Consider the following 57,671-nt stretch of genomic DNA (forward strand, 5'->3'; position numbering starts at 1 on the left):
GAGAGGGCGCATTCGACGCGCCTGCGTCAGCTCGACGCCGAACTCGTTGAGGTGCGGACATCCGCGGCGCAGCTGGCGCGGGATCTGTCGGCAGAACGGGCGCGACGAGAGACGCTGGAGGCGCAGCAGGCCGAGCTTCGGCGCAGTTTGGAGTCAGCGCTCGCACCGGCGCCGATCGCAAAACGCGCACGAGCGCGAACAAGCACGAACCCCCGCCCGGGCCGGACCGCGAAGCCTGCAGGAGCCAAAACCTCTAAGTAATACTGAGGGGCATGACGTCGACCGCCGAGCTCCAACGCCTGATTTCCCTGTCGGTAGCCGATCCGCGGCATGAGCCGGATTTCCTGCGCGCGCTGCTGACAGCTCGGCTCTACGTGCATCTGCCGCTCAAGCCCTCATCGCGTGCACTGCAGCTCGTGTGCTTCACCCGGCCGGATGGACTCACGGTGATCCCGGTGTTCACCGACGAAGGCAAGGCGGCGGTCGCGGCCCGAGGCGCGGTCCGCGTGGGCCAGGTGCGAGGCTGGGATCTTTTCATGAGCGCGCCCGGCGCGACGTTCATGCTCGACCCGAACGATGTCTCGACCACCCTCTACCCGGAGGAGATCCTGGCGCTGCTGTCGGATGGCAGCGCCGCCATGGCGCCGACGTCCGTTCCCGATGCGCCTGTCGACGTCTCGCCGGCGCTCCCCGAGGATGCCTGGATCGGGCAACTGGTCGTCGAGGCCGTCAGGCCCATCGAGGCCGCCGAGGCCGTGCACCTCGTGCACGCACACGTGGCCGGCTCCGTGGAGCCGACGGGCCTGCTGGCGGTGGTCGCCGTGCCGCACGCGTTCGCCGAGCGCGTGGCGCGGGCGGTGGCGCTGGCACTGCAAACCAATGACCGCGAGCCGCGCCTGCCGATCGACCTGAGCAGCTACGAGCCGGCCGAGCCGCCGGATTGGGTCGCAATGCCGGAATTCCCGCCGGTTTGGGTTCGCCGCCCGACGGTCTCGCATTGATATGGATGGAGCCGATGGGACCGCGAGTGAGGTTGCGCCCGGGGAAGTACTCGCCAAGGCCGTGGGCCGCGCCGCCGCCTGGCTGGGCCTGAGCGACCAGGAACTGCTCCAAGCGCTCGAGCTGCAGGCGCCGTCCGGCGAGCTCGAGGCTGGGTCGACGGCCTGGCATAGCGCGCTGAGCCTGATCCATCTCGCGTACCGGTTGGAGCATCTGGCCGGAGATCAACACGGGGCGCAGCAGTGGCTACGCGGGTCCAATGTCGGGCTCGGCCGGCCACCGATCGAGCGACTGGTGGAGCCCGGCGGCGCGTCGGCCCTTCTCGACTACACCCACACCTTCTACCGGTGAGGCCGTGCTCCTGTTCGTCGATCTCGACAGCACGGGCGAACCCGGTGAAGCAGGCCGAGAGGGGGCGTCGGCGCGTCTACGTACCCTGCTGGAGGGGCTGGGTCCGTATGCGGAGCTGGTGGAGGTGGTGGTCAGCTCGCCGTGGGCTCGCGCGCACCGGCTCGAGGATCTCTGGGCGGCGCATGGGCTCGATTTGCCGACCCAGGTCGTCGGGAACCTCTGGGACGACGTGCCGCCCCTGAGCTTGTCGCGGTACGAACACATCATCTACTGGCTCACCCGGCGGCACGTCTGGAGGCTGCCCAGCTGGCTTGCCGTCCTGCCCAGTGAAGAGGAGTGGCCCGCGGACCAGCACAGGAGACTCATTCAATGGTCGGATTCGCGGGACGCGGCCGCGACCTCCCATGCGTTGCGGGCTCAACTGGAGCGCTACTACTGGGCGGACCTCTGGTGGGGCGACGGGCCACCGCCCGACGCCGCGGCCCGCTGGCGTGCGCACGCGCTCATGGTGGCCTGGAGCCTGCCGCGGCGCCGCTGGCCGCACGTCCTTGGCCACACGACCCCGGAGTTCGAAGTGCGACTGGACCTGCTACTCAAAGTCCATGCCGGCGCCCAGCGCTACGTGCGCGCTGGGGTCTGGTATCCGCACTGGGTGCATCTGCCGAGAGCAGAGCTCGGCAGGAGGAGGCCGATCGAGCTCATCGAGGCGTCAGGGGTCCAAGGGATCGAGCAGGTGCTGGCCTACGTCTGGCAACCAGAACCGGCAACGGTGTCTTTGCCGCAAGGCGTCGCAAGCGCGGGTCTGGTCCGCCCATCGAACTACTGATCCGGCGGGGTGGCGTGGTCAGCAGCTGCCGTAACCATGCCCGACCGCAATGAGCTCAACATCCACTGAGCGATGAGTAGCGCCTGCAGGTCGCCGCGACAGGCTGCATCTACTGCCGACATAAGGGTGTTCCGGTACTCGTCCATGAGCGCGTGCTCCAGCTAGGGTGGCGCCAGATCTAATCTGGCCGGCGGCACACAGCATGAGCGGATCACAAAGCTATTGCCGTCGGATTGCGCCGCGAAACCTGTAGGAGACTTCTGAATTGCTGCGGCGCAGCGAAACCGGCCTAAGCGTTTGATACAGAACGCTAAAACCGCGTTTGTGCACTGTTTTTACACGTATCTCGGCTGACCCCCCATCGTCGCGTCTCCACAACTTCGCATAATGCCTATTATGTTAAAGAAGACGGTAATTGCGCCTGAACGAATCCGCCGACCCCGACAAGCGGCCGCCGCACCGGGTGCAACCGGTTCCGCCGATACCCTTCCGGGTTCATCGATTGCCAGCGCCACGCATCACGACACATCGCGTCCAGGTCCAGCCGGCTGCGCCAGCCCAGCAGTCGCCGTGCCATCGACGGGTCCGCATAGACCTCGGCCACATCCCCCGGGCGACGCGCGACGATCTCGAACGGAACGCTGCGACCCGACGCGTTCTCGAACGCTCGCACCAATTCCAGGACGCTGATTCCGTTCCCGGTACCCAGGTTGACGGTCAGGTTACCGTCGTGCGACGCGAGGTACTCAAGTGCGTCGGTATGGGCTTCGGCCAGGTCGGTGACGTGGAGATAGTCACGCACACCCGTTCCGTCAGGCGTCGGATAGTCACCGCCAAAGACATTGAGCTTGCGGCGTCGCCCGACTGCAACCTGGCAGATGAACGGCATCAGGTTGTTCGGGACGCCGGTCGGGTCTTCCCCGATGAGCCCGGAGGGGTGCGCCCCCACCGGGTTGAAATAGCGCAGGTTGGCCACCCGGAACGCACCGTTGGCCCGGCACAGGTCGCTGGCCAGTTGCTCGACTACCAGTTTGGTGCGGCCATAAGGATTGGTGACCTCCACCCGGGCTTCCTCGGTGATCGGCACGGCCTCCGGATTGCCGTAGACCGTTGCCGATGAGCTGAACACCAGGCGCCGCACGCCGGCGTGTTCCATGGCCTGCAGCAGGTTGATCGTGCCGCTGATGTTGTTGTGAAAGTAGTCCAGCGGCCGGGCGCAGGACTCCCCCACGGCCTTGAGCGCCGCGAAATGCACGACCGCGTCGAACCTGTAGCGTGAAAACAGGCGGGCCAGGGGTGCCTTCGTGCGGAGGTCGACCCGTTCACATGCCATCGGCACCCCGGTGATGCGTTCGAGCCTCGGCAATACCTGCGGTGAGCTGTTGGAGAAGTTGTCCGCGATGACCACACGGTGGCCCCGCTCCGCCAGCGCTACACAGGTATGGCTGCCGATATAGCCGGCCCCGCCACAAACGAGAATGCACATTGAAGATTGACCGGCCATCGACTTCCGCTATCACTTGCCAGATGCCTAGAAACTAACGCAAACGGGCGGTCCTGGCGTCCATGAGTTCGCCGGGCGTCCTTCGCCTTTGCTGCCGGGATCGCCTTTCTGGGGCTCGCCCCCCCACGGCCAACTGACTGGCCCATCGCCTGCCGGCCACATTCCATTCGCCCGCTGGTAAAGTAGTGGCGTCATGCCGCGCCTGATCGCACACCTGTTGCTGGCGATGTGCCTGATCCTTAACGGGATCGGGTCGGTTGCGCTTGCGGCTGTCGCGCCGTTGACCCATGGCAACGTTCCCATGCAGTCCGACGCCTTGATGGCGGATGGTGGCAGCTCCTGCCACGAGACGGCGGCAAACGCATCCAGCCAGGCCGCCCCGGCTCCGTCGGTGCCAGCTCCGGTCGAGACTGGCTGCTGCGAGGACCCTGCCCAATCCTGCGACATGGCGGCCTGTGCCGGCGTCTGTTCACAGTATCTGATGGCCGTGTGGCCGGTCCCGCAGGGCGTCGGCGGCGAGGACCTGGGTGCCCATTACCGGGCCGCGAATCTACCCAGTCGCGACGATCCGTCGCTTCGGCAGCCGGTCAGACCTCCCATCGCCTGAACCGGCGACACGCGCCTTTCGGGCCACCGAAGCCACGTAGCATTCAGGCTTGAATCCAGCGCCTCCATGGGCACCCGCCACGTCGGGTTTTCGCCCCGTCCGTATCCTGTGCGGAGTCAAAATGTCTTTTCGTGATTCCTCTGCTGGCGGCGCCAACCTGGCGCGTCGCCGTTTCGTCACCGGTCTTGCCGTCGGTGGCGTTGCCTCGCTGGGCGGCCTTGCACGTTGGCCGGCATTTGCCGCGCAACCGCAGGCTGCCACCGCGAGCCCCGAACTGCGGGGCACCGAGTTCGATCTATCCATCGGCCGATCGCCGGTCAATTTCACCGGGCGAGCGCGGATGGCGACCACCGTCAACGGTTCGTTGCCAGCGCCGGTCCTGCGCTGGCGCGAGGGCGATACCGTGACCCTGCGCGTGGCCAACCACCTGCGCGACGCGTATTCCTCGATCCATTGGCACGGCATCATCCTGCCGGCGAACATGGACGGCGTGCCTGGCCTGAGTTTCGACGGTATTCCACCGGGCGAAACCTACACCTACCGCTTCCAGCTCAACCAGGCCGGCACGTACTGGTACCACAGCCACTCGATGCTGCAGGAGCAGGAGGGGTTGTATGGCGCGATCATCGTGGATCCGCGTGAACCCGCGCCCTACCACTACGACCGCGAGCACGTGGTGCTGCTGTCGGACTGGACCGACATGGACCCGGGTGCCCTCTTCCGCCGCATGAAGAAGATGGCCGAGTACGACAACTACTACAAGCGCACCGTCGGCGATTTCATGCGCGACGTGCGTGACGATGGCCTGTCCGCCACGCTGCAGGACCGCGGCATGTGGGGGCGGATGCGGATGACGCCCACCGACATCTCCGACGTCAACGCGCACACCTATACCTACCTGGTGAATGGCGCTGCGCCGGCGGGTAACTGGACCGGCCTGTTCAAGCCGGGTGAGAAGGTGTTGTTGCGCTTCATCAACGGCGCGGCGATGACCTACTTCGACGTGCGCATCCCCGGGTTGAAGATGACCGTCGTGGCCGCCGATGGCCAGTACATCCACCCCGTGACCGTGGATGAGTTCCGCATCGCCGTGGCGGAAACCTTTGACGTGCTGGTGGAGCCGGCTGGGCAGGAGGCCTTCAGCATCTTCGCCCAGGACATGGGGCGCACCGGCTACGCCCGCGGCACGCTCGCGGTTCGCCATGGCCTTGAAGCGCCGTTGCCGAATCTCGATCCCCGCCCGCTGCTGACCATGGACGACATGGGGCACGGTAGCCATGGCGCGCACGGCAAGGCAGGCATGGAAGGCGGTTGCGGCGCGGCGATGGGCATGGGCGCTGCATCCACGATGAAAGGAATGGAAGGTGGTTGCGGCGCGGCAATGATGGGTAGCACGATGCAGGATGCGCACGCAGGGCATGGCGCCGGCGCCCCTTCAAACGGCATGGTGCGGCACCCTGCCAGCGAGCACGGCAACCCGCTCGTTGACATGCAGAGCATGGCGGTTGCGCCGAAACTTGATGATCCGGGCATAGGTCTGCGCAACAACGGCCGCAAGGTGCTGACCTACGCGGACATGCGCAGCCTGTTCGATGACCCTGATGGCCGTGAGCCGGGCCGCGAAATCGAACTGCACCTCACCGGCCACATGGAGAAGTTCGCGTGGTCGTTCAATGGGCAGAAGTTCATGGATGCCGAGCCATTGCGCCTCAATTACGGCGAGCGGATGCGCATCGTGCTGGTCAACGACACCATGATGACCCACCCCATCCACCTGCATGGGCTGTGGAGTGACCTGGAAAACGAACAGGGTGAATTCCACCTGCGCAAGCACACGGTGGACATTCCGCCGGGTACTCGGCGCAGTTACCGCGTGCGCGCCGACGCACTCGGCCGCTGGGCCTACCATTGCCACCTGCTGATGCACATGGAAGCCGGGATGATGCGCGAAGTGCGCGTGGAGGAACGCGCATGAGCCGCTCCCCTGCCCTCACGTTGCTGGCCCTTTCGGTTGCTACGCTGCTGCCGTCGGCGGCGCTCGCGCAGCATCATGCCGGACATCATGGACACGCGACCGCGCAATCCGCGCAGGAGGATGGCGAACAGGATCCGCACGCGATGCAAGCGCGGCCGACGCCTGTTCCAAAGGCAGAGGATCCGCATGCGGGCCATGCCCGTCATGAAGCCAGCCAGCCGGTGGAAGACGCGCATGGTTCGCACGCGCAGGACGAGCATGCAGGGCATATGGCCCATGCCGCCGCGCCTGACATGCCACGCACGCCGATCCCCCCCGTGAACGATGCCGATCGCGCCGCCGCGTTCCCCACCCTGCACCAGCACATGGAGCACGCATCGGACTTCAACTGGTACGTGAACTTCAACCGGCTGGAAGCCTGGGATGCCGATGAGGGACGCGGCGAAGCCTGGGAGGCCACCGCCTGGTTCGGCAGCGACCTCAACCGTCTATGGCTACGCAGCGAAGGCGAACGCACGGATGGCCGCACCGAAGCCGCCGACATCGAGGTGCTTTACGGCCGCAGTGTCTCGGCGTGGTGGGACGTGGTCGGCGGCGTCCGCCAGGAAACCCGGCCGGGGCCGTCACGCAGTTGGGCGGCCCTGGGCGTGCAGGGACTGGCTCCGTACAAGTTCGAGGTCCAGGCCACGGCGTACGTGGGCGATGGGGGCCGTGTCGAGGCCAACGTCGAGGCCGAGTACGAGCTGCTGCTGACCAACCGGCTGATCCTGCAGCCGCTGCTGGAACTCGACTTCGCAGCGAAGAACGATGAACCGCGCGGCGTCGGCAGCGGTCTGTCGAAGGCAGAGGCCGGCCTGCGCCTGCGCTATGAATTCACCCGTCGCTTTGCGCCGTACATCGGCGTGGTGCACGAACGCGCCTTTGGCCGCACCGCGGACCTGCGCGAGGCGGACGGCGAACATGTCAATGACACCCGGTTCGTCGCCGGTGTCCGTCTATGGTTCTGAGGAGATGAACATGCACAAGCAGAATCTGCGCCTTTCCCTGGTGGTCGCGCTGGTCGCCGGACTTGGTCTGGCCGCGTGCGGCGGCGCTTCGTCGTCCCAGGCGGCAACGGCAGGGTCCGCCGTCGTGCCGAAGGCATCCGAGGCGTCCGCGTCCGTGGCGGCACCGTCGGCACCTGCCACGTCGACCACCGGCGTTTCCGGCTCGGACGATGCGGCATCCGTTGCCGCTGGCGTAGCGGAAGCCGCGCCGTCCAGGTCCTCGGCGGCGAAGGACGCGGTGGTCGCCCCCCTGCCCCTGCTGGTGGTCACCAAATCCCCCACCTGCGGTTGCTGCCACCTGTGGGTGGAGCACATGCAGAAGGCGGGCTTCCGGGTGGAGGTCCATGACGTGGCGGACATCAACCTGGTCAAGGAGCGCGTCGCCGTGCCCTACGGCAAGGGTTCGTGCCATACGGCCGAAGTGGGCGGCTATTTCGTCGAAGGCCACGTGCCTGCGGAGGACGTGAAGCGCCTACTCGCCGAGAAGCCCGACGCCAAGGGTCTTGCCGTTCCGGGCATGCCTGCCGGCTCGCCGGGCATGGAGCTGCCGGACGGCCGCGTCCAGCCCTACGTGGTCGAGCTTGTCGCGCGCGACGGTTCAACCTCGCCGTTTGCCCAGCACGGGCAGTGACGGGTCCGCGAGGCCCGGCGCCGCGAACAGTCTGTTCCGGTGCGGAGCCTCGCATAAGACTTGACTCTGGACTATGGTCAAGGCTCGACACTTGGCCATACCCCGCCATCGGATCGCCTGCCATGCAGATCGGTCAACTCGCAAGACGGACCGGTGTCCCCATCGACACCATCCGCTACTACGAAAATCACGACATCCTTCCCGCGCCGTCGCGGCAGGCCTCGGGCTACCGCGCCTACGATGACGATGACATCGCCCGCCTGAACTTCGTCCGCCGGGCGAAGGGCCTTGGATTCACCCTTCGGGAGATCCGCGAATTGCTGGAGCTCTCCGGTCGAACGGGCGAGGACATGGCCGCAGTGCGGGCCGCGGCAACGGTCAAGCTGGCCGACGTGGACCACAAGCTCGAAGAACTCACCCGTGTCCGTGATGGCCTGCGCCAGTTGATTGCGGCCTGCCCCGGTCACGGCAACCTGAGCGCCTGCCCCATCCTGGCGGCGCTGTCCACGGAGGACGCATGAACCATCCACACGACCACAACAAGCACGATGATCACGAGCACGGCGCCAGCAAGCACGACGCCATCGAGCACGATCATCACAAGCAAGAGGCAGCCCCCGTGGACACGCATAGTTGCTGCGCCCACAAAGCCGCGCCTGCGGACGGCACCGTCATCGACCCCGTATGCGGGATGACGGTGGACCCGGCCAAGACCGAACACCACGCCGAACACGACGGCAAGGCGTACCACTTCTGCTCGGGGCGGTGCCGCGAGAAGTTCATCGCCAACCCGATGCAGTACCTGGGGCCGAAACCCGCCACGCCCGAAGTCGCCGCGCCCGCGGGCACGATGTACACCTGCCCGATGCACCCGGAAATCCGCCAGGACCATCCCGGCACCTGCCCGATCTGCGGCATGGCGCTGGAACCGGAAATGCCCAGCCTGGACGAGGAGGAAAACCCGGAGCTGGTCGATTTCAGTCGCCGCTTCTGGTGGACGCTGCCGCTGACACTGATCGTGCTGGTGCTGGCGATGTTCGGCCACCGTCTCGATGCCTGGTTGTCGGCCGAGGCGCGCACGTGGCTGGAGCTGGTGCTCACCGCACCGGTGGTGCTGTGGGCCGGTTGGCCGTTCTTCGAGCGCTGCGTGCAGTCCATCCGCAACCGCAGCCCCAACATGTGGACGCTGATCGGCATCGGCGTAGGCTCGGCTTTTGTCTACAGTGTCGTGGCTACCGTCGCGCCGGACATCTTCCCTGCGTCGTTCCATGAGCACGGCCGGGTTGGCGTGTACTTCGAGGCGGCGGCGGTGATCATCTCGCTGACCCTGCTGGGCCAGTTGCTGGAGCTTCGTGCGCGATCCAAGACCGGTGCCGCCATCCGCGCGCTGCTGGGACTTGCGCCCAAGACCGCGCGCCGCCTGCGCGACGATGGCACCGAAGAGGACATCGACCTCAGCCACGTGCACGTGGGCGATCGCCTGCGCGTGCGCCCCGGCGAAAAGGTGCCCGTGGACGGCAAGGTGCTGGAAGGCCATTCCAATGTCGATGAGTCGATGCTCACCGGCGAGCCGATCCCGGTGGAGAAGGCGGTGGGTGCCACGGTGATCGGCGCCACCCTCAATGGCACCGGCAGCCTGGTCATCCGCGCGGAGAAAGTGGGCTCGGAAACCGTGCTGGCCCAGATCGTGCAACTGGTGGCGCAGGCGCAGCGCTCGCGTGCCCCCATGCAGCGCATGGCGGACAAGGTCGCCTACTGGTTCGTGCTGGCCGTGCTGACCGTGGCCGTGGCGACGTTCTTTGTCTGGGGGCTGTTCGGGCCCGAGCCGTCGTGGACCTATGCCGTGCTCAACGCGGTGTCCGTGCTGATCATCGCCTGTCCCTGTGCGCTGGGCTTGGCCACGCCGATGTCGATCATGGTGGCTACCGGCCGCGCGGCGCAGGCCGGCGTGCTGTTCCGTGATGCCGAGGCGATCGAGAATTTCCGCAAGATCGACACCCTGATCGTCGACAAGACCGGCACTCTGACCGAAGGCAAGCCCGCGTTCCGGCAGGCGGTTGGCGTCGGCGGCTATTCGGAACGGGACGTGCTGCAACTGGCGGCCAGCCTGGACCAGGTCAGCGAGCACCCGTTGGCCGATGCCATCGTCGCCGAAGCGCGACGTCGCAACCTCGTGTTGCAGACGCCGGAACGGTTCGAGTCCTCCACCGGCATCGGCGTGCGCGGCGTGGTGGACGGGCGCAACCTCGCCATCGGCAACACTGAACTGATGCGCGAACAGGGCGTGGACACCGAACCCTTGCACGAACAGGCCGATGCGCTGCGCCGCGATGGCGCCAGCGTGATGTTCCTGGCCGTTGACGGCGCGTTGGCCGGCCTGGTGGCCGTGGCCGACCCCATCAAGGCGTCCACCCCCGAGGCGATCAAGGCGCTGCACGCCGCCGGCCTGCGCATCGTCATGGCCACCGGCGATGGCGTGGCCACGGCGAACGCCGTCGCACGCCAGCTGGGTATCGACGAAGTGCATGGCGAGGTGCGTCCGCAGGACAAGGTGGCATTGGTGCAGCGACTCAAGGCCGAGGGGCACAAGGTGGCCATGGCCGGCGACGGCATCAACGATGCGCCTGCCCTGGCCGGCGCCGACATCGGCGTGGCCATGGGCACCGGCACGGACGTGGCCATGTCCAGTGCACAGGTGACGCTGGTCAAGGGCGACCTGCGTGGCATCGTCCGCGCGCGGAAGCTGTCGGAAGCCACCGTGGCCAACATGAAGCAGAACCTGGCCTTTGCATTCCTCTACAACGCATTGGGCGTGCCGATTGCCGCCGGCGTGCTGTACCCGGTGTTTGGCGTACTGCTCAGTCCGATGATCGCCGCACTGGCGATGAGCCTGAGTTCGGTGTCGGTGGTGGGCAATGCGCTGCGGCTTGGGCGGGCCCGTATTGATTGAGAGTCCCTTCACCGGGGCGTCCGTGGCGCCCCGGTTCTCCCGTTGTGGATCACGTCGGCGCACCAGATGACAAATGGGCATGCGAGCCGGGAAGCAGAGACGCTGGATTGATCCAGATCAAGGTTGACGCCCTGTTCGGGCGTAGGATCGCGATGAGATGAAACGCTTCCGCCGTCGCCGCCCGCTGCATGTCCGCATCGCGATCTTCGCGATGTTGGCATTGTTGTGGTCGCAGGTGGTATTGGCCGGACATCCTGCCTGCTCGATGGGCTTCATGGCATTGGCGCAGATCGATGCCGTGTCGGCCCAGATGGGCGAAAGCGGCTCGCACGATTGCCATGACGAGTCCGGCCCACAGGCCGATCCGGCCTGCCCCACCCACTGTGGCCAGGCCACGCTCAGCAGCGACATCGCGCGCGTTCCGGACCTGCCGCCGCTGCCGGCGGCCATCCCGGCGGCATTGGCGACGTTTGTCATTCTGCCGGCGTCCCCGATCCGCCACCCTGCCCTCCCGCCACCAGTGTCGTGGCACCGCCCCACGGCGCACCCCGCAGCACTCCTGCTGATCTGATCCCGCCCGCATCGCGCGACGGCACTTCACGTGCCGGCGCGTGTTGTCGTTGGCGGCCGTGCCCATGGCACGGCATGTTCCCCACCGTATCAGCCGCCTGCCCTGTCAACGGGTTGTGCTGGAGAGGTCGAGACATGGTGACGCTTTCAGCTTCGGTGCGCGTTGGCCCCGAAGTATCCCGTATAACCCGATGGCCACCAGGTGGATGCCGCTGGCTTGGCCATCGGACATGGTTTGCCGCTTTCCTGCTGTCCTGGCTACTGTCCGTGCCTCCGGTACTGGCGCAGACGGCCCCCGAAGCATTGCCGGGCAGTGATGTCGCGTCCATCCGCGGATGGCTGCTGCAGCACAACCCCGAGTTGCGCGCGATGCAAGCCGAGGCCGACGCCGCCGAAACGCGGATCGTTCCGGCGGGCGCCCTCCCCGATCCCATGGTGTCGATGGAGCTGCGCGACATCGACCCCGACCATCCGGCCTTCCTGCCAGGCAACGTCGGCTCCACCACCTACCAGATCCGCCAACGCGTGCCGTTGTGGGGCAAGCGTGCCCTCGCACGTGACGTCGCCAGCGGCCAGGCACGGGCCACGGGACTGGCACGTGGCGCCGCTGCGCTGGAGCTGCTGGTCGAGGCCGAACAGGCGTACGTGCGCTATTGGCATGCCGACGAATCGACCCAGGTGATTGATCGGTTGATCGCACTGCTGGACCAGGTCGAGGAGATCGCCGGTGTCCGTTATGCGCTCGGACTGGCCCCGCAGCAGGATGCCATCCGTGCCCAGGTGGAGCGCACGACCATGCAGCGTGAACGCATCCAGCGGCAGTCCGATCGCATGGAGGCGTCCGCCATGCTGAACGTGGCCCTGGGAAGACGCGCGGACAGTGGGCTGGCCACGCCTTCGGCGATGCCCACCTTGCCGGTACACAGCGCGACGCTGACCGACGCGCTCGCGCGTCTGGACGACAACGGGCACCCCAGCCTGCAAGCCAGCCAGGCCCTGGCCGAAGCCGCGCACGATGCAGCGGTGCTGCAACGGCGTGCCCGGTGGCCTGACATCACCTTAGGGGTGGGCGCCATGCAGCGCGACGACCGTGTCGAAAGCTATGAGCTGATGCTGGAAGTCGAAATCCCGCTGCAGCGTCGCGCCCTTCACGCACGTGAACGCGAAAGCCTGCGGATGGAAGACGCCGCCCTGGCCCGAACCGAGATGGCCCGCAACGCACTTGCCGGTCGCCTTGGCGTGGCATGGACCCAATGGCGCGCGGCCCGCGAAAAGCGGCACCTGATCGAGAAAGCCCAGTTGCCGCAGTCCGACGCCAATTTCAAATCCGCCCTTGCCAGCTACCAGGTGGGCGAAGTGGACTTCAACACCCTGCTTGAAGCGTTGACCGAATGGCAAGGCGCGGACCTTGCCCGCGTTGATGCGCTCCGTGACGAACTGCTGGGCGCTGCCGAAGTGCGCGCCATCGAAGGAGATTCTCCATGACCCGTAACCAGACTTTGGCGCTCGCGATCGCCGCGGTTGTCGCCGCCCTTGCTGCCGGATGGATGCTTGGCCGCGCCGGCCGCAGCGACGCACCGTCGGGCACCACTGCGGGCACCGGCGCGCCCGTGCGCAAGGTGCTGTATTACCGCAATCCCATGGGCCTGCCGGATACGTCGCCTGTGCCCAAGAAGGATCCGATGGGAATGGATTACATCCCGGTCTACGACGCTCAGGAGGCTCCCGCCGCACCCGGCACCGTCACCTTGTCACCGGAAAAGATCCAGACCCTTGGCGTACGCACCGAGGCCGTGAAGCGCTCGGTGCTGGCGAGCGAAGTACGCGTGAGCGGCACGATAGAGATCGATGAAACCCGCCAATATGCAATCGCCCCGCGCTTCGAGGGTTGGGTGGCCAAGCTCTACGCCAACCAGACCGGCATGCGCGTGCGTGCCGGGCAACCCCTGTTGGCGGTATACAGCCCGCAACTGGTCGCGGCGCAGCAGGAGTATCGCCTCGCCGACTCGGCCGCCAAACGCCTGGGACAGTCCGACCCCGCCAGTGCGGCATCGATGGCGCGACTGCGCGATGCCGCACGCACTCGGCTGCGCAACTGGGAGATCGATGACGCGCAGTTGACGCGCCTTGCCCGCACGGAAGACGGTGGCAACCTCGTCCTGACCTCGCCGGCCAGTGCGGTGGTCATCGAGAAGCCGGTTGTGCAGGGCGCGCGGTTTGAAGCGGGTGAAACCATCCTGCGCCTGGCCGATCTGTCGACCGTGTGGGTCATGGCCAAAGTGCCCGGGGCGCAGGCAGCCGCGATCAACGTCGGACAATCGGCGCGGTTCGAGTCCACGACGCTGCCGGGGCGCAGCTTCGCAGGCAAAGTGACGTTCGTGCAGCCAGTGGTGGATGCGGCAACACGTACCGTGGGCGTACGGGTGGCGTTGCCCAACGCAGAGGGTGAACTGCGTCCAGGCCTGTTCGGCAATGTGCTGCTGGAGCAGCCGACCCAGGCAGCCGTCATCAACGTGCCTAAGTCGGCGTTGCTCGATACCGGAACACGTCAGTTGGTGCTGGTCCAGATATCCCCTGGACGTTTCTCACCGCGGGAGGTTTCGCTCGGAACCCAAGGCGCGGGGCGCGTCGAGGTCCTCAGCGGACTGGCCGAGGGTGAGCAGGTCGTCGTTTCCGCCAATTTCCTGATCGATGCGGAAAGCAACCTGCAGTCGGCGCTGCAGGGCCTTGGCGCACATGCGGGCCATGGGGCATCGGCAACTCCGGCCGATGCGCAGGAAGCTGGCATGGAGCCAGCCGTGACACCAGCCGCACCTGCGGGCCACGAGGGGCATCGCCCCGCAGCTCAGCCCGACACGCCTAAACTGTCGCCGTCGCCGTCGCAACCGCCTGCCACCGGGCCGTCGCCGACGCCTGATCCGCATGCCACCCATCGCGCCCAAGCAGTCGACCCGCATGCCGCCCATCGCACCGAGCCGGCGGTGAAGGAAGACCACAGCATGCACGAGGGCCACTGACATGCTGGGCCGCCTCATCGAATGGTCGGTGCGCAACGTCTTCCTGGTGCTGGTGATGGCGCTGACCGTGGTCGCGGCCGGTACCTACGCCGTGATGAACACCCCGCTGGACGCGCAGCCGGATCTATCCGACGTCCAGGTGATCGTGTTCACCGAGGTGCCCGGGCAGGCGCCGCAGGTGGTCGAGGACCAGGTTACCTACCCGCTGTCCAGCGCCCTGCTCACCGTGCCCAAGTCAAAGGTCGTCCGCGGATTCTCATTCTTCGGTGCTTCGTTTGTGTATGTTATTTTCGAGGACGGCACCGACCTGTACTGGGCCCGCTCGCGTGTCCTGGAGAACCTAAATTTCGCGTCGAAGAGCCTGCCCGCCGGCATCACCCCCACGCTGGGGCCCGATGCCACCGGCGTAGGCTGGGTCTACCAGTACGTGCTGAAGAGCGCCCGGCATTCGCTCGACCAACTCCGCGCGCTCCAGGACTGGTACGTGCGCTACCAGCTGACCACTGCCCCCGGCGTCGCCGAGGTGGCCAGTGTCGGCGGCTTCGTCCGGCAGTACTCCGTCACCGTCGATCCGGTGCGCCTGCGAGCGTTCAATATCCCGCTTTCGCGCGTCTCCGAGGTCATCGCCTCGAGCAACCGCGACGTCGGTGGACGCGTGCTGGAGATGACCGAGACCGAGTACATGCTGCGCGGCCGCGGTTACCTTCGCGGCACGGCGGACATCGAGAAACTGGTGCTGCGGGCAGAAGGCGGTGCGCCTGTCCTCATTGGCGACGTTGCGCGGGTCGAACTCGTTCCGGACGAGCGCCGTGGAATTGCCGAACTCAACGGTGAAGGTGACGTCGTCGCCGGCATCGCCGTGGCCCGCTACGGTGAGAACGCGCTGTCGGTGATCCATGGGCTGAAGGAGAAGATCAGCGAGATCGCCGGTGGGCTGCCCGAGGGCGTCAGCATCGAGGCGGTCTACGACCGTTCCGACCTGATCCACCGCGCCATCAAGACCCTGCGCGCCACGCTATTGGAAGAGAGCGTGATCGTGGCGCTGGTGTGCCTGATATTCCTGTTCCATGCCCGCAGTGCGCTGGTGGCAATCGTCATGCTGCCGGTGGGCGTGCTCATTGCGTTCATCGCCATGCGTGCGCTTGGAATGAACTCCAACATCATGAGCCTGGGCGGCATCGCCATCGCGATCGGCGCCATGGTCGATGCGGCCATCGTGATGATCGAGAACGCGCACAAGCACATCGAACGTGATGACGGCACCCGCAGCCGCGCAGAACTGATCATCGATGCCTGCCGTGAAGTAGGCCCTGCCCTGTTCTTCAGTCTGATGATCATCACGGTCTCCTTCCTGCCGGTGTTCGCGCTGGAGGCGCAGGAGGGCCGCATGTTCAAGCCACTGGCCTTCACCAAGACCTTTTCGATGGCCGGCGCGGCCTTGCTCTCGGTGACGCTGGTACCAGTGCTGATGATGTTGTTCGTGCGCGGCAAGATCCTGCCCGAACAGAAGAACCCGGTTAACCGTTTCCTGATCGCGGCTTATCGCCCGATCATCAACGTGGTGCTGAAACACAAGGTCGCAACGCTGGTCGTGGCAGGGGTCGCGCTGCTCGCCAGCGTGTGGCCCGCGTCCAAGCTGGGCAGCGAGTTCATGCCCACGCTCAACGAGGGCACCCTGCTGTACATGCCCGCCTCCCTGCCGGGCATGTCGGTGACCAAGGCCTCGGAGCTTTTGCAGCAGCAGGACCGGATCATCAAGCAGTTCCCCGAGGTCGAATCGGTGTTCGGCAAGGCCGGGCGGGCACTCAGCGCGACCGACCCCGCGCCGATCGAGATGTTCGAGACCGTCATCAACCTCAAGCCCGAGGACCAGTGGCGGGACGGCATGACCACCGAGAAACTGGTCGCGGAGATGGACACCGCGCTGAAGTTCCCGGGCGTCGCCAATTCGTGGACCATGCCCATCAAGGCGCGTACCGACATGCTCGCAACCGGCATCCGCACGCCAGTGGGGATCAAGGTCTTCGGCCGCGATCTTGCGCAGATGGAAGAGCTGGCGCGCTCGATCGAGAGTGCGGTGCGAGCGGTTCCCGGCACCTCCAGTGCCTACGCCGAACGCCTGACGGGCGGCTATTACATCGACATCGAGCCCAACCTCGACAGTCTTGCCCAGTACGGCATACCTGCGGGCGACGTGCAGGACATCGTCGCTACCGCGCTGGGGGGCGAAATGGTCACGACCCTGATCGAAGGGCGTGAGCGTTTCGGCGTGATCGTGCGCTACCCGCGCGAACTCCGCGACGATCCACGGCAGATCGCCACGCAGGTGCTTGTTCCCACGCCGGATGGCGCGCAGGTGCCGCTGGGAGAACTGGCGCGGGTGCGGGTCAGCAAGGGGGCCCCCAGCATCAGGACCGAGAACGCCATGCTCTCGGCCTACATCTACGTGGATACGCGCGAAAGCGACATCGGGAGTTACGTGCGCAAGGCGCAGGAAGCGGTGGCCAATAATGTGACCTTCCCGCCTGGAACCTATGCCACCTGGAGCGGGCAGTACGAGTACATGCAGCGCGCGGCGGCCAAGATGCGGATCGTCATCCCGGTCACCCTGGCGATCATCTTCCTGCTGCTGTACCTGAACTTCAGACGCGTGACCGAGTCGCTGATCGTCATGCTGTCGGTGCCATTTGCCCTGGTGGGCGGCGTATGGCTGATGTGGCTGCTGGACTACAACGTCAGTGTCGCCGTCGCAGTGGGCTTCATCGCGTTGGCCGGCGTCGCGGCGGAAACCGGTGTGGTGATGTTGATCTACCTTGATCACGCACTGTCTGCACGGGCGTCGGAACGGCAGGCGCAGGGCCGGAGCCTGACCAGCCAGGACCTGCAGGACGCCATCATCGAAGGTGCGGTCGAACGCGTCCGACCCAAGATGATGACGGTGGTCGCGATCATGGCCGGCCTACTGCCGATCATGTGGAGCACGGGCACCGGCTCGGAGGTCATGCGACGCATCGCAGCGCCGATGGTCGGCGGCATGGTGTCGTCCACAGTGCTGACGCTGGTGGTGATCCCGGTGCTGTACGCGGTGATCAAGCGAAAGCAACTGGCACTCGATCGAACCGCGCATTGACTGAAACGGGTTGGTTCGACGCAGGTCAAAAGGAGAAATGCAATGGCACATGAACACGCCCATGCCCACGCTCCGGCCCGCAGCCCGAGGTTGCGGACGCGATCGTGGCCCATCGCCGACATGGTCACCACGGGCTGCGAGCGAACGCTCGAGAAAGCGGTGTCCAAGCTGCCCGGCGTGACTTCCGCGTCGGCCAATTTCGTCACCGGGCGACTGACCGTGGACTTCGACGAGACGCTTTCCCCGGAAGCTGTATCCGACGCGATCCGTCGCTGCGGCTTTGTCTGTGAGTCGGAGTCCGACGCTGCCCCCGGACCGGCAACTGCAGTCCATGTGCACGACGAAAAGCATGTCCACCACGCACCCGTCGCAGCCCAAGCAGAAGGCCACGATAGGCACGTCACACCCGCAGAAAAAGCGCCCTCTGACGGTCATGACGCCCGCGAGGGCATGCACCATGGCGGTGACCTCCATGCGGCCGCCCGCGATATTCGCCGACGCTTCCTGATCGCGCTGGCATTCACGATCCCCGTCTTCATCTGGTCGCCCATGGGCCTGTGGGACCCGCCGCCGGTGCCGTTCGGGTTGCGGAAGAACGTCTGGTTGTTCATCTGGGCGACTGGTGCCATCGTCTATCCCGGCTGGCCATTCTTCAAAGCCGCGGTGCGCTCGCTTCGTCATGGCGTCCTCGACATGTCGGTGCTGATCCTGCTGAGTGTCGGCACCGGCTATGGCTTCAGCATCGCCTCGACCTTCGTGTTCGATGGCCCGAATTTCTTCGAGGCGGCTTCCGTCCTGATGACGTTCATCCTGCTGGGCCACTGGCTGGAGATGCGGGCGCGGGCGGGTGCTTCGGACGCCATGAAGGCCCTGCTCAAGCTGTCTCCCCCACGTGCCGTGGTGCTCCGGGATGGCCAGGAACTGGACGTCGCGACGGCCGATGTGAAGATCGGCGACACCGTGGTGGTCCGCCCCGGCGCGAAGATTCCCGTCGATGGCACCGTCATCGAAGGCAGTTCGCAGGTAGACGAGTCGATGTTGACGGGTGAGTCGATGCCCGTGCGCAAGGACCCTGGTTCGTCGGTGGTGGGCGGCGCCATCAACAAGAGTGGCGCATTCACCTATACGGCCACCAAGGTCGGCAGCGACACCGCCTTGGCGCAGATCATCAAGCTGGTGCAGGACGCGCAGAACTCCAAGGCGCCCGCGCAGCTGCTGGCCGACCGCGCGTCGCAATGGCTGGTGCTCGCGGCCATCCTCATTGGTCTGGCCACGTTTGTGGTCTGGCACTGGTGGATCGGGCAGACGTTGATGTTCTCGCTCACCTTGACGATCACCGTGTTCGTGATCGCATGCCCCGATGCGCTGGGGCTGGCCACGCCGATGGCGATCATGATCGGAACCGGGCTGGGGGCGCGCCACGGAATCCTGTTCAAGCATGCCGAGGCGATCGAGCAGAGCGCGGGCCTGGACGTGGTCATTTTCGACAAGACCGGCACCCTGACGGTTGGCGCACCGGAGGTCGTCGACCTCGCGCTGGCACCGGGATGGACCGAGGACCGCCTGATCACCACCGCCGCGGCGGTCGAGGCGCACTCCGAGCATCCACTGGCACAGGCCATCCTCAAACGCGCCGGCAGCGTGGCGACGCGCGCCACCGGGTTCACCAATATCGATGGACAGGGGGCGACCGGCGTCGTCGACGGCACCCCGGTCCTGTTGGGCAACCGCCTGCTGATGGGCGAACACGGCATCGACCTCAAGGTGCTCGAGTCGGAAGCGGAGCGCCTGACGGGCGCGGGCCGCACGGTGATCTTTGTCGGCGTGGGCAAACAGCTGGCCGGCCTGATCGCGATCGCCGATGCGATCCGCGAGTCGTCCCGGGCTACCATCGAGGAAGTGCATCGCCGCAATGTGAAGGTGGCGATGATCACGGGCGACAACCGTCCGACGGCGGAACGGGTCGCACGCTACCTCGGCATCGACATCGTGCTGGCCGATGTCCTGCCGGGCGGCAAGGCGTATGAGGTCAAGAAGCTGCAGGCCCAAGGTCGCAAGGTCGGTATGGTCGGTGATGGCGTGAACGACGCCCCTGCCCTCACCCAGGCCGACGTCGGCTTTGCCATCGGCGCGGGTACCGACGTGGCGATCGAAAGTGCCGATGTCGTGCTGATGCGGAGCGACCCGTATGACGTCGTGCGCGCGATCACCATTGCCCGCGCAACGCTGCGCAAGATGCACCAGAACCTGGCGTGGGCGGTGGGCTACAACGTCGTGGCCTTCCCGATTGCCGCGGGTGTCTTCTATCCGTTCACGTTGTCGCCCGAGATGGCCGCCCTCTCGATGTCGGGCAGTTCGGTGATCGTCGCGGTCAACGCGCTACTGCTCAGGCGCGTCCGCCTGGCGCCGCGGGATGAGGCCACGCCTCCCGCCGCCACATCCTCTGCGGCTGTTTGACCGACAGTTCCTCACCCATGAAGCATTGATCTGGAGTTCCCCATGAAAGACGCTACAGAATCCAAGCTTCACTTCCTCGGTGCCGCTGGCGCGGTCACCGGCTTCCGTTTGCGTAATTCGTGACCAGTGAGGAAGTTGAATGAACCGTGTCCTGATCCCTTTCCCTGCCGATGCCGCGCTGGGACGCGTGGTGGCCACCCGGCTCGACGCCCGTATGGCCCCGTTGGGCTGGCGCCATTTTCCAGATGGCGAATCGCTCGTCACCCTGGATGACGATCTGGACGGGACGGATGTCGCGATACTCGCCAGCCTGCGCAATCCGGACCCGCTGGCGCTGCCGCTGCGGTTCGCCGCGCAAACCGCTCGCGAGTTTGGTGCCGTTCGGTGGGTTTGATCGCGCCCTATCTGGCGCACATGCGGCAGGACACCCGGTTACATCCCGGCGAGGAAGTGAGCGCGCCGATATTTGCGGGTTTTCTGTCAGGCACGTTTGACTGGCTGGTGGCGGTTGATCCGCATCTTCACCGACTGGTGCGGCTGGACACCGTGTATCGCATCCCGTGTCGGCATGTGTCGGCAACCCCGGCAATTGCACACTGGATTGCGGCACAGGTCCCCGACGCCATGCTGATCGGACCCGACAGTGAAAGCGAACAATGGGTGGCCGGCATCGCGACAGCGGCTGGGTTGCCGTTCCAGGTATTGAGAAAAGAGCGCCACGGGGACTACGACGTGCGCGTCAGCCTGCCCGATGCAAGCGAGGCGGCTGGACGGACGCCCGACATCGTCTCCTCCGGCAGAACCATCCTGGAAACGGTGGAGCACCTCAAACGACTGGCGCTGCCGCCGCCGGTACTGGTGGCCATCCACCCGGTGTTTGCCGGGGACGCGTATGAAAAGCTGCAGGCGGCAGGACTGTCCCGCATCGTCGGCACCGACACCATCGCACACGAAACCAATGCCATCGGGCTTGGGGTTGATCTCGCGACTGCTGCGGCTGAGCTCATGAGCCCACACTCCTGCGAACTGGAAGCCACTTGAGCGGACGTTTCGCCTGCTGCACTGCCCCGCCATGTCCCGGGCCAACGGCGGTGCCTTGAGTTACGCAGGCGTCGTCAATACCGTGGCAAACCCGCCGCCCGGCGTCCGCATGTTCGTCGTCTGGCCCTGGTACAGGCGCGCCGAGAACAGGATGACGCCCCGCTCTGAGGCAAAACAACGCACGTCGGCCTTGAACGTCACACCGTCGTGCAGGATCCGCGTTCCGGGCGGTGCAACCTCCTGGGCGACATACGGAATCGCCGCCATCGCCTCCCAGGTCTTCCTGGTCAGCTTGTCGCCACGATAACTCCCTCGGCTGCCGTAGCCGGCGGCGGGCTTGAAAAAGTACCTGCCGCGGTCGCGCCAGAAGGTGTCCCGGTCATGCGGCTTCATCTCCTGCGTCCGCGGAATCGTTCCCGCCAGCAGCGACGCCGTGTCGGCGTTGACGCCCCAGCTCTCCAGCAACGCTGCGTCGCCGAGGATTTCCAGGTTGCGCTTGTCCGCGAACACCGCATGCGCCCTGGGATGCGGGGTGAGCGCGACCTGGCGATCCAGGTAGGCCGCAGCCAGCGGCGCGCACTCCGGGCTGGCCAGCGCGAAATCCGTCAACCGGTTGTAGATGGCATCGATACCGCCCGCCGTGTCACGCAACCTCGATCCGTCCACGACAAGTTCGCTTGGGTCAAGGATCACGGTATCGACGTTGCGCTCACGGAATCCGGTTGCATACAACTCGAACTCCGGGTGCAGGAACTGATCGCATGGCGCCACGTCTACCAAGGCCAGCCGGCCTGGCATTCGACCCAACTGCGCCTGCAGGTCATCCAGCCATGCCGCGATGGCCAGTGCGCGTGCGTCCGCACCGCTCGTCCAAGGGATCCACGCCAGCGGCGCGCAGGACTTCACCGCATCAAGCAACAGTGCGTTGAGCAGCAGGCCGCCGGGATTGGTGTTGATTTCGATGAGGCGCGGACCGGCGGTGGTCAAATGGAAATCAAGACCGAGAATTCCGCCTGTAGATCCCAGGTCGTGGCGCGCGATCGCGGGAGCGTTGGCCAAGGCGCGCTCCACATAGCGAGCGTTATCGGCGACTTCGAATACCGTACGTGCGACCGCACCCATGAGTTCCAGCGCCGGCCGATCCACGAACAGCGCATAGGGCGAGAACAGGTGTGCACGCAGCGTGGGGTCGGCGCCCTTCGTCGCAGGAATCGCGGCCAGGATTGTGTTGCGGACGCTTTCGACATCGGCCACCTCGCATCGGCAGCCCTGGTTGAGCATTGCGCTGTCGCCAGCCGCACAAACCTCATCACATTGCGTCATGTACGCCACCCGCATGTCGGTGCATTAGTTTACGCGACACGGCGATGACCAGGCGAACCACTGCCGCCAGGTGACGCCACGCGTGCGAGGCATGTCAGTGGCGGCTGCGTGAGCTGCTTGGGTGTTACATGCCCTGGAGCTGCTTGAATTCCGCGACGCTCAAACGACCGTCCTTGTCCGCATCCACCATTGAGGCATGTGCTGCCATGGGATGCTTCGCCAGCTCCGCCTTGCTCAGGAAACCGTCCTTGTTCGCATCCAGTGCTGCGAAGGTCGGTGCGGCGGCCGTGGTCGTCTTGGCACTGTTTTTCATCTGGGCGTGTGTGCCATGGGAGCCGTGGCCAGTGACGGGCTGTGTCTGTCCACTCGCCCTGGAGACGGCCGACGCGGTGGCAAGCCCCGCTACAAGGGCGATGAGGAGTGCGGTCTTGGTGTGCATGAAGGTGTTTTGCCTCTCAGGGAGAAAGTGGGGTTCAGCCGACATACGTGTAAAAATCGCTCACAAGATCCGTTTTTATCCATTGAATCAGCTGGTTAGAGAATATTTTCTGGCGCCAAGACTATGCCGCCAACGCCAGTTCGATCTCATACGGTTCCGGAATCGCCTCTACATCGATCAGGTAGTCGCCGAACCGCTTCACGTGGCTGGTCACGTACGGGCTGAGCGAAGCCACGTCCTCCCGGGTGATCTTCCACCCCTGTCGTATCAGCGACTTCATGATCCGGGTCTGCTCGACCACGTTGTAGAAGATGACAGCATTGGAGACCAGATCGTTGTATTTGACGGCCTTCTCCTGCTCGACAGGGTCGTTGTCGGCAATCACCCCTTCCCCGCCGAAGAAGAAATACTTCGCGAAGCCGTTGTAGGCCTCCACCTTGTTGGTCGAGGCGGTGATCTGCTCGCGCAGCTCGCGGTTGGAGATGTACTGCAACAGGAACAAGGTGCGCACGGCCGCACCGAGCGCCTTGAAGGCCTGGTACAGACGGTTCTTGCGGCTGTAGTTGCCCAGTTTGCGCAGCAGCGTCGAGGCCGCGATCTTGCCGGTCTTGATCGAGAGCACGACCTGCATCAGGTCCTTCCAGTGGGTCTCGATCAGGTCCCAGTCGACCGTGTCGCGGAACAACGGCTCGATGTGCTCGTAGCGGATGTCCTCGTCCGGGCGGAAGAACTTGTACTCGCGCCAGTTGCGGATGCGCGGCATCAGCTGGATGCCCAGCAGGTGCGAGAGCCCGAACACCGGCAGCGACTGCCCCTGCGTGTCGGCATGGACGGTGTCGGGCTGGATGTCGGAGGTGTTCTTCAGTAGGCCGTCGATGATGTAGACCGCCTCCCAGACGCCGCACGGGATGAAGTGGCTGAACAACGCCACGTAGGTGTCGGAGACGTGGTGGTAAGCGATGCCGCCGTAACCGCCATAGCGGATGTGGTACGACGCCAGCAAGTTCTGGTCGTAGAGGTCGTACTTGGTGCCGTCGGCGGCGGCGCTCTTGCCGTCGCCCCAGAATTTGGGGAGCTGCAGGCCAGCGTAGCTGTTGATGATGTCGCGGCAGGCCGCCGCCAGCTTGTTGGCGTCCACGTGCCGGCGGTTGACGAACGACAGCATGTGTGCCGAGACGGCGCCGCGCAGGTGCCGGGCGGCCTGGGCCGGCCCGAGGTTGCAGCCGTAGGTGAAGGCGGTGAGGACGTAGCGTTCGGTTGGCTGTTCGATCTTGGTGTCCGAGCCGGACAACGGCCCGAAGTGTCGGGTCCAGCGTGTCCAGTGAGCCACGTCGCACAGGATTTCGATGACGCTGCGTTCGCGCAGGCGGTCGAGAATCGCGGTCTCCAGGGCACGGGCGCCGCTGCTCATCTCCTTGGCCTTGCTGCGCTTGAGCACAGGGATACCGTCCTCGCCGATGACGACCTGGCCGTTCTCCAGATAGCCCTGATCGGTCAGCTCGGCGACCTGCATCAGGCGTGATTGCAGCGCATTGACGAAGCCCACGGCCGTTGCCGGCAGGCCGACCTGGCCGCAGTAGTCCTCCAGCATGGGCTCGCATTGCTCCCACGGCAGCAACTGCTCGCGGTAGTCGGCGTAGGTTTCCGATCCGCGCACGGCCACGTCGCCCGATTTCAGTTCGTTGGCCAGCGACGAGAACACGCAGACCTCGAACAGGCGCCGGTGGATGCGCTCCTCGCCCTGTTCGGTGCGATGGACGATGCTCTTGCGCCAGAGTTGGGTAGTGAACGCCAGATCGACCGGTTCATCCAGCCAATCGCCGCGGGCCCGTTCCTGCGTCAGGATCAGCTCGATCGCATCGATGAGCGAGCGATCCTCCGTGGTCGAGGCCAGATCCAGCATGCGCACCATCCGCAGGATGGTGGCACGATGGCTCTTGTAGAACGGCCACAGCAGCGGCAAATGGTTGTCACCACTGTGCGCCGCGATGGCATTGCAGTCGGCCTGGAGGGTCTGCACGCCGCCGTGGGCGTTGACCAGGCGCCGGATTTCCCGGCCCGCCTCAGTGTCGCCGGGATGATGGTCAAGGACGCGAACCACGTCCGACATCGTCGCCACGATCGCTTCGGTCTTCTCGCGGTAGCGTGCCCGCAACCGCTCAAGCTCCTCGCGGCCGCGATTGTGGATATTGCCCATGCGTTTGATGAACATCTCCGCGAGATCGTCACGGGTCTGGACGCGGGCCCGGTGGATCAGGCACACCAGTACGGCGTAGCGCTTGGCGGGACGAAACTTGCGCAACTCGGAGGCATCCAGCGCCCGTGCCTCTGCGGCGAAGTGTCTGCGCTTGATTTCCGGAATGCCAGCGAGGTGCAACTCGCTGCCGACCAACTCGCCCAGTTCGGCGATGTGGTCGATCAGTTCCTGGAAGTGCTGCAGCGAAGCGCGCTTGGGCAGGCGCTTGATCGCGTGCAGCGGGCTCTTCTTGCGCCCCTCTTCGACCTGCAGGAGACCTTCAAGGCGCTGCTTTTCGTCGACGGTCAGCCGCGCTTCGATCTGGGCGAAATAGCGACCGTTGACCAGCGTGCGAATGCGCCGCGTCAAGCGGTCTAGGGTGGAAAACGCCGGCAGCTCGACGCGATCGCGCACGAGCTGTTCGATAGCCACGTTGATGAGGTCCGCCGGGTTGTCCATGACTGCGGCGGCTTCGTATACCGCCCGTGCCGCGATCTTCAGGCCGCCATCGCTGTAAGCCCGGACTTGCAGGAACTGGCGGATCCGGCGGTAATAGCGATAGCGCGAGGCGTTGGCGAGGACCGCCGGCTTGACCTGCACCCTCAGTTTCAGCGCGCCGCGGATATGGCGGACCACTGCCGGCGGCACTTCGTCCAACGCAGGGAAATATCCCAGCCGTTGGAAGGTCTTGATCAGGATCGCCAATGTCAGGCGGTGCGCGGGCTGCCGGGTACTCTCGGCAACAAAGGCCAGTTCGGCGTCGGTCGGCGTGTAGGCCGCAACCAGTTCGCGTACGACGGGGTTGCGCTTGAATTGCGGGTATGCGGTCCGTTCAATCGACGCCATTCGGTATCCTCAGGTAGGCCCAAGCAGCGTTGGCGTTCCCGGCAAGCTCGCTTCGATCCGCTGGCGGGCGAACGGATCGCCGCCATCGATGTAGCGCATCGCCGAGTGCACATCGCGCCAGCCGACGTATTCCATCAATGCCTTCACGTCCCAGCCGTTGGCATTGGCCCAGCCGGCGAAGCCGCGGCGCAACGAGTGGCTGCTGTACTCGTCGGCATCAGGCAGCCCAGCGCACGTCAGCAACCGGCGCAGCAGCGGAATCAGGCTGTTGGGGTGTAGCGCCTCGTCCGCAACGTGGCCCCAGCGATCAACAGCACGGAACAGTGGCCCCTCGGTCAGCCCGGCGGCGTCGATCCACTCCCACGTGGTCGTCACGGGGCACAGCCGCGACAGCGCCGGCACCTTGTACGTGTTGCCCTGTGCCTGCCGGTCGCCCTTGCTGCGCGGGAGAAAACAGGTCATCCCCTCACCGGTGACCAGGCGCAGGTGCTCGACCTGCACCCGGATCAACTCGTCGCCACGGAAGCCGCGCCAGAAGCCCAGAAGGATCAGCGAGCGATCGCGGCGATGACGCAGTTCGTCCGCATGATCGCCGCGCTCGCGTGCGGCGGCGATCGCGGCGCCAAGCCAATCGTCCACCTGTGCCAGTCGGGTCAGTTGCAGCGGCTCGGCCTGCTTTTCTACCGACGGATGCAGGGTCTGTATGCCTTTGAGCACCTTGCGCACCAGCGGAGCCCGGGTCGGATCGACAAAGCCGTGTTCGTGGTGCCAGCCTGCCAGGGCCGCAAGCCGGTGCCGAAGCGTGTTGGTGGAAAGTTCGCCCGCGTGATCAGCCAGATAGCGGGCCACGCTGTCCGGCGTGGCCGGCAGGTGCCCGCCCCATTCGACCTCGAAATGTCGCAGTGCCGAAGCATAGCTGCGCTGCGTGTTTTCGCGGTTGGCGGCCTCCAGATAGCGCTCCACTGTCATCTGCGACCTCCGCCGACGGCACGCGCGATTGCCTTGCTTAATTTTGACGTAGTAATTACATCATTCATGTAGGATACTCTACCAATGAATTGGCTCATCATGGTTCTTTCCTTGCCCACCGAGAATGCCACGGTGCGCCAGCGGGCTTGGCGCTCGCTCAAGGCGGCGGGTGCTGCGGCCCTGCGGGACGGTGTTTACGTGCTGCCAGCGGCGGCGGAGCACCGTGCCGTGCTCGAAGCGGTGGCGGTCGATGTGACCGGGGGTGGCGGTGCTACCCATCTGCTGACCGCCCAGGCCACCGACGAGGCGCCCTACGTAGCCCTGTTCGACCGCAGCCGGGACTACACCGAGCTGCTGGCCGATGCCACGCGGCTTCGTGAAAGCCTGCCCGACACTACGCCGTCAGAGGCGTTGAAGCACTCGCGCAAGTTGCGCAGGACCTTCGAGTCGATCACTGCGATCGACTTCTTCCCGGGCGAAGCGCGGCGGCAGGTCGAGGACACGCTGGCCGAGCTGGAAATGGCCTGTGCCCGCCTGCAGGCGCCAGACGAGCCGCGCTTTGTGGCCGGTACGATCCAGCGGCTGCGCACCGCCGATTACCAAGGCCGCCTGTGGGCCACGCGGCGACGTCCGTGGGTGGATCGGCTGGCCAGCGCTTGGTTGATCCGCCGCTTCATCGATCCCGAGGCCCGCATTCTGTGGCTCACCCACCCGGCTGACTGTCCGCCGGAGGCGTTGGGCTTCGACTTCGACGGCGCCACCTTCAGCCACGTCGCCCACCGCGTCACCTTCGAGGTGCTCGCCGCCAGCTTCGGCCTGGAACAAGGCCCGATCGCACGCGTGGGCCTGCTGGTGCATTACCTCGACGTGGGCGGCGCACCGCCGCCGGAAGCGTCGGGCGTGGAAAGCGTTCTGGCGGGATTGCGCGACACCGTGGCCGATGACGACCAGTTGCTGGAACGCGCCTGCGCCGTGTTCGACGGGCTGCTGGCCAGTTTCCGCAGCAACGGGAGCACCGCGTGAATCGCCTCCCACTCAATCGAAGCGCGCTCGCGATGCAGCAATGCGCGCACTGCATGGGCCGCACCTTTCTCCTCAAGCTCCGGTGATCACCGAGATGACCATGACTTCACCAATCGACACGCAACGCCGCCACGTTCTGAGCCTGGCCGCTGCGGCCCCCCTCGCGCTGGGAGCCGCCAAGGCCGCCCATGCCGTTCCGACTTCGGAGACCACCGCCATGTCCACCTCCACACTTGCACCCGTCAGCACCCCCACGCTCAAGCCGCTGCCGTTCGACCCGTCCAAACTGAAAGGATTGTCCGAACGCCTGATCCGCTCGCATTGGGAGAACAACTACGGCGGCTCGGTCAAGGCGCTGGCCGTGACGAAGAAGCACCTTGCCGAGGCGCTCGCCGCACCGGACATGCCGCCGTACCTCTACAACGAACTCAAGCGGGAGCACCTGCTGCGCACCGGCTCGGTGGTGCTGCACGAGTACTACTTCGACAACCTGGGCGGCAGCGGCCAGGCCGATGCCGGCAGTCGCAAGGCCCTGGCCGAAGCCTTCGGCAGCTTCGATGCATGGGAAACCGAATTCCGCCGGATGGGCACCGGGCTGGGCGGCGGCTCGGGCTGGGTGGTACTCGGCTTCAACACCCACACCCGCCAGCTCGAGAACTACTGGATGGCCGATCACGCTCACGGCCCGGCGGCCACGCTGCCCATCCTGGTGATGGACATGTACGAGCACTCCTACCAGATGGACTACGGCGCCGCGGCCGCCAAGTACGTGGACGCGTTCTTCCAGAACATCCAATGGGAAACCGTGGCGCAGCGACTGGAGGCCTGCTGCAGGCCTCCGGCTGCCTAGCCCCACGTTCGCCCGTCCGATCGAGGCGCTGTCGCTCCGCGCGCAAGTTCCCCTTCCTCTTTTCGTCGATGACTGGAGTTGCCATGAATGCCATACCTCACCGTGCCCTGCGGGCCACCACGCTGTCGCTGCTTTTGGTTTTGGGCTGGACCACAGTCCACGCGGCCGAAATCGACCCTGCCCGGATTGGCGAGGCCAGCGGCGCAGACGCAAAAGCGCAACCGGACGGGGTGGTTCGCATCGGATGGAGCCGCGACGATGTGGCGGTGACCGTCGACGGCGTGCGGCTGCCGCCGCCCGCAGGGCTCGGCTCGTGGGCCGCGTTCATGCCGGCGGACGAGAACGCGATGCTGATGGGTGACACCGTCGTCTTCGAGGATGAGGTCGATGCGGCGATGGACGCAGCGTTCAAGGCCGGCCTCGATGTGACCGGGCTCCACAACCATTTCTTCTTCGATTCTCCGAAGGTGTACTTCATGCACATCGGCGGTCACGGCGATCCGGTGCGATTGGCCGGCAGCGTCAAAGAGGTGTGGGACGCCATCAAGGCCGTGCGCGCGCAGCGCCCGCAGCCGGCCACTGGCTTCGGCGGTCCCGTGCCCACACCGGGAAAGATTGATGCCGCTGCCATCTCCAAGGCCATCGGGCATCCACCGGAAATCACTGGCGACGTGGTGAAGGTGACGATCGGCCGGGAGGGACGCATGCACGGCCGGCCGGTAGGCGGATCGATGGGCCTGACGACCTGGGCGGCCTTCACCGGGTCGGATCGGCTTGCTGCCGTCACCGGCGACGTGATCATGACCGCCGACGAAGTCCAGCCGGTGCTGCGTGCACTGCGCCAGGCAGACTTCCACGTCGTGGCGCTGCACAACCACATGGTGGGCGAGCAGCCGGCGTTCTATTTCGTCCACTTCTGGGGCAAGGGGCCTGCGGCCGGGCTGGCCCAAGGGTTTCGCCGTGTGCTGGATGCCCAAAGTGCCCAAGTCAAATCCGCGGCGCGGTGATCCGATGCACGACCTGACGCAAACAACGACCACGGGAGCCCCATGAGCACAGTCACCAACCCTGTGGCCGCGAGCGAGACCAACGACGCGCCCACCTACGTGGTACCGCAAGAACCGTGGCTGCGGCTGTTCCTGCGGTTCCTACGCTTCGGCGCATTAGCCTGGGGTGGCCCGGTCGCCCAGATCGGCATGATCCGGCATGAATTGGTGGAGCAAGAGCGCTGGATCAGCAGCGCCCAGTTCAACCGGGTGCTGGCCGTCTATCAGATCCTGCCGGGCCCAGAGGCGCACGAGTTGTGCGTGTATTTCGGGATGCTGTCGCGCGGCCGCTGGGGCGGTGTGCTGGCGGGCTTGGGCTTCATGCTCCCGGGGTTCGTGCTGATGTTCGCGCTATCGTGGGCGTACGTGCGCTTCGGGTTGAAGGCCGACGGCGTGCTGGCCATCTTCGCGGCGGTCCAGGTGGCGGTGGCGGCGCTGATCGTGCGCGCCGTGTTTCGCATCGGCGGCCACGTCGTCACCGATCGCTGGCTCTGGGCGATCGCGATCCTGGCGACAGGTGCGCAGTTGGCCGGTGTGCACTTCGCGCTGATCCTCGCTGTGGGCGGGATCATCTACCTGATGGCACGCCACCGCCTCGGCATCGCCGCGCTGGGCGTGATCGGAGTGGCGGCCGCCGGGACCGTCGTGTTCGCAGTGCGCAACGGCGGCCTGGCCGGACTAGACGCGCTGAGTCACGCGGATGGACCGAGCGCGGCCGTGGCGCAGGCAACGGTACCGCTACTGCTGTTGTTCTGGTCCGGATTGAAGGCCGGCCTGTTGACGTTCGGTGGCGCCTATACCGTCATTCCATTCCTGCAGCGCGATGCCGTAACCCAGGGCGCGTGGATGAGCAATGCGCAGTTCCTTGACGGCCTGGCTTTGTCGGGATTGCTGCCGGCGCCGCTGATCATCTTTTCGACCTTCGTGGGCTACCTCGGCGGCGGGCCGTGGGGCGCAGTGGTGATGACCGTGGGCATCTTCCTGCCGGCCTTCGCCTTCACGCTTTTGGGTCACGATGCCTTGGAACGCATAGTGCATCAGCCACGCGTGCGGCTTTTTTTGGAGGGCGTGACCGCAGGCGTGGTCGGCCTGATTGCGGGAACGACGCTGGCTCTTCTGCGCGTGAGCCTGACGGGTCTGGAGGCCCTGGTCCTGTTCGCGATCGTCCTGGGCGTCCTGTTCGCTTCCAAGGCGCGGCTGCTGATTCCGGCCGTGATCGCGGGCGCCGCGCTGTGGGGCTGGGCGTCGCAGGCACTTGGCCACTGAACCGGTTGGGCCGGGCGACGGAACGGCGTCGCCCTTCGACATCACGCCGGCTGTTGCCGGAACGGAGGTGTACCGTGCAATGGGTAACCCGAGAACGTCCCAAGATTGATCGGATCGCCTGTCCCTGGCTGATCCGTCGCTTTATCGATCCGGAGGCGGAGTTCCTGTTCGTGCCGCCGGGTGAGGTGCTCTCGGTGGCGCGTACCACCAGCGCGATTCCCTACGATGTCCCGGACGTGGAGTTGAGTCACGTCGGCGAGCTGTGCAGCTTCGACGCCTTTCTTCACAAATACGCCCTGGACGATCCGGCACTGGCCGATCTCGCGCGAATCGTGCGCGGGGCCGACACCGCGCGCCTGGATCTGGCGCCGCAGTCGGCCGGGCTGCTGGCGATCTCCTTGGGGTTGTCCCAGCTGTTCGAAGACGACCACGAGATGCTGCGACACGGCATGGTGGTCTACGACGCGCTCTATGCCTGGAGCAAGCATGCCCAGGGCGAGCGCCATACCTGGAACCCGAACGCGCTCCTGGAGAAATCGCAATGAAGATCGCCCGACAGCCTGTCGCCTTCGTATTCGCAATCGCTGTGCTCGTGTCCACGTTGCCAGCCCGTTCCAGCGGCCTGCAGGATGACGAAAGGGCGTCGCCGCCAGTACCGCCGGCGCCAACGACGTGCACTGAACTGGCCGCATTGGGGGACACCGTTGACCTCACTTCGCGCGAGGTGGGCACGCTGAAGCAACGCTGCGACCTGGAAGATATCCGAGCCAAGTTCGCCCAACTGGATCGCAACCAAGATGGCTACCTCAGTCTGGAGGAACTGCCCATGGAGCACACGCTCAGCCAACACTTCGCCGACGTGGACTTCGACGGCGACAAGCGGCTTTCGTTGGCGGAAGTCGCGGAGCACGACGCAGAGACGCACCCGATCGAGTGAGGCCGACGCTCATGGGCTCGGACTCAACCACACCGCTCAACCAAACGGGAGGAACACCATGCACATTCGACACCTTCTGACCGGACTTCTTGTCGGTTCCCTGTTCAGCGGGTGTGCCCGGTCTACGGAACCCACCTCCAGCGACCCGGCGCCACCGGTATCCAACAAGGCGTTGACGTACGATTTCGACAGCACGCCGGTAGGGCAGGTCCCGCCGGGGTTTACCGCCGCGCTGACCGGTGCGGGCGCACCGGGCGAATGGCGCGTCCAGCAAGCGGACGACGCCCCTTCGGGCCGTCAGGTCCTGGTCCAGCTCAGCGACGATCGCACCAATGCCCGCTATCCGCATCTGGTGCGTGACGATGCGAGTGCCCGGGACGCCGATATTTCCGTTCGCTTCAAGACCCTCAGCGGGACTGTGGACGCATCGGGAGGCATCGTCTTTCGTTACCAGGATCGCGGGAACTACTACGTCGTCCGTGCCAATTCCCTGGAAGACAACGTGGTGGCCTACAAGACGCAGAACGGCAAGCGCAGCAACATCGGGGTCAAGGGCAAGGGCAGCGCATATGGCGTCGAAGCCGAAGTGCCACATCAGCAATGGAACACATTGCGCGTGATCGCCAAGGGCCCGGTTTTCGAGGTATTTCTCAACGGCCGCAAACTGTTCGAGGTCGAGGATGCGACCTTCACCGCTCCTGGCAAGATCGGCTTGTGGACCAAGGCCGATGCCGTCACGCAGTTCGATGACCTGAGCGCAACATCGCTGGACAAGCGCGAGTAATGCGGACAGGGAGTGTGCCAGCACGACGCTGCGCCGCGACGGCGATGCCGTTCGCGCTCGTCGCCTCGCTGTCCGGGCATGCCGCCGGGCCGCCGCTGATCACCGATGACCCTGGCACACCCGGTGACGGTCGCTGGGAAATCAACCTCCCGATCACGCTGGAACAGACGCGCGATGAGCGGATCTTCGAGGCCCCGCTGCTCGACATCAACTATGGCCTGGGCGAGCGCACGCAACTCAAGTTCGAGGTGCCGTGGCTGGTGGTCGACCGCCGTGACAACGGTACGACGGACGGGCTCGGCAACTCCGAAATCGGCATCAAGCATCGCTTCCTGGACGAGGATCGTCATGGTGTGTCCATGTCGATCTATCCTCAGCTCGAGTTCAACAACCCGACATCATCGGACGAGCGCGGCCTGGTCGATGAGGGCATGCGCTTCAAGTTGCCGGTTCAGATGACACGCTCGGCCGGACCTTTCGAGTGGTATCTGGAGGCGGGTTACGAGTTCGTCGAGGCAAGCGAAGATCAATGGCTTTACGGTGTCGCGACAAGCTATCGCGTCCATGGCCAACTGGAACTGCTGGCCGAAGTTGCCGGCGTCGCCAGCCAGGATTTCGATGACGAAGCGCTGGTCTTCAATATCGGCACGAAGATCGGCATCAATGACCATCTCAACCTGCTGTTGTCCGCCGGACGCAGCTTCCGCGGATCGTCCAGTGGTGAGCCGGAGTTGCTGGCTTACTGCGGGCTGCAGTTCCTTCCGTGATGGAGACTCGACATGACCAGAATGACTACCGCTTTGCTGACAGGCATTGCCGCGATGGGGATCCTGATCGGCTGCTCAAAAGACAGCGAGGCGCCCCGCCAATCCGGGGAGGTCGTCATCTATACCTCCGTGGACGAGATCTTCGCGCGCCCGGTCGCCGAGCAGTTCGAGAAGGAGACCGGCATCCGCGTCAGACTCGTCCCGGACACGGAAGAAACCAAGAGCACCGGCTTGCTTAATCGACTCATTGCCGAGAAGGATCGGCCGGTGGCCGATGTGTTCTGGAGCGGTGATCCGGTCCGCGCGGCGATCCTCAAGGGCAAAGGGGTGTCCGCTGCCTATCGGCCGCCCACCGCGGCGGGGCTGCCGACGCGCTATTCCGATCCCGAGCATCACTGGACTGGTTTCTCCGCCCGTGCGCGTGTGCTCATCTACAACACCCAGTTGGTCAGCGAGGATCGCAAGCCGGCTTCGGTCATGGATTTGCTGGACGATCGCTTCAAAGACCGGGCATGCATCGCCAATCCGTTGTTCGGTACCACCTCGATGCACGCCGCGGCATTGTTCTCCGTGCTCGGCGAAGCGGCCGCGAAGCAATTCTTCGAAGGGTTCATCGCCAACGGCGGAAAGTTCCTGTCCTCCAACGGCGAGGTGCGGCGACGCACGGCGACCGGTGAGTGCGCGGTCGGGCTTACCGACACCGATGACTTCAATGTCGCCCGTATCGAGGGCAAGCCCGTGCGTGCGGTCTACCCGGACGCCACGGGTATGGGGACGTTGATCATCCCCAACAGCGTCGTGTTGATTGCGGGGGCGCCGCACGCCGATGCCGGCAAACAGTTCATCGACTACCTGCTGCGCGAGGAAACCGAACGGCGGCTGGCCGAAAGCGAGGCAGCACAAATGCCGGTGCGGCCGGGCGTGCCGGTTCCGCCGCATGTGGTGCCGCTGGAGCAGCTCTCGCCGATGACGGTGGACTATGCACAGCTCGCCCCGCTGCTGGAATCGCTCTCGCGCGGTTATCTCAAGCAGTGGGTGGATCGCAACCTGCAATGATTTCGCCCCTGCGCCTCGAGCAGGGCGGCCACTGGCGCAGTGCGGGGCTGGCGATCTGCTTCCTGCCCGTCTTCGCCGTGGTGACGGTGTTGCTCGGCCGCGCACTGCTGAGCGAATCCGGGGCCTGGCCCGATGCGTCGTTCGCATCGGCGTTGGGCGGCAGTCTGCGCATGGCGCTGGCCGTGGGGGCTATCGCCCTGGGGCTCGGCCTGCCGACGGGTTTGATGGCGGCGCTTTATCGTTTTCCAGGCCGAACGTGGCTGCTCACGCTGGCCATGCTGCCGATCCTGGCGCCTTCGTTCCTGTGGGCCATCGGGTGGTCTGCGCTGGCATCCCATTGGGGCGCTGCGACGGGCCTGTTGGCGGGTGTACCTGGGCTGGTCCTCGCCCATGCCGGCGCCGCGATCCCGATCGTCGCGTTGACCACGTTCGCCGCCACCGGCAGCCTCACCGCTTCGCAGGTGGACGCGGTGCGCGTCAGCGGCGGAGAGACCGCGGTGGTGTGGCATGCCGCCCGGCACGTGGCGCCGCCGGCGTCGCTCGCGGCCGTGCTGGTCGCGGTGTTGATGCTGTCCGATCCTGGACCGGGGATGATTTTCGGCGTGCGGACCGTCGCCGGCGATCTGCTCACCAGCTTTTCGTCCCAGTACGATTTCCTGCTGGCCGCACGCCAGAGTCTTTGGCTGGCGGCCGTGGTGGTGGTGCTCACCGTTCCGATACTCGCCATGGCGACACCGCGCCTGGCTGACGCAGTCCTGGCCAGACAAGTCCGGCAGCTGCAGCCTGTGCTGCGACCGTTGCCGGGCGGCATCGCAGCGGCACTGCTCGCCTTGCTGGTTGTGGGCGGGTTGCTGGCACCGCTGACCGGCCTGTTGCTGCCGCTGCGTCCGGGCGCCAGCCTGCAGATGGCGACCGAAACCTTGGCGCGAACCGGCGTGGATACACTTCTGTATGCCTTAGGTGCCGGCGTACTGGCCACCGCATCGGGCTTTGTCGTCGCCATCTGCGCAGGGCGCACGCCACGCCTGCGCATCGCGACGTTGGTACTCGCGTTGATCGTACTGGTGCAACCGCCCGCATTGCTCGCATTGGGCGTCGTCGAACTTGCCGCATCCGCGCCCGCATCAGCCGATCCGGTGCTGCGCGGCCCGCTGGTAGTGTGCGTCACATTGGCGATGCGTTTGTTTCCGCTCGCGGTGCTGTTGGGCCTGCGGGCCTGGGGCGGATTCGCCCCCTCCTGGGCGCAAGCCGCCGCCGTGCACGGCGTTCCACTGTCTCGTTATCTCAGCCGCGTCGCCGCCCCCTTGCTGGCGCCCGGCGCGATGGCCTCGGTACTGCTGGTGGCATTGCTGGCCAGCGCCGACGTGAGCACGGTGCTGCTCCTGCACCCGCCCGGCCACCCCTCGCTGCCACTGACCATTTTCACCGTCATGGCCAATGCCCCGGAGGCCTGGACCGCGGCGCTGTGCTTGATCTACGTCCTGGCCGTGATGGTGGTGCTGGGTATGGTGCGATTCGGCCTTGGCAGGTGGCCGGGATGAACCCAGCGCAGTTCCGCCTCGAAGGGGTCAGCAAGGTCTTCGGTGACCAAGCCGCGCTCTCCGAGGTCTCGCTGGATTTCAAGTTTGGGCAGCACACCGCCATCATCGGCCCGTCCGGCTGCGGCAAAACCACGCTGCTGCGCTTGCTTGCAGGCCTGGATGCGCCGACGGCGGGCAAGGTGCTCCTCGATGGCCGGACCCTGTCCGCCTCCGGTCGCGTCCTGGTGCCACCGCATTCCCGCCACATCGGCCTGGTATTCCAGGATCTGGCGCTGTGGCCCAATCTGAGCGCTCTGGACAACGTGCTGCTCGGGCTGCCGGGCTTGAGGCATGCGCGATCACGCGTTCGAGCCCAGGCGCTCGATGCACTGGAACGCTGCGGAATCCCTGATCTGGCACACGCCCGGCCAGGCCGCCTATCCGGCGGCCAACAGCAGCGGGTCGCGATCGCCCGTGCCATTGCGGTGCGACCGAAATTCCTGCTGCTCGACGAGCCGTTCGCCGGACTGGATCTGGTGACGAAAGACGCGCTGTTCGATCAGATCGCCGCGCTGTGCCGAGCCCTCGGCTCCACGGTCATTCTGGTGACGCACGATCCGGCGGAAGTCGCCCAGCTCTGCGAACGTGTCGTCGTGCTGGAACGCGGCCAGGTCGTCGAGTCCGGTCGACTCGGGGAGTTGCTGCAGGCTCCTCAGTCCTCGCTCCTACGCCGATTCAAGGCACACCAACAGATGTGACGCTTCGCAGTACAACGCGATCTGGCTCAGTCTCCATCAACGGCTCTGCTGTACTGGATTTTCTGCAGCCGAGCCCGGCAAGTGACGCTCAGGCGGGATAATTCAACATTATCCCGTGTGTTCTTTAGACCAAAATATGGATTTATCCATGGCTTGATTGTTATGTAATTACGTGGTACGTAATACATTACGAAATCGTCCGAGGAGGCAGCCATGGCCCGTGGCGGGTTGTACAAGAGTGATGTGCAGAAGGCCCGCGACGCCCTGCGGGCGCAGGGCAAGCACCCGTCGGTGGATGCAGTGCGGGTGGCGCTGGGCAACACCGGCTCCAAGACCACCATCCACCGCTACCTGAAGGAACTGGAGGAGGAAGAAGGGCAAGGATTGGGCGCCAAGGTCGCGGTCAGCGAAGCCCTGCAGGACTTGGTCGGCCGGCTCGCGGCCCGACTGCACGAGGAGGCCGAGGCGATCGTTGCCGAAGCAAAGCAGCGCTTTGCCGCGCAGTTGCAGGAGCGCAGCGATGCGCTGGAACAAGCTCGACAGGAAGCGCTCGCCTTGAGCAACCAGTTGCAGCGAACCGAGGCCGCGTTGCATGAGGAACGGACCGCCCACGCTTCGGCGCAGCAGTCCCTGGCGGAGCGGGTGACGGAAATCGCCCAGCTCAGCGAGCGCATCGCCGGCCTGGCCGCCCGTGTGGCCGAGCATGAAGCCCATGCGAAATCGCTGGAAGAGAAGCATGCCCACGCCCGGGAAGCGCTGGAGCATTACCGGACCTCGGTGAAAGAGCAGCGCGAGCAGGAACAGCGCCGCCACGAGCACCAGGTACAGGAGCTGCAGGTGGCGCTACGCCAGGCCAATGAGGCCCTGACGGCCAAGAACCACGAACTGCTGCAGCTCAATCGCGACAACAGCCAGTGGCTAGAGCGCCACGGGCGCCTAGAGCGGGAACTCGCCGAAGCCCGTCGCGGCATCGAGGCCCAGCAAAAGGAGCTGGATGCCTTGCGGCTGACGGCCGCCGAGCATCAAGCGTTGCAGGGGCGGTGGGCTGAAGACGCACAAGCGCTGGAGAAAGCGCGGACCGAACTGACCAGCGCTTGCGCCGAAGCGATCAAGGAACGGGAACGTCGCGAGCAGGCCGAAGCCGATGCCTTGCGCGCCGGCGTGCGCCTGGAAACATTGGAGCAGCTATTGGCGCAGCTGAAACCCGATCAGGCTGCGGTGGTCGATATGGCATCAGGTGGAAAGGGCCGTGGCCGTAGATAGGTCAAATCGAAGCACCGTTTTTATCCGCCAACCCTATGATTTACAAAAATAAATCAGATTCTGTGAGTCATTTTTACACGTATGTCGGCTGAACCCCAAAGTGGTTTGGCTGGAGACAGTGATACCCCTTGACCATGGTCCAGAGTCAATGGCTCACCGCCCAGTAACGGGAGTCGGGTCAGATTCGATTCACTTCCTGGGCCGCGATGAGCAGTGAATGTGAACGATGCGCCAGCCCGGGGCGCCTTTCTTCAGGACCATGGTTTCGGTGCTCAGCAACGCCATCATCTTGCCATCACGCGTTGCGTGGCACTGCACTCAGGCATGCGGAGTTCATCTTCAGGATCCTCCGGGTTCAGAACGGGGGGTGGTGGTCGTGTGGTTCGTCGTGCGATTCGGGCGCGGTTGGCGTGGGTGATGCGGAAGGTGTTGACCTCGGGTCTGGTGGCACCTCGGGGGCATCCTGGTGTGGTGGAGTGCCCGGCGGATGGCTATGCGACATGGGCGTGGGCGCATCGGCATGGTGGTCGGCATCGCCTTGGTCATGGTGTTCCCGGGGCATCTCCTCATGGTGTTCGTGTGGCGCGGTCTCGCTGTCTCCGTGCTCATGCGGCCTGGCCTCACCGCCTCCGTGCGAGTGCCCACCACTGCTGTCGACCAGGGTCTGGTAACTGGCGGCATCCAGCTTGGGCAGTTCCTGGATGAAGGCCGCCATGTTCCAGATGTACTCATCGTCCATGCTCTTGCCCCACGCGGGCATGCCCGATGCCTTGATGCCGTGCTTGATGGCCCAGAAGGCGCGGCCCTCGTCCACGGCCTGCTTTGTCAGGTCCGGTGGCGATGGATAGAGCCCCTTGCTCATCTCGGTTGCATCTACCCCGGGCGAAAGATGGCAGCCCGCGCACATTGCGGCGTAGTTGCCCGCGCCTTGGCGGACACGATCGGGGTTGGCCAGGTCCGACGGCACTTGCAGTTTGCCGGCCCGGACGTCGATGGAGCGCTGCCGGAAAGTTTCCAGCAGCGCATGCGTAGCCGGCCAGTGCGGCTCGTCGGCGCCAATGTCGTAGACGCCGGACCAGACGAAGCCGACAGCGGCCAGAACCACAACACCCGTGCCTGCACCGAGGACGGCCAGGGTTTTCCGGGTTGCGAACGACATTGATTACTCCTGGTTTGAAGGTGTGTGGTGGCTATCCGCCCCACGAACAGACGAGGACGTGATTCCTGATGCCTGAGAGGCCATTCAGATCTTGAAATCGTCGAACGCGATGCGATCTTCGGGGATGCCGAGTTTTGCCAGCATCTGGCGGGTCGCCGCCAGCATCGCCGGTGGTCCACACAGGTAGAACTCACAGGCCTGCAGGTCCGGGTGGTCCTTCAGCAGGACCTCGTGCGTGGCTTCGTGCACCAGCCCTTTGACCAGTCCCGCCGCATGCTCCGCCTCCTCGGACAGCACCAGGTGCCAGCTGAAGTTGGTGTGGCGACGGGCAAGCGCGGCCATTTCGTCCAGGTACGGCGCATCCCGCAGATTGCGGGCACCGTACCAGAAGTGGATGCGCTCCGACGCTCCCTGCTCCAGCAGCTGATGGATCATCGCACGCAGCGGCGCCATCCCTGCCCCACCGCCGATGAATACCTTCTCAGCGTGTCCGGGCTTGAGATGGAAGTCGCCGAAGGGGCCGCTGAAACGAATCGCGTCGCCCGCCTTCAGCGAGTACAGGTACGACGAACCCTTGCCAGGCGGATGGCGTTTGCGATCCTGGCGACCGGGACTGAACCTCGCCAGCAGGGTAATGGCGCCGTTGGCCGATTCGACCGGCATCGCCAGCGAGTAGCTGCGACGAACGGGTTCTCGCGAGGCGAAACTGTCCGGCAGATCGAGCGCCTGCCAGTCATCGCGATGATGTTCCGGATGGTGCAGGTCGTCGCGACCGAACCGGTATCCGGGAACGTGGACCTGCACGTAGGCGCCTGGTGGAATCGCCAGTCCCATGGCCTTGCGTGGCCGGATCACGATCTCCCGCAGGAACGGCGTGATGGCCGTGACGCGCTCCACGGTGCCGACGTGCTCGGTCCACAGTGCCGCACCGCCGGGCACCTCCACCGCCAGGTTCGCGTCCACGGGAAGGTTGCAGGCCAGTCGATAGCCCTGTTTCAGCTTGCTCTCGCCGAGGTGCGCACGGTCAGCGCTGGTGGGCGCGGGTGCCGATCCGCGGAATCTCACCTCGCACAGTCCGCAACTTTGCCCGCCGCCACAATTGGACGGCAACTGCAGGCCGTTACGGGCCAGAGCCACGTAAACGTTGTCGCCCGCATGCGCCTCCACCGAGCGCAACAGGCTGCCGTCAGGCGCGTAAACGCTCAGCCCGCGCCGCGGTCGCCACCATGAAGGGATGAACTCGCCGAGGCGGAAGCTGGCGAACAACAGCCAGATCCCGGTCAATGCCATCCACACGCCGCCCACGGCCATGGTCACGACCAGCGGGTTGTTGAAATTCTGCCGGCCGCTGTAGTCCATGATGTGCAACATCCACACCACGTCGAACAGGCGCCACGCATCGTTGCGCCTCTCCAGCACGCGACCATCACGGGCCGATACGTACAGGGTGGTGGCGTCCTCGTCGGAGAACGGAATGCGCCAGATCGCCCCGGCGTGTTCGCGGGCCTCAAGGTCGGCGGCCGGCTGCAGCACCGGCGTGCCGAGTTGCCCGGGCCCCGTGTAGTCCTTGCGGGCCACCGAGAGGGCCACGTTTCGGTCAACCGTCACCGGTGTTCCGGACAGCGCATCGACCAGCCAGACGTCAGCCTTGTCGGTCAGCCGGTACACCGGGCGGCCGTCGAGGTGGAACGACTCCATGGACTGGACCCCGCGTCCGGCCCCGGCGATCACCCGCGACGGTTCCACTGCGGTGACAGGCCAGACGGGCGTTGCCTCGGCGGTGTGCGCGCGATGGATGTGGCCCTGCACGGTGTCGTGGTCCAGCAGGCTCATGACCATGCCGCTGCCCAGCCACAGCACGAACTGCACTGCGATGACCAGTCCCACCCATTTATGCAACCTGCGCAGCCAGGGAGTCATGCCTTGCCTCCGCGCCTGAAGCTGTAGAACAGCAGCCATGCACCGCTCAGTGCGAACACGAAGCCAACGGCGGCCGCGAAGCGCAGCAGCGTGTTGTTCACGTCCTCGCGCGCCTCGTAATCCATGATGTGGAACATCCAGAGAAAGTCGAACCAGCGCCACAGGTCATGCCGTTTGGCGAGCAGTTCGCCGGTCGTGGGTGACACATACAGCGTGGTGCCACCACGGTCGTCGAACTTGGCCTGCCACATCGGCACGGGACGGCTGGCCACTTCCTGCGGCGCCTTCGCGAGCAAGGAGATCGAGACCAGGCGCGCCTCGCCCTGGTACAGCGATTCGGCAATGCGACGCGCATCCTGCTCGTCCAGGGGGGACAGCGGTTCGCCGGTCTTCGCATCGACCAGCATGACCTGCCCCGCCGCCTTGACCTCGTATACCGGTCGTTCGAGCAGATGCTTCAGGCGGAAGCCGGTCAGCCCCGGGTGGCCGGCGGACAACTGCGCCGGTGTGAGATAGCTGGCGGACGCGGGCAGTGGCCTGGTCGCGCCATGGGCAAGATGGTCGCCGTGGATGACATCGATCGATATCACGGTCATGTACAGGCCGCTGATCATCCACAGCAACGCCTGGACGCCAATGACCAGGCCGATCCATTTGTGGGCCTTGCGGGCCCAGAACGCGGGTTTCATCAAGGTACTACCTGAAAGAAATGGCAGGCGACCACGTCTCCCGGGCTATGTGCCCGGGAGACGTGGCATGCAGCGATCACCAGCGATAGGTGAGCTTCACGTTCCAGCGGCGACCCAGCAAGTCGTAGGTCATCGTGTCGGTGTTGGCGTCCGTCCAGCTCTGGATGAACGGCGCCTGCTTGTCCCACAGGTTGTCGATGCCGAAGGCAACGTCGGCCACCTCGCCGAAGGCGTACTTCACCTGGGCGTTGTGGTAGCTCAGGCTCGGGGCATGGTCGCCGATGTCACCCGCAGATGCGTTGATGTCGTCAGCCTTGCCGATGTACTGCACGCTGTAGCTGCCCGACCACGGGCCTCGTGCCATCGTCAGCGAGGCGAACGAGCGCCAATGGGTGAAACTGCCGCGGCCGCCGGTGATCATGCCGGCGTAGTGGATCTGATCGGCACCGTCGAAAGGACGGACGTCGTAGTTCTTCAGGTACGACACGTCCCAGCTCAGGGTGCTGTCCCAGCCGACCAGGCCGAACTGGTACAGCGCGCCCAGGTCCACGCCGGACACGCGTTCATTGGCGGCGTTGACAGGCTGCGCCGACAGGAAGTCGATCTCGCCCGTGAGCGCGTTGCGGGTGAAGTTGTCGGCGCTGCAGAACTGGTGCGCCAATCCCGGCCTGTTGTAGCACACCGCCAACTTGGTCGAACCGTCGATGCGCTGGATGGCGTTGTCGATCTTGATGTTGAAGTAGTCCAGCGTCAGGGTCAGGCCATCGGCGAAGGCCGGTGTCCACACCACACCCACCGTGGTGGTTTCCGCGTCTTCCGGCTTCAGCTTCTGGTTGCCGCCCACCGTGGTCAGCACCGTGTTGCCCAGCTGGGTGTAGCCCACGGGCACGCCATCGGCCTGGCAGTTCTGGTAGATGGTGGACGACGATGGCTGGCTGCTCCATCCGTTGCAGGGGTCGGTCGTGGTCAGGTTGCCCTCGGACACGCCGCCGAACAGCTCCGGGACGTTGGGAATGCGGAAGGCGGTGGCGTAGTTGGCGCGCACCTTGAGCGACGGCACCACCTGCCAGTCCAGGCCCACCTTGTAGTTGGTGTCGTCACCGAACAGGTCATAGTCGGAGTAGCGCACCGCACCGTTCAACGTCAGCGAGTCGGCCATCACGCTGTCCTGCAGCAGCGGGACAGCGACTTCGACGAACGCTTCCTTGGCGGTGTACTCGCCCGCGATCGGGTCCTGCTGGTTGCCGTTGGCGATGCCCAGCACGGTCAACTGGTCCGGATCGCGCCAGCCGCGCTCCTTGCGCACCTCCACGCCCGTCGCCATGCCCACCCAGCCGACCGGCAGTTCGAACAGCTGGCCGCTCACGTTGGCGGTGAAGCTCTTCTGGTCGTTGCCGCCGTTGTCGCGGGTGGTGAACATGATGTAGTCCAGCACCGCCGGGGTGAGGTCGCCGTAGCCCAGGTAGTCGCCGCAGGGAATCGCGGCGCCCGGTGCATTGCTGCACACCGCCGTGTTCAGCGTCTGGTCCACGCGGTCCAGGTTGGCCACATTGGTTGAGCCGTCGATGCCGGTGTTGCGCCCCCAGTTGACGGCCACGCCCCAATCCCAACCGTCACCGATCTGTCCGTCCAGGCCCAGCACCGCGCGGAAGGTGTCCACCTCCTGGTAGAACTCGCGCACGCCCGCCTCCAGCAGACGGCGGCGCTGCAGGGTCAGGTTCTGCCCGGTGGGGTTGGTCGGGTGCGTCGCCGAGATCCGGATAGGCCGGTACAGGCCGATGGCGCCCGGCGTGGCCAGCTGGTCCGATTGGCGGTTGGTGTACATCAGTTCGGTGAATGCGCGCACGTTGCCGGTCAGCGCGTAGTTGCCGAACGTGCTGAAGCTTATCCGCTTCAGCGGATTGACCGCATTGAGGTACGGATTGGAGTTGAAGTTGTGCTTGGCGGACGAATAGGTCTCGTAGAAGTTGCCATCGCCGCCGGGGGTCTGGTTGAAGTTGACCCGGCGCCCGTCGGCCAGCACCGCGCGGCCACCGATGGTGGACGAACTGCCCACGCACACCAGTTGACCGTCTGATTCGCCTAGGCCGCACGGTGCGCGGTCGGCCATGTTCACCGTGCCAGACTCGGCGTAGTTGATCGCGGCCATGATCGAGCCGCGTTCGCCGGTGATACCCCAGGCGAAGTCGGCGGCACCCTCTTCGCCGTCCTGCTCGAACGTCTGGCCGTAACGGATGGAGGCCTGCGCACCTTCGAAATTCTTCTTGGTGATGATGTTGACCACGCCGGCCACTGCATCGGCACCGTAGATGGCGGATGCGCCATCCTTCAGCACTTCGATGCGCTCAATCAGCGCCACGGGGATGATGTTCAGGTCGACCGAACTGTTGGCACCGGTACCACCGTTGACCACACGCCGGCCATTGAGCAGCACCAGTGTGCGGTTGATACCAAGGCCGCGCAGGTTGACCTGGGTGGTGCCGTAGCCGTTGTCTGCCCAATAGGCGTTGGTCTGGTTGCCGGCAAAACCGGCGGAGGCCGGCATGCGCTGCAGCAGGGTTTCCACCGAAATCGCGCCCGAGCGCTCGATGGTCTCGGTGTCGATCACGGTAACCGGCCCGACGCCGGAGATCGCGGCGCGCTTGATGTGGCTGCCCGTGACGGTGACGGTGTCGAGGTTGGTGGCATCCGCCTTGGCGCTGGCGCCCTCCTGCGCCAAGGCGTGGGTCGAAACGCCAGCCGACAACAGCGCGGCAACAGCCAGCGCAAGATGGTTACGCATGTACATGTGAATCCCCTGGAGAGAACGAGTGATCTGGCAGTAGCGCTGCCAAGCCATGACCAACAGACCCGGCAGGTCGTCGTGGCGGCGTGCAGCTTCTGGATGGGCCACCGGCGGTGGCGGTCAGATCACCCGATAGGGGGTCGGAATACCGCGGACGTTTGCGTCCGGGCCACGGCCACCCGCAAAGGTGCGGCGGAACGCATGGAAAGGCGTTGTGGCAAGGCCGGCAATATTTTGTACACGATGAGTTTCACCGCGAACGTACAGGGGCACTTGCAACCATCCATGCTCTGGCAATCGCAGTCGTCATGGTCGCCATCGGGCAGGAGGAACGTCCCTTCCGTCTCGCATGCCCCGGACGCTGCCTGCGGTTGGCCGTCGCCATGATGTGCCGCAGGGTCGGAGGCCGCCACTACAGGCGCCGTCTCGGCCATCCGGACGGCCATGGCGCTGGCTTTCCACAGCGACAACCCGCCATCGAGGCAGAACGCCACGATCAGCAGGCACCGCAGCGCGAGCGCAGACCAAGCCATGAGTCCGAAATTGATCCCCGGGGATACGATTCATCTGATACCACGCCAAAATTTGGCGTGTCAATAAACAGTTTCTGTTTCAATTACAACCATCCTCCCGAGGCGCGTCCATTGAACAGAGAAGCCGACCGTACCGGGCTGCGGGTCATCCGCGCCGGCATTGATACCTACCAGCAACCGGTCGTCTACATGCACCGCGACTGCGAAGTCTGCCGGTCCGAGGGTTTCGCCGCCCTGACCCGGGTGAGCATGCGCATCGACCATCGCGAACTGATCGCCACCCTGAACGTGGTGGTCAGCGACCTGTTGCCGGCCGACGCGGTGGCCCTGTCGGAAGCCGCGTGGAGCGCCATCCAGCCTGAGCCGGATGCAATCGCCACCTTCTACCATCCTGAACCGCCGCGCTCGGCCGGGGCGCTGCGCGCCAAGGTGTTCGGCCAGCGCCTGGAGGAGGCCGATTACCTGGCCTTGATGCAGGACACGGTGCACAATCGCCTGTCCGATATCGAACTGGCGGCCTTCGTGACCGCCTGCGCCGGCGAGCGCCTGGACCACGGTGAGACCACCGCCCTGACCCGCGCGATGGTCGCCGTGGGCGATACGCTCGACTGGGGCGAAGGCCCGGTGCTGGACAAGCATTGCGTCGGCGGCCTGCCCGGCAATCGCACCACGCCCATTATCGTCGCCATCGTGGCGTCACTGGGCTACCGCATTCCCAAGACCTCCTCGCGCGCCATCACCTCGCCGGCGGGGACGGCCGACACCATGGAAGTCATGGCGCCGGTGGAACTGGACCTGGACGCGATGCGTTACGTGGTCGAGCGCGAGGGGGGCTGCGTGGTGTGGGGCGGCAACGTCCGCCTCAGCCCGGCCGATGACGTGCTCATCCGGGTGGAGCGGCCGCTGGACTTCGACAGTGATGGCCAGCTGGTCGCCAGCATCCTGTCCAAGAAGGTCGCCGCCGGCTCCAACCACGTGCTGATCGACATGCCGGTGGGCCCCACGGCCAAGGTGCGCTCCGCTGCCGCGGCCGATTCGCTGACCGGGCGCCTGGCCGGCACTGCCGCGGCCTTGGGCCTGCGCGTGGCGGTCAACCGCTCCGATGGCCGCCAGCCCGTCGGGTACGGCATCGGTCCGGCGCTGGAAGCTGCGGATGTGTTGAGCGTCCTGCGCGGCGACCCCGACGCCCCGGCTGACCTGCGCGAGCGCTCCATCGCGCTGGCCGGTGACCTGCTGGACCTGGTGCCGGGCAACGTGATCGGGCGCGGCCGGGGCTTGGCCGAGCAGTCGCTGGCGTCCGGCCAGGCACTGGCCAAGTTCATGGCCATCTGCGACGCGCAGGGCGGCTTCACCGAGCCGAAGTTCGCCCGCCATCGCGCGGATGTGCTTGCGCCGCGCAACGGCACGGTCATGGCCATCGACAACCGCCGCTTGTCCAAAGTGGCCAAGCTGGCGGGCGCACCGGTTTCGCCCGCCGCGGGGCTGGTGTCGCGGTGGCGGATCGGTGACCGGATCAGTGCCGGTGAGCCGATGTTCACCGTGCATGCGCAATCCAAAGGTCAACTGGAATACGCACTCGACTACACGCAGGCGTGCCCGACCATCTTCGATCTTCGTGAGGACCCGACATGAGCCTGGTCCTGCTGCCCTTCCCGGCCCAGCGCACGTTGGCCGCGCAGATGGTGGATGCGCTGCGCATGCCCGCTTCCGGCTCGGATCATCCTTCCGACGTTCGCGTGGGGCGCCTGGATTGGCGGCGCTTCCCGGATGGCGAGTCGCTGGTCACCCTCGATGACGCGCTGGCCGATGCCGACGTGGCCATCGTCGCCAGCCTGCATGATCCGGACGCCATGGCGTTGGCACTGCGCTTCGCCGCGGATACCGCGCGCGAGTTCGGTGCGCGCTCGGTGGGTCTGGTGGCGCCCTACCTCGCCTACATGCGCCAGGACAAGCGTTTCCATGCCGGGGAAGCGGTCAGCGCGCCCCTGTTCGCGCGCTTCATCAGCGAAAGTTTCGACTGGCTGGTCACCGTGGATCCGCACCTGCACCGCATCCATGCATTGGATGAGGTGTATGACATCCCCAGTCGCGTCGTGGCGGCGGCCCCGGCGGTGGCCGACTGGATCCGGCGCGAGGTCGAGCGGCCGATCCTCATCGGGCCGGACAGCGAAAGCGAGCAATGGGTGCGTGGCATCGCCACGCGCGCCGGTGCGCCCTACCAGGTGCTGGAAAAGCAGCGCCGTGGCGACCGCGACGTGAGCGTCAGTCTGCCCGATGCCGCTGCGGCCCGCGGGCGCAACCCCGTCATCGTGGATGACATCGTTTCCTCTGGCCGCACCGTGATCGAAACCCTGGGCCAGTTGCACCGTCTGGGCTTGTCACCGGCGACCTGCGTGGCCATCCATGCGGTGTTTGCCGGCGATGCGCATGCGCAACTGCTGGCGGCGGGTGCGCTGCGGATCGTCACCACCGACAGCATTGCCCACCCCAGCAACGGCATTGGCTTGGCGCAACCGCTGGCCGAGGCGATTCGCGAACTCGTGGGCCGCGTCGAGGCGTGATCCCCGGGCGACCGGTCACGTCACCTGGGAATTCTGTGGTGAGCCTTGGCGCATTGCCTCCCATGACGCACGAAACACGCGCACGGCAGACCGCAGGAACAACACCAGCAGGCCGGCGGCGATCACCAGGTCAGGCCAGCCGGCATCGAACAGCCAGACGCCCAGGGCGGCGGCAAGCACCGCGAGCCCTTCCCAGACATCGTTGCGCGAGCACTCCCACGCCGATGCCAGGTTGACGTCCCCATGCCGATAGGGCGTCAGCAGGCGCAGGCACAGCAGGTTGGCGCCCAGGTTGAGCAAGGCGGCCACACCGATGCCCTCGAACAGTGGCACCGCGGGATTCGCCAGCCGCCAGACGATCTGCGCACCCACCACCAACGCCGCCAGCAGGATCAGCGCGCCTTTGAACAGCGAAACCCGGGCCTTGGCCGCCGTGCTGGCCCCGACCACCGCCAGGCTCAGCGCATAGGTCAGCGCATCACCGAGGTTGTCCAGCCCGCCGGACAACAGCGAGGATGAGCGCGACCACCAGGCCGCGCCCACCATCATTGCAAACGTAACCAGGTTGAGTACCAGTACCACCTTCAGGACGCGCTTCTGGCGCGCCTGCAAGGCCTGCACGTCAATGGTCGTACCGCAGCACGCGCCACAATCACCCATGGATCAATCCTCCGTCAGCCATTGAGCCATTGGCCCTGCGGCTCATTGTCGCGATGCAGCCAACGGTACAGCGCGGGCAGTACCAGCAACGTGAGCAAGGTCGAGGACACGATGCCGCCAATCACCACCGTGGCCAGCGGACGCTGCACCTCCGAACCGGCGCCCACGTTGAAGGCCATCGGCAGGAACCCCAGCGACGCCACCAGTGCGGTCATCAGCACCGGCCGCAGACGGCCGAGGGCGCCATCGACGATCGCACTGTCCAGCGGGTCACCCTGTTCGCGCAGCTTGCGGATGAAGGTGATCATGACCAGGCCGTTGAGCACCGCGACGCCCGACAGCGCGATGAAGCCGACGCCTGCGGAGATCGACATCGGGATGCCCCGCAGCGCCAGCGCGATCACGCCGCCGGTGAGCGCCAACGGGACGCCACTGAACACGATCACCGCATCCTTGGCCGAGCCGAACGCCCAGAACAGCAGCGCGAAGATGATCGCCAGCGTGACCGGCACCACCAGCGAAAGTCGCTGGCTGGCCGAGATCAGCTGCTCGAACGTGCCGCCATAGTCGATCCAGTAGCCCGATGGCACCTTCACCCCGGCATCCACGCGCTGCTGCAGGTCGGCGACGAAGCCGCCCAGGTCGCGGCCACGCACGTTGGCGGTCACCACCACGCGGCGCTTGCCGTTCTCGCGGTTGATCTGGTTCGGGCCCAGTGTTGTGTCGATCTTCGCGACTTCACGCAGCGGTACCGTTTGCGGAGTGCCGGACATCCACGCGGCGGCCCGGCTGGACTCGTCGGCGTTATCCGCCCCGTCCAGCGGTATCGGCAGGTCGGCGAGTGCCGCCGGGTCCTGCCGCAGGTGCTCGGGAAGTCGGACCACGATGTCAAACCGTCGATCGCCTTCGAACAACTGGCCTGCCACTTTGCCGCCGATCGCCGTGGCGAGCGTGTCCTGCACCACGCCCGGGTTGAGCCCGTAGCGCACCAGGGCGTTGCGGTCCGGGGTCACGGTCAGCAGTGGCAGGCCGGTGGACTGTTCCAGCTTCACGTCCGCGGCGCCGGGCACGCCTTTGGCAACCGCTTCGATCTGCTCGCCCACTTCCATCAGTCTTTCCAGGTCATCGCCGTACAGCTTGATGGCGACGTCGGCACGCACGCCCGAGATCAGTTCGTTGGTGCGCATCTGGATGGGCTGCGTGAACTCGTAGTTGTTGCCCGGCAGCTTGCGTGCCGCAGCCTCCAGCTCCTGGATGAGCTGGGCCTTTGGCTTGCGGGGGTCGGGCCACTGCTCGCGCGGCTTGAGCATCAGGTAGGTGTCGGTGACCGACGGCGGCATCGGGTCATTCGCCACCTCGGCGGTGCCCAGCTTGCTGAACACCGTGCCGACCTCCGGGAACCGGGCGAAGGTGCTCTCAAGGCTCTCCTGCATCGACACGGCCTGCGTCAGACTGGTGCCGGGGATGCGCAGCGCATGCACCGTGATGTCACCCTCGTCCAGGCTCGGCACGAACTCCGAGCCCAGTCGCGTGGCCAGGATGCCGCACAGCACGACGCCGGCCAAGGCGCCGCCGAGCACCCAGGCGCGATGTCGCAAGGTCCACTCCAGTGCCGGCGCGTAAGCCCTGCGCGCCCATTGCATCAGCCGCGTGTCCTTCTCCTCCACCTTGCCGCGCAGGAACATCGCAACGGCGGCCGGCACGAACGTCAGCGACAGGATCATCGCGCCGGTCAACGCCAGCACCACGGTGATCGCCATCGGGTGGAACATTTTCCCTTCCACGCCGGTGAGCGCGAAGATGGGCAGGTACACCGCGGTGATGATGCCCAGGCCGAACAGGCTGGGCCGGATCACCTCCGCGGTGGCGGCGGCGGTGGTATCCAACCGCTCCTCATCGGTGAGAAGCCGCCCCAGCCGGTGTTGCAACTCGCCGAACCGGCGCAGGCAGTTCTCGATGATGATGACCGCGCCGTCCACGATCAGGCCGAAGTCCAGCGCACCCAGGCTCATCAGGTTGCCGGACACGCCGCCGCGCACCATGCCGGTCAGGGTGAACAGCATCGACAGTGGAATCACCGCCGCCGTGATCAACGCCGCACGGATGTTGCCCAGCAGCAGGAACAACACGGCGATGACCAGCAGCGCGCCTTCGACCAGGTTCTTGGCCACGGTCTTGACGGTGCGGTCCACCAGCGAGGTCCGGTCATACACCGGGTTGGCCGACACGCCGGGCGGAAGGCTCTTGTTGGCCTCGGCCAGCTTGGCCGCCGACGCCTGGGCCACGTCACGGCTGTTGGAGCCAATCAGCATGAACACCGTACCCAGCACGACCTCGCGGCCATTCTGCGTGGCCGCGCCATTGCGCAGCTCCGGCCCCTCGCCCACCTGCGCCACGTCGCGCACCCGGATCGGCACGCCATCGCGCCGGTCCAGCACGATGTCGCGGATACCGTCCAGGTCAGCCACCTGCCCCGGTGCGCGCACCAGGAACTGCTGCCCATTGCGCTCGATGTAGCCCGCGCCCACGTTCTGGTTGTTGGCGGCGATGGCGCGCACCACGTCGTGCAGGGTGAAGCCCAGCGTCACCAGCCGTGCCGGATCCGGGGTGATGTGGATCTGGCGCGCGAAGCCGCCAATGGTGTTGACCTCCGTCACTCCCGGCGTGTTGCGCAGTTGTGGTCGTATCACCCAGTCCTGCAGCGTGCGCAGGTCGGTGGCGGTCCACGGCGTGCCGTCCTTCTTCCTGGCCTCGGGATTGGCGTCGACCGTGTACATGAAGATCTCGCCCATGCCCGTGGCGATGGGACCCATCTCCGGTTCCAGCCCCTCCGGCAACTGTGATTTCAGCTGTTGCAACCGCTCAGCCACCTGCTGGCGGGCGAAGTACACGTCGGTGCCGTCCTTGAACACCACGGTGACCTGCGACAGGCCATAACGGGAAATGGAGCGCGTGTAATCCAGTCCCGGCAGGCCCGCCATGGCGGTTTCCACGGTGAATGTCACGCGCTGTTCGGACTCCAGTGGCGAGTAGCCCGGTGCCTCGGTGTTGATCTGCACCTGGACGTTGGTGATGTCGGGGGTGGCATCGATGGGCAGCTTCGTGAAGCTCCATGTCCCGATGCCGACCAGGGCCAGCGTCAACACCAGCATCAGCCAGCGGTGCCCGATGGCGAATCGGATGATCTTCTCAAGCATGGGAGGCGGCCTCAGTGGTCGTGGGAAGCGCCGGACTTCTCGATGTCCGCCTTCACCAGGTAACTCTGCTCGACCACCACCTGGTCGCCGCCCTTCAATCCGGAGAGGACTTCCACGCGCTGCGCGTCACGCTTGCCCAGTTCGACCGGCCGCACCTCGTAGGTGTCGCCCACGCGGATGAACACAGCCTCCCAGTCGCGAAAGGTCTGCAGGGCGGTCAGCGGCACGACCATGGCGGCCTGCTGCTGCGCCACGGTGATCCGCGCCTTGACCGCGGAACCCGGACGCCACAGTCCGTCGTGGTTGTTGATCGTGGCGCGGGCCACCGTGCTCTGGCTGGCCGTGGCGGTGCCCGGCAGCACGCGTTCCAGCGTGGTTTCGGCCGTGGCGCCGTCGCTCAGGCGGGTCACGGTGACGGGTACGCCGGCAGTGATGTGCTGCGCGTCCGATCCAAACACGTGCAGGTCCACCCATAACGAGGACAGGTCGGCCACCTCGAACAATGGCGACGACTCGCTGGCCACGGTGCCGACGGCGGCGTTGCGCGCCAGCACCACGCCGCTGATCGGCGAGGTCACGCTGTAGTTGGTGAGACTGATGTTGCTCTCCACCACCGCCAACACCTGCCCCGCGCGCACGCGGTCACCGACATTGGCGGCCACACGGCGCACCGGCCCGGGGAAACGCGCCGCCACCTGGGCGACGCGGCCCTCCATGGGGGTCAGCAAGCCCTGCACCTCATGCTCGTCGGCGATCACCCCGGGGCCGACCGGCGCCACCCGGATGCCGGACTCCTGCGCCACCTTGGGGTCGATCGTCGTACGTCCCTCGTAGCTGTCGTACGCCCAGCGCACGGTCTTGCCCTGGATGGTGGCCACCACCTCGACGTCGAACGAGTGTGGCTCGCCGACGATGCTGCTCGCCATCAGGCTGCCGTCATCCAGCGGCTTGAGGAGGTGGTGTTCGGCGATGTTGCCCAGTCGCTTGAGGCGCACTTCCACCGTGCCCGCGCTGGCCGGCAGCGGCTTGCCATCGCGGTACAGCCACGCCTGGTACCGGGGGGGCGTGCCGTCCTCGGCGATGGCCAGCTCGACCGCGTAGCCGCCCTGCTCCAGCAAGCGCCCACCGTGCGCGCCCTTGGTGGGGTCCTCTGCCGCGGCGTGTTCACCACCGGCGTCAGGGCCATGCGCGCCGCTTTCATCGCCGCCGTGTCCGGCTTCGGCGTCGGGCTTGCCACCGCAAGCGGCCAACAACAGGGTCAGCGCACACGCGGCGCTCAATTCACGAAGATTCACGGGTTGTTTCCTTGTGCGGGCGCGTCGGGGCCGGCGACGAACGCCTGGCCGGTCAAACGCTGGATTTCAATCAGGGCGCGCTGGGCCTCCAGCGCGGCATCAAGGCGTTGGCGGCGAGCCAGGTTCTGCTCGGCCTGCAGCTGTGCCCATTCCAGGTAGCTGATGGCACCGGCGCGGTAGGCGCGCTCGGCGGCAGTTTCGGCCCGCGCGAGCTTGGGCAGCACATCGCTGCGCAGGCGCTCGGTTTCGGCCTGTGCCACGCGGTAACGGCCATGGGCTTCGACCAGCGTGGCGTACAGCGACAGGCCCTTGGCCTCGCGCTCGATCTCAAGGCTGGCCAACTCGGCCTCGGCGGCGCGGATGCCGGGCATGGCGCGGTTGCGCGTGCCCACGGGCATGGACACGCTGCCGACCAGTGCGGTGTCGTCACTGGCCTGCAACCGTCGCACGCCCACCTGCCAGCCCAGGTCCGGCGTCGCATCCGCGCGCGCCAGCTGCAGCCGGGCCTCGCGGATGCGGCGTTCGTCGGCGAACTGGGCCAGCTCCGGTGTGCTGTCCAGCAGCGCGGCCAGCGCCGAAGCCTCCTCGATGGCGGGCAATGCCGTAGGGTCGATGTCCGCCACCGTGAACGTGGGTTCGCGTTCGCCCCACATCGCCGCCAGATGCTGGCGAGCGGCGCGCTCGGCGTGCTCGTTGCGAGCCAGCTCAAGCTCCGCGCGCGCCAGGGCCGCCTGTGCGGTCAACACCACCGACTCCGGCGATGCGCCTGCCTGCAAACGATGGCGCGCCGCCGCCACGGTGCGCTGACGCTGCCCGATATCGGCCGTGGCGATGCCGTGTTGCTGGCGCGCCGCCACCACCGCCAGGTACCGGCGCGCGACTTCCGCCAGCAGGTCCAGGCGTCGGGTCTCGCGCTCCACCGCCAAGGCGTCGATGCGGCTCTGCACCAGGGTGCGGCGGGCATCGAGCTTGCCGCCACGCTCCAGCACCGAGGCCAGGGTCAGGGTCAGTTCCGCGCCCTGCACGCCGCTGGTGTCACCCGTGCCAAGGGCATTCTCGACGGATGCACCGACGACCAGCGCCGGCCGTTGCAAGGCACGGTCGCGCTCGGCGGCCAGCACATCGCCGCGGGCGCTGTACAGGCGCAGCTCGGGGTGGGAGGTGGCGACGCGTGCAATGGCGTCGTCCAGGGTCAGGCGGCTTTCCACCGCCGATGGGGCCGCGGTCGCCGTGGGTCCAGCCACGGCAACCACCACGACCCACGCGGCCAGGGCCGCGAGTCGCAAACGCATGGGGATACTCTCCGAAAATCCGGTAAATCAAAGACGCAACGCCGGCATCCGCCGGCCCAGTCTCACGCCAGGATGGGAGGTCGGAACGGAGTGGCGGCCGGCGACGGCACGATCGAGTGCGTCATGGCCGCAGGTAGTGCGATGGGCATGGCCTGCACCGCCAGCTGGGGCGGTGTGAAGCCCTGCAACCCCACCGTCTGCCCGCAGCAGTGGGCGTAGTGCAGCAACTGGTGTGTGGGGTCCTGCGCGTCGGTATCGTCGGACGCCGTCGCCGCCCCGTCGTGCGCGTGCGCCTTGAAATGCTCGGAATGGCCGGGGGCGGAGTCGCCGTGCGCGGTGAACTCATGCAGCTCACCCATGGTGCCAAGCGCCTGCTGCGTCATTCCGCCAAGCACGAACAGCGCCAGCATGAGCATGCGCAGCGTCGCGAGCAGGCGTTGGCGGCGGGGGCGAGCCATGACGCAAGGTTAACCCATCGCGCCGACGGGCGGTAATCGTGGTCGACGTCATCCAATCTGATCGGAATCAAGTCATCGTGCGGCACCAGACATGAGCATGTGGCAGACCTTCCCCGTCAGGAGCCCGGCATGAACCGCGTCCAAGGCAAGACCTGCATCGTCACCGGCGGCGCCGTCGGCATCGGCCACGCCTGCGTGTCGCGGCTGGCGGAGGAAGGCGCGGCCGTGGCGATCTTCGACCGGCTGGACGCCGAGGGCGAGGCGCTGGCCAACGCCATCAACCACGCCGGGGGCAAGGCCCGTTATTGGCACGTGGACGTCACCCGCGAGGCCGACGTGGCCCGAGCCATCACCGAGGTGGCCGACCACTTCGGCAGCGTGGACGTGCTGGTCAACAACGCCGGCATTTCCGGCAGCACCAAGCTCACCCACGAGATCACCGAGGAGGAGTGGGATCGGGTGCAGGCGGTCAACGTGAAAGGCGTGCTGTTCTGCACCAAGCACGCACTGCCGCACATGAAGCGCGCGGGTGCCGGCAGCATCATCAACCTGTCGTCCATTTACGGGTTGGTGGGCGCGCCGGACGTGCCCGCGTACCACGCCTCCAAGGGCGCGGTGCGGCTGATGAGCAAGACCGACGCGATGATCTACGCGCCCGACCGCATCCGCGTGAACTCCATCCATCCGGGCTACATCTGGACGCCGATGGTGGAGCACCACCTGCAGGCCAGTGGGGCCACCGACCTGGCGGCCGCCCGCGACGAGGTGGGCCGGTTGCACCCGCTGGGCCACATGGGCGAGCCGGATGACATCGCCTGGGGCGTGGTGTACCTGGCGTCGGAGGAGTCCAAGTTCGTGACCGGTTCGGAACTGGTGATCGACGGCGGGTATTCGGCGCACTGACGCCTGCGCACGCGGCGACGCTTTACGCAGCCACGGCGACGTTCCCATACTCGCGTTCCCTGAGCGGAACGCGGGCATGCATCCCCACGACAACGACGGCACCTCCCGCGCTGCAACGCCCGGCACGACCCGCCCGCCATCGGGCACGGCCGCCGAGGTGTTTCGAGTGTTCCTAGTCCTGGGCCTGACTTCGTTCGGCGGCCCCATCGCGCACCTCGGCTACCTGCGCACGGCGTTCGTGGAGCGCCGCCGCTGGCTGGACGAATCGCAGTTCGCGCAGTTGCTGGCGGTGTGCCAGTTCCTGCCAGGTCCCGCGAGCAGCCAGATGGGGTTCGCGATTGGCCTGTTCCGTGCGGGATGGCGCGGCGCGCTCGCCGCCTTCGCCGGCTTCACCCTCCCCTCGGCACTGTTGATGTTGGTGTTCGCGCTGCTGACGCCGCGATGGCAAGGCGAGATCGGTGCAGCAACCGTGCACGGCTTGAAGCTGGTCGCCGTTGCCGTGGTCGCGCATGGCCTGCTGGGGATGATCCGGCAACTGGCACCCGATGGGCAGCGCCTGCTGATCGCCGGGGCGGCCGCGGCAGTGGTCGCGTTGACGGGCAACGCCTGGGTGCAGCTGGCGGTCATCGTGATGGGTGCCGTGCTCGGCCCCTGGCTGTGCCGGCAGGCGAAGGCGCTGCCGACGGCGGTGTTCCCGGTGCATTACGGCGCACGTGGGGCGGCGTTCCTGTTTTCGCTTTTCCTGCTCGGACTGGGACTTGCCCTGGCGTGGCAGCCGTCACCGACGCCGTCGGTGGCCGGCATCGCTGCCGCGTTCTACCAGGCCGGTGCGCTGGTGTTCGGTGGTGGCCACGTGGTGTTGCCGTTGCTGCAGCAGACGATGGTGGACAGCGGCTGGATGACCGCCGACACGTTCCTGGCCGGTTACGGCGCGGCACAGGCGGTCCCCGGCCCGATGTTCTCCCTGGCTGCCTATCTGGGGGCCACGGTGCCGATGTCGCATTCGCCCGCTGTCGGCGGGCTGGTCGCGCTGCTGTCGATCTTCGCGCCGGGCTTCCTGCTGCTGGGTGCCGTCCTGCCCGTCTGGACCAGACTGGCCAGCCACCGTGCCGCGGCCAGCGTGGTGGCCGGGATCAACGCCGCCGTCGTGGGCCTCCTGGCGGCCGCGTTCCATGACCCGGTATGGACCCAGGGCGTGCGCAACCCGACGGATCTCGCCATTGCCCTGGTGGGATTTGCAATGCTGGCGTGGCTGCGGGCATCCGCACTGTGGGTCGTGCTCTGGTGCGTGGCGGCATCCCTCGCCGCCACGCTGGTCGCCTGACTCAGTGCGAGAACAACACCGGCAGGTGCGACTGCTCCAGCATCTCGCGCGTCGCGCCTCCCAACGCCCACTCGCGGAAGCGCGAGTGGCCATAGCCGCCGGCCACCAGCAGGTCGGCGCGGGTTTCCCGGGCATGTGACAGCAGCACCTGCGCCACCGAGCGCGAACCGCTCTCCAGCGCGACCACATTGACCCGCAGGTCATGCCGCGCGAGGTGCGTGGCAATGTCCGCCCCCGGCTGTTCGCCATCGCCCGACTCGCCTGAACGGGGGTCCACCACCACCACGTCCACCGTGGCGGCACGGCGCAGCAACGGCAGCGCATCATGCAGCGCACGCGAAGCCTCTGGCGTGGGACGCCATGCCACCACCGCATGCCCCCGGGCGGACGTTGGGCGGCTGGACGGGGGAACCACCAGCACCGGCCCACCCGACTCCATCAGCAGCTCGCTGAAGAACGGATGGATCGTGGCCGCGGCGCCCGCATCACCCGGATCGGCGCCGCTGATGATGCTCATGTCCGCGTATCGCGCGTTGATGGCGGCGGTGCGCGGGGGCTCCACGAACAGGGATTCGACCACGCGCACTTCGCCCATGATGCCGGAGGTCTTGAGCTTCTCGCGCCATTTGACCGCGCGCTGCTCGGATTGCGCGCGCAGTTCGTCATACAGCCCGGCCATGGAAGCATCCGGCACCATCCCCCACGGTC

General features: G+C 66.1%; 47 protein-coding genes and 2 pseudogenes (1 of these 49 running past the window's edge). 33 read left to right on the forward strand and 16 right to left on the reverse strand.

The window, feature by feature from the left end:
* The 4 genes from IP93_RS15800 to IP93_RS06880 form a co-directional block, all read left to right on the forward strand.
* The coding region (locus IP93_RS15800) for a hypothetical protein (protein WP_206751978.1) at positions 1-261 on the forward strand (261 nt) is incomplete at its 5' end.
* Positions 262-272: 11 nt separating this feature from the next.
* A complete protein-coding gene (locus IP93_RS06870; RefSeq protein WP_144813693.1) occupies positions 273-1,001 on the forward strand; it encodes an SseB family protein in 729 nt (242 codons plus the stop codon).
* A 61-nt stretch (positions 1,002-1,062) separates the two neighbouring features.
* Positions 1,063-1,350, forward strand: coding sequence for an antitoxin Xre/MbcA/ParS toxin-binding domain-containing protein (locus tag IP93_RS06875; RefSeq protein WP_144813696.1), 288 nt, complete (start codon positions 1,063-1,065; stop codon positions 1,348-1,350).
* 4 nt (positions 1,351-1,354) lie between these two features.
* Positions 1,355-2,176 (forward strand): hypothetical protein, encoded by an 822-nt coding sequence (locus tag IP93_RS06880; protein WP_144813698.1) that lies wholly within the window; start codon positions 1,355-1,357, stop codon positions 2,174-2,176.
* Positions 2,177-2,570: 394 nt separating this feature from the next.
* Here the strand turns inward: IP93_RS06880 and galE are convergent, their stop codons facing one another.
* Complete coding sequence (galE, locus tag IP93_RS06885; protein WP_144813701.1) at positions 2,571-3,662, reverse strand: UDP-glucose 4-epimerase GalE; 1,092 nt, start codon at positions 3,660-3,662, stop codon at positions 2,571-2,573.
* Between the two features lie 211 nt (positions 3,663-3,873).
* Here galE and IP93_RS06890 point away from each other — a divergent pair, with 211 nt between their 5' ends.
* The 13 genes from IP93_RS06890 to IP93_RS06945 all read left to right on the forward strand — a co-directional run bounded on the left by IP93_RS06890 (position 3,874) and on the right by IP93_RS06945 (position 21,104).
* A complete protein-coding gene (locus IP93_RS06890) occupies positions 3,874-4,287 on the forward strand; it encodes a CopL family metal-binding regulatory protein (protein ID WP_144813703.1) in 414 nt (137 codons plus the stop codon).
* 121 nt (positions 4,288-4,408) lie between these two features.
* Positions 4,409-6,262 (forward strand): copper resistance system multicopper oxidase, encoded by a 1,854-nt coding sequence (locus IP93_RS06895; protein WP_144813706.1) that lies wholly within the window; start codon positions 4,409-4,411, stop codon positions 6,260-6,262.
* Positions 6,259-7,269, forward strand: a complete 1,011-nt coding sequence (locus IP93_RS06900; protein WP_144813709.1) for a copper resistance protein B — start codon at positions 6,259-6,261, stop codon at positions 7,267-7,269. Before IP93_RS06895 ends, IP93_RS06900 begins: the two co-directional genes overlap by 4 nt.
* Positions 7,270-7,279: 10 nt before the next feature.
* Positions 7,280-7,939, forward strand: coding sequence for a DUF411 domain-containing protein (locus IP93_RS15765; protein WP_199747135.1), 660 nt, complete (start codon positions 7,280-7,282; stop codon positions 7,937-7,939).
* Positions 7,940-8,061: 122 nt separating this feature from the next.
* Positions 8,062-8,460, forward strand: a complete 399-nt coding sequence (locus IP93_RS06910; RefSeq protein WP_144813711.1) for a heavy metal-responsive transcriptional regulator — start codon at positions 8,062-8,064, stop codon at positions 8,458-8,460.
* Complete coding sequence (locus IP93_RS06915) at positions 8,457-10,889, forward strand: heavy metal translocating P-type ATPase (protein WP_144813714.1); 2,433 nt, start codon at positions 8,457-8,459, stop codon at positions 10,887-10,889. The genes IP93_RS06910 and IP93_RS06915 overlap by 4 nt, the downstream gene beginning before the upstream one ends.
* A 157-nt stretch (positions 10,890-11,046) precedes the next feature.
* Positions 11,047-11,460 (forward strand): hypothetical protein, encoded by a 414-nt coding sequence (locus tag IP93_RS06920; protein ID WP_144813716.1) that lies wholly within the window; start codon positions 11,047-11,049, stop codon positions 11,458-11,460.
* 266 nt (positions 11,461-11,726) lie between these two features.
* Positions 11,727-12,944, forward strand: a complete 1,218-nt coding sequence (locus IP93_RS06925; protein WP_242006784.1) for a TolC family protein — start codon at positions 11,727-11,729, stop codon at positions 12,942-12,944.
* Positions 12,941-14,476 (forward strand): efflux RND transporter periplasmic adaptor subunit, encoded by a 1,536-nt coding sequence (locus tag IP93_RS06930; protein WP_144813721.1) that lies wholly within the window; start codon positions 12,941-12,943, stop codon positions 14,474-14,476. Before IP93_RS06925 ends, IP93_RS06930 begins: the two co-directional genes overlap by 4 nt.
* Position 14,477: 1 nt before the next feature.
* The gene (locus tag IP93_RS06935) at positions 14,478-17,606 is read left to right on the forward strand and encodes an efflux RND transporter permease subunit (RefSeq protein ID WP_144813724.1); all 3,129 of its coding nucleotides are present in this window, start codon (positions 14,478-14,480) and stop codon (positions 17,604-17,606) included.
* Positions 17,607-17,648: 42 nt separating this feature from the next.
* Positions 17,649-20,063, forward strand: a complete 2,415-nt coding sequence (locus tag IP93_RS06940; RefSeq protein ID WP_242006785.1) for a heavy metal translocating P-type ATPase — start codon at positions 17,649-17,651, stop codon at positions 20,061-20,063.
* A gap of 139 nt (positions 20,064-20,202) precedes the next feature.
* Positions 20,203-20,457, forward strand: coding sequence for a hypothetical protein (locus IP93_RS15890; RefSeq protein ID WP_242006786.1), 255 nt, complete (start codon positions 20,203-20,205; stop codon positions 20,455-20,457).
* Positions 20,448-21,104, forward strand: a complete 657-nt coding sequence (locus IP93_RS06945; protein WP_242006787.1) for a ribose-phosphate diphosphokinase — start codon at positions 20,448-20,450, stop codon at positions 21,102-21,104. The genes IP93_RS15890 and IP93_RS06945 overlap by 10 nt, the downstream gene beginning before the upstream one ends.
* A 60-nt stretch (positions 21,105-21,164) precedes the next feature.
* On the opposite strand, the gene IP93_RS06950 is transcribed toward IP93_RS06945, so the two are convergent.
* The 4 genes and pseudogenes from IP93_RS06950 to IP93_RS06965 all read right to left on the reverse strand — a co-directional run.
* The gene (locus IP93_RS06950) at positions 21,165-22,427 is read right to left on the reverse strand and encodes a hypothetical protein (RefSeq protein ID WP_144813727.1); all 1,263 of its coding nucleotides are present in this window, start codon (positions 22,425-22,427) and stop codon (positions 21,165-21,167) included.
* Between the two features lie 124 nt (positions 22,428-22,551).
* The gene (locus IP93_RS15895; RefSeq protein ID WP_242006788.1) at positions 22,552-22,866 is read right to left on the reverse strand and encodes an EF-hand domain-containing protein; all 315 of its coding nucleotides are present in this window, start codon (positions 22,864-22,866) and stop codon (positions 22,552-22,554) included.
* A 121-nt stretch (positions 22,867-22,987) separates the two neighbouring features.
* Positions 22,988-25,948 carry a Tn3 family transposase gene (locus IP93_RS06960; protein ID WP_021201841.1) on the reverse strand — a complete coding sequence of 987 codons (2,961 nt, stop codon included), beginning with the start codon at positions 25,946-25,948 and terminating at the stop codon, positions 22,988-22,990.
* Positions 25,949-25,963: 15 nt separating this feature from the next.
* A pseudogene (locus IP93_RS06965) lies at positions 25,964-26,917 on the reverse strand (site-specific integrase); the annotation flags it as partial.
* An 84-nt stretch (positions 26,918-27,001) separates the two neighbouring features.
* Here IP93_RS06965 and IP93_RS06970 point away from each other — a divergent pair.
* From IP93_RS06970 to IP93_RS07020, 12 genes are all read left to right on the forward strand, one after another.
* Positions 27,002-27,940, forward strand: coding sequence for a chromate resistance protein ChrB domain-containing protein (locus tag IP93_RS06970; protein ID WP_031269114.1), 939 nt, complete (start codon positions 27,002-27,004; stop codon positions 27,938-27,940).
* Between the two features lie 100 nt (positions 27,941-28,040).
* Positions 28,041-28,790, forward strand: coding sequence for a superoxide dismutase (locus tag IP93_RS06975; RefSeq protein ID WP_199747137.1), 750 nt, complete (start codon positions 28,041-28,043; stop codon positions 28,788-28,790).
* 83 nt (positions 28,791-28,873) lie between these two features.
* Positions 28,874-29,797: a DUF1259 domain-containing protein gene (locus IP93_RS06980; RefSeq protein WP_242006789.1), complete on the forward strand. Its 924-nt coding sequence runs from the start codon at positions 28,874-28,876 to the stop codon at positions 29,795-29,797.
* A gap of 42 nt (positions 29,798-29,839) precedes the next feature.
* Positions 29,840-31,102 carry a chromate efflux transporter gene (gene chrA / locus IP93_RS06985; RefSeq protein WP_144813732.1) on the forward strand — a complete coding sequence of 421 codons (1,263 nt, stop codon included), beginning with the start codon at positions 29,840-29,842 and terminating at the stop codon, positions 31,100-31,102.
* A 74-nt stretch (positions 31,103-31,176) separates the two neighbouring features.
* Positions 31,177-31,647 carry a chromate resistance protein ChrB domain-containing protein gene (locus IP93_RS06990; protein WP_144813734.1) on the forward strand — a complete coding sequence of 157 codons (471 nt, stop codon included), beginning with the start codon at positions 31,177-31,179 and terminating at the stop codon, positions 31,645-31,647.
* The gene (locus tag IP93_RS15610) at positions 31,644-32,039 is read left to right on the forward strand and encodes an EF-hand domain-containing protein (RefSeq protein ID WP_158636292.1); all 396 of its coding nucleotides are present in this window, start codon (positions 31,644-31,646) and stop codon (positions 32,037-32,039) included. The genes IP93_RS06990 and IP93_RS15610 overlap by 4 nt, the downstream gene beginning before the upstream one ends.
* A 58-nt stretch (positions 32,040-32,097) precedes the next feature.
* Positions 32,098-32,823, forward strand: a complete 726-nt coding sequence (locus IP93_RS06995; protein ID WP_158636293.1) for a 3-keto-alpha-glucoside-1,2-lyase-like domain-containing protein — start codon at positions 32,098-32,100, stop codon at positions 32,821-32,823.
* 14 nt (positions 32,824-32,837) lie between these two features.
* The gene (locus IP93_RS07000) at positions 32,838-33,590 is read left to right on the forward strand and encodes a hypothetical protein (protein WP_144813740.1); all 753 of its coding nucleotides are present in this window, start codon (positions 32,838-32,840) and stop codon (positions 33,588-33,590) included.
* Positions 33,591-33,602: 12 nt separating this feature from the next.
* A complete protein-coding gene (locus IP93_RS07005; protein WP_199747138.1) occupies positions 33,603-34,646 on the forward strand; it encodes an extracellular solute-binding protein in 1,044 nt (347 codons plus the stop codon).
* Positions 34,643-36,187 carry an ABC transporter permease gene (locus IP93_RS07010; protein ID WP_144813742.1) on the forward strand — a complete coding sequence of 515 codons (1,545 nt, stop codon included), beginning with the start codon at positions 34,643-34,645 and terminating at the stop codon, positions 36,185-36,187. The genes IP93_RS07005 and IP93_RS07010 overlap by 4 nt, the downstream gene beginning before the upstream one ends.
* The gene (locus tag IP93_RS07015) at positions 36,184-36,924 is read left to right on the forward strand and encodes an ABC transporter ATP-binding protein (RefSeq protein WP_144813744.1); all 741 of its coding nucleotides are present in this window, start codon (positions 36,184-36,186) and stop codon (positions 36,922-36,924) included. Before IP93_RS07010 ends, IP93_RS07015 begins: the two co-directional genes overlap by 4 nt.
* Positions 36,925-37,137: 213 nt before the next feature.
* Positions 37,138-38,187: a DNA-binding protein gene (locus IP93_RS07020; RefSeq protein WP_100322983.1), complete on the forward strand. Its 1,050-nt coding sequence runs from the start codon at positions 37,138-37,140 to the stop codon at positions 38,185-38,187.
* A 355-nt stretch (positions 38,188-38,542) separates the two neighbouring features.
* Here the strand turns inward: IP93_RS07020 and IP93_RS07025 are convergent, their stop codons facing one another.
* The 5 genes and pseudogenes from IP93_RS07025 to IP93_RS16075 all read right to left on the reverse strand — a co-directional run bounded on the left by IP93_RS07025 (position 38,543) and on the right by IP93_RS16075 (position 45,273).
* Positions 38,543-39,346, reverse strand: a complete 804-nt coding sequence (locus IP93_RS07025) for a c-type cytochrome (RefSeq protein WP_144813748.1) — start codon at positions 39,344-39,346, stop codon at positions 38,543-38,545.
* Between the two features lie 84 nt (positions 39,347-39,430).
* Positions 39,431-41,266, reverse strand: coding sequence for an NADH:ubiquinone reductase (Na(+)-transporting) subunit F (locus IP93_RS07030; protein ID WP_158636294.1), 1,836 nt, complete (start codon positions 41,264-41,266; stop codon positions 39,431-39,433).
* Positions 41,263-41,955 carry a PepSY domain-containing protein gene (locus IP93_RS07035; RefSeq protein WP_144813751.1) on the reverse strand — a complete coding sequence of 231 codons (693 nt, stop codon included), beginning with the start codon at positions 41,953-41,955 and terminating at the stop codon, positions 41,263-41,265. Before IP93_RS07035 ends, IP93_RS07030 begins: the two co-directional genes overlap by 4 nt.
* A 199-nt stretch (positions 41,956-42,154) precedes the next feature.
* Positions 42,155-44,743 (reverse strand): annotated as a pseudogene (locus IP93_RS07040) (TonB-dependent receptor plug domain-containing protein); the annotation flags it as partial.
* Positions 44,744-44,865: 122 nt separating this feature from the next.
* The gene (locus IP93_RS16075; RefSeq protein ID WP_144813753.1) at positions 44,866-45,273 is read right to left on the reverse strand and encodes a CopL family metal-binding regulatory protein; all 408 of its coding nucleotides are present in this window, start codon (positions 45,271-45,273) and stop codon (positions 44,866-44,868) included.
* Between the two features lie 111 nt (positions 45,274-45,384).
* On the opposite strand from IP93_RS16075, the gene IP93_RS07050 reads away from it, so the two are divergent.
* Both IP93_RS07050 and IP93_RS07055 read left to right on the forward strand, forming a co-directional pair.
* Positions 45,385-46,905 (forward strand): thymidine phosphorylase family protein, encoded by a 1,521-nt coding sequence (locus tag IP93_RS07050; protein WP_199747142.1) that lies wholly within the window; start codon positions 45,385-45,387, stop codon positions 46,903-46,905.
* A complete protein-coding gene (locus IP93_RS07055) occupies positions 46,902-47,834 on the forward strand; it encodes a ribose-phosphate diphosphokinase (RefSeq protein WP_144813755.1) in 933 nt (310 codons plus the stop codon). Before IP93_RS07050 ends, IP93_RS07055 begins: the two co-directional genes overlap by 4 nt.
* A gap of 15 nt (positions 47,835-47,849) precedes the next feature.
* On the opposite strand, the gene IP93_RS07060 is transcribed toward IP93_RS07055, so the two are convergent.
* The 5 genes from IP93_RS07060 to IP93_RS07080 form a co-directional block, all read right to left on the reverse strand.
* The gene (locus tag IP93_RS07060; RefSeq protein ID WP_144813758.1) at positions 47,850-48,494 is read right to left on the reverse strand and encodes a cation efflux transmembrane domain-containing protein; all 645 of its coding nucleotides are present in this window, start codon (positions 48,492-48,494) and stop codon (positions 47,850-47,852) included.
* A 14-nt stretch (positions 48,495-48,508) separates the two neighbouring features.
* Positions 48,509-51,691 carry an efflux RND transporter permease subunit gene (locus IP93_RS07065; protein ID WP_199747144.1) on the reverse strand — a complete coding sequence of 1,061 codons (3,183 nt, stop codon included), beginning with the start codon at positions 51,689-51,691 and terminating at the stop codon, positions 48,509-48,511.
* 11 nt (positions 51,692-51,702) lie between these two features.
* The gene (locus IP93_RS07070) at positions 51,703-52,986 is read right to left on the reverse strand and encodes an efflux RND transporter periplasmic adaptor subunit (RefSeq protein WP_425480034.1); all 1,284 of its coding nucleotides are present in this window, start codon (positions 52,984-52,986) and stop codon (positions 51,703-51,705) included.
* The gene (locus tag IP93_RS07075; protein WP_144813763.1) at positions 52,983-54,278 is read right to left on the reverse strand and encodes a TolC family protein; all 1,296 of its coding nucleotides are present in this window, start codon (positions 54,276-54,278) and stop codon (positions 52,983-52,985) included. The genes IP93_RS07070 and IP93_RS07075 overlap by 4 nt, the downstream gene beginning before the upstream one ends.
* A 62-nt stretch (positions 54,279-54,340) precedes the next feature.
* Entirely contained in the window at positions 54,341-54,736 is a 396-nt protein-coding gene (locus tag IP93_RS07080; protein ID WP_144813766.1) for a hypothetical protein, read from the reverse strand.
* Between the two features lie 129 nt (positions 54,737-54,865).
* On the opposite strand from IP93_RS07080, the gene IP93_RS07085 reads away from it, so the two are divergent.
* Positions 54,866-55,639, forward strand: a complete 774-nt coding sequence (locus tag IP93_RS07085) for an SDR family NAD(P)-dependent oxidoreductase (protein ID WP_144813768.1) — start codon at positions 54,866-54,868, stop codon at positions 55,637-55,639.
* Positions 55,640-55,715: 76 nt separating this feature from the next.
* Complete coding sequence (chrA, locus tag IP93_RS07090; RefSeq protein ID WP_144813770.1) at positions 55,716-56,963, forward strand: chromate efflux transporter; 1,248 nt, start codon at positions 55,716-55,718, stop codon at positions 56,961-56,963.
* Between the two features lies 1 nt (position 56,964).
* Here chrA (IP93_RS07090) and IP93_RS07095 read toward each other — a convergent pair whose 3' ends face one another.
* Positions 56,965-57,671, reverse strand: the 3' portion of a protein-coding gene (locus tag IP93_RS07095) for a universal stress protein (RefSeq protein WP_144813772.1). 139 nt of this gene lie beyond the right edge of the window; 707 of the gene's 846 nt are visible here — the last part of the coding sequence; its start codon lies beyond the right edge, outside the window; its stop codon occupies positions 56,965-56,967.

Source organism: Aerolutibacter ruishenii (assembly GCF_007830115.1).
In the GTDB taxonomy this organism is placed as follows: domain Bacteria; phylum Pseudomonadota; class Gammaproteobacteria; order Xanthomonadales; family Xanthomonadaceae; genus Aerolutibacter; species Aerolutibacter ruishenii.

Coding starts and splice junctions, on each gene's coding strand:
- IP93_RS06870 (WP_144813693.1), top strand. CDS start 273: ATGACGTCGACCGCCGAGCTCCAACGCCTGATTTCCCTGTCGGTAGCC.
- galE (WP_144813701.1), bottom strand. CDS start 3,662: ATGTGCATTCTCGTTTGTGGCGGGGCCGGCTATATCGGCAGCCATACC.
- IP93_RS06890 (WP_144813703.1), top strand. CDS start 3,874: ATGCCGCGCCTGATCGCACACCTGTTGCTGGCGATGTGCCTGATCCTT.
- IP93_RS06895 (WP_144813706.1), top strand. CDS start 4,409: ATGTCTTTTCGTGATTCCTCTGCTGGCGGCGCCAACCTGGCGCGTCGC.
- IP93_RS06900 (WP_144813709.1), top strand. CDS start 6,259: ATGAGCCGCTCCCCTGCCCTCACGTTGCTGGCCCTTTCGGTTGCTACG.
- IP93_RS15765 (WP_199747135.1), top strand. CDS start 7,280: ATGCACAAGCAGAATCTGCGCCTTTCCCTGGTGGTCGCGCTGGTCGCC.
- IP93_RS06910 (WP_144813711.1), top strand. CDS start 8,062: ATGCAGATCGGTCAACTCGCAAGACGGACCGGTGTCCCCATCGACACC.
- IP93_RS06915 (WP_144813714.1), top strand. CDS start 8,457: ATGAACCATCCACACGACCACAACAAGCACGATGATCACGAGCACGGC.
- IP93_RS06920 (WP_144813716.1), top strand. CDS start 11,047: ATGAAACGCTTCCGCCGTCGCCGCCCGCTGCATGTCCGCATCGCGATC.
- IP93_RS06930 (WP_144813721.1), top strand. CDS start 12,941: ATGACCCGTAACCAGACTTTGGCGCTCGCGATCGCCGCGGTTGTCGCC.
- IP93_RS06935 (WP_144813724.1), top strand. CDS start 14,478: ATGCTGGGCCGCCTCATCGAATGGTCGGTGCGCAACGTCTTCCTGGTG.
- IP93_RS06940 (WP_242006785.1), top strand. CDS start 17,649: ATGGCACATGAACACGCCCATGCCCACGCTCCGGCCCGCAGCCCGAGG.
- IP93_RS15890 (WP_242006786.1), top strand. CDS start 20,203: ATGAACCGTGTCCTGATCCCTTTCCCTGCCGATGCCGCGCTGGGACGC.
- IP93_RS06950 (WP_144813727.1), bottom strand. CDS start 22,427: ATGACGCAATGTGATGAGGTTTGTGCGGCTGGCGACAGCGCAATGCTC.
- IP93_RS15895 (WP_242006788.1), bottom strand. CDS start 22,866: ATGCACACCAAGACCGCACTCCTCATCGCCCTTGTAGCGGGGCTTGCC.
- IP93_RS06960 (WP_021201841.1), bottom strand. CDS start 25,948: ATGGCGTCGATTGAACGGACCGCATACCCGCAATTCAAGCGCAACCCC.
- IP93_RS06970 (WP_031269114.1), top strand. CDS start 27,002: ATGAATTGGCTCATCATGGTTCTTTCCTTGCCCACCGAGAATGCCACG.
- IP93_RS06975 (WP_199747137.1), top strand. CDS start 28,041: ATGACTTCACCAATCGACACGCAACGCCGCCACGTTCTGAGCCTGGCC.
- IP93_RS06980 (WP_242006789.1), top strand. CDS start 28,874: ATGAATGCCATACCTCACCGTGCCCTGCGGGCCACCACGCTGTCGCTG.
- chrA (WP_144813732.1), top strand. CDS start 29,840: ATGAGCACAGTCACCAACCCTGTGGCCGCGAGCGAGACCAACGACGCG.
- IP93_RS15610 (WP_158636292.1), top strand. CDS start 31,644: ATGAAGATCGCCCGACAGCCTGTCGCCTTCGTATTCGCAATCGCTGTG.
- IP93_RS06995 (WP_158636293.1), top strand. CDS start 32,098: ATGCACATTCGACACCTTCTGACCGGACTTCTTGTCGGTTCCCTGTTC.
- IP93_RS07005 (WP_199747138.1), top strand. CDS start 33,603: ATGACCAGAATGACTACCGCTTTGCTGACAGGCATTGCCGCGATGGGG.
- IP93_RS07010 (WP_144813742.1), top strand. CDS start 34,643: ATGATTTCGCCCCTGCGCCTCGAGCAGGGCGGCCACTGGCGCAGTGCG.
- IP93_RS07015 (WP_144813744.1), top strand. CDS start 36,184: ATGAACCCAGCGCAGTTCCGCCTCGAAGGGGTCAGCAAGGTCTTCGGT.
- IP93_RS07020 (WP_100322983.1), top strand. CDS start 37,138: ATGGCCCGTGGCGGGTTGTACAAGAGTGATGTGCAGAAGGCCCGCGAC.
- IP93_RS07025 (WP_144813748.1), bottom strand. CDS start 39,346: ATGTCGTTCGCAACCCGGAAAACCCTGGCCGTCCTCGGTGCAGGCACG.
- IP93_RS07030 (WP_158636294.1), bottom strand. CDS start 41,266: ATGACTCCCTGGCTGCGCAGGTTGCATAAATGGGTGGGACTGGTCATC.
- IP93_RS07035 (WP_144813751.1), bottom strand. CDS start 41,955: ATGAAACCCGCGTTCTGGGCCCGCAAGGCCCACAAATGGATCGGCCTG.
- IP93_RS16075 (WP_144813753.1), bottom strand. CDS start 45,273: ATGGCTTGGTCTGCGCTCGCGCTGCGGTGCCTGCTGATCGTGGCGTTC.
- IP93_RS07055 (WP_144813755.1), top strand. CDS start 46,902: ATGAGCCTGGTCCTGCTGCCCTTCCCGGCCCAGCGCACGTTGGCCGCG.
- IP93_RS07060 (WP_144813758.1), bottom strand. CDS start 48,494: ATGGGTGATTGTGGCGCGTGCTGCGGTACGACCATTGACGTGCAGGCC.
- IP93_RS07065 (WP_199747144.1), bottom strand. CDS start 51,691: ATGCTTGAGAAGATCATCCGATTCGCCATCGGGCACCGCTGGCTGATG.
- IP93_RS07075 (WP_144813763.1), bottom strand. CDS start 54,278: ATGCGTTTGCGACTCGCGGCCCTGGCCGCGTGGGTCGTGGTGGTTGCC.
- IP93_RS07080 (WP_144813766.1), bottom strand. CDS start 54,736: ATGGCTCGCCCCCGCCGCCAACGCCTGCTCGCGACGCTGCGCATGCTC.
- IP93_RS07085 (WP_144813768.1), top strand. CDS start 54,866: ATGAACCGCGTCCAAGGCAAGACCTGCATCGTCACCGGCGGCGCCGTC.
- chrA (WP_144813770.1), top strand. CDS start 55,716: ATGCATCCCCACGACAACGACGGCACCTCCCGCGCTGCAACGCCCGGC.